Annotated in this window: 58 protein-coding genes and 1 tRNA gene (3 of these 59 running past the window's edge); 32 read left to right on the forward strand and 27 right to left on the reverse strand. The window is 54.2% G+C overall.

Features of this window, described 5'->3' with window-relative positions; translation table 11 throughout:
* Positions 1-239, reverse strand: partial view of a type II toxin-antitoxin system VapC family toxin gene (locus tag K8R57_10090; GenBank protein ID MCE9588648.1) — the 5' portion only. 169 nt of this gene lie to the left of the window's left edge; the window shows 239 of its 408 coding nt (coding positions 1-239); it begins with the start codon at positions 237-239; its stop codon lies off the left edge, out of view.
* Between the two features lie 579 nt (positions 240-818).
* Between K8R57_10090 and K8R57_10095 the strand changes: the two genes are divergently transcribed.
* Both K8R57_10095 and K8R57_10100 read left to right on the forward strand, forming a co-directional pair.
* Positions 819-2051, forward strand: a complete 1233-nt coding sequence (locus tag K8R57_10095; protein MCE9588649.1) for an efflux RND transporter periplasmic adaptor subunit — start codon at positions 819-821, stop codon at positions 2049-2051.
* Between the two features lie 25 nt (positions 2052-2076).
* Positions 2077-5163: an efflux RND transporter permease subunit gene (locus K8R57_10100; protein MCE9588650.1), complete on the forward strand. Its 3087-nt coding sequence runs from the start codon at positions 2077-2079 to the stop codon at positions 5161-5163.
* Between the two features lie 449 nt (positions 5164-5612).
* Here the strand turns inward: K8R57_10100 and K8R57_10105 are convergent, their stop codons facing one another.
* The 3 genes from K8R57_10105 to K8R57_10115 form a co-directional block, all read right to left on the reverse strand.
* Complete coding sequence (locus tag K8R57_10105; protein ID MCE9588651.1) at positions 5613-6068, reverse strand: YhcH/YjgK/YiaL family protein; 456 nt, start codon at positions 6066-6068, stop codon at positions 5613-5615.
* Positions 6069-6073: 5 nt separating this feature from the next.
* Positions 6074-6436 carry a 6-carboxytetrahydropterin synthase QueD gene (queD, locus tag K8R57_10110; GenBank protein MCE9588652.1) on the reverse strand — a complete coding sequence of 121 codons (363 nt, stop codon included), beginning with the start codon at positions 6434-6436 and terminating at the stop codon, positions 6074-6076.
* Between the two features lie 77 nt (positions 6437-6513).
* Positions 6514-6714 carry a toxin-antitoxin system HicB family antitoxin gene (locus tag K8R57_10115; GenBank protein MCE9588653.1) on the reverse strand — a complete coding sequence of 67 codons (201 nt, stop codon included), beginning with the start codon at positions 6712-6714 and terminating at the stop codon, positions 6514-6516.
* A 104-nt stretch (positions 6715-6818) separates the two neighbouring features.
* Between K8R57_10115 and K8R57_10120 the strand changes: the two genes are divergently transcribed.
* Entirely contained in the window at positions 6819-7001 is a 183-nt protein-coding gene (locus tag K8R57_10120) for a hypothetical protein (GenBank protein MCE9588654.1), read from the forward strand.
* Between the two features lie 357 nt (positions 7002-7358).
* Here K8R57_10120 and K8R57_10125 read toward each other — a convergent pair whose 3' ends face one another.
* From K8R57_10125 to K8R57_10160, 8 genes are all read right to left on the reverse strand, one after another.
* Positions 7359-8804 carry a DNA photolyase family protein gene (locus K8R57_10125; protein MCE9588655.1) on the reverse strand — a complete coding sequence of 482 codons (1446 nt, stop codon included), beginning with the start codon at positions 8802-8804 and terminating at the stop codon, positions 7359-7361.
* On the reverse strand, positions 8801-9244 hold the full coding sequence (locus tag K8R57_10130) for a protease inhibitor I42 family protein (GenBank protein ID MCE9588656.1): 444 nt from the start codon (positions 9242-9244) through the stop codon (positions 8801-8803). The genes K8R57_10125 and K8R57_10130 overlap by 4 nt, the downstream gene beginning before the upstream one ends.
* Before the next feature lie 217 nt (positions 9245-9461).
* Positions 9462-10757 carry a capsular biosynthesis protein gene (locus K8R57_10135; protein ID MCE9588657.1) on the reverse strand — a complete coding sequence of 432 codons (1296 nt, stop codon included), beginning with the start codon at positions 10755-10757 and terminating at the stop codon, positions 9462-9464.
* Positions 10758-10776: 19 nt separating this feature from the next.
* On the reverse strand, positions 10777-11787 hold the full coding sequence (locus tag K8R57_10140; protein ID MCE9588658.1) for a hypothetical protein: 1011 nt from the start codon (positions 11785-11787) through the stop codon (positions 10777-10779).
* A gap of 48 nt (positions 11788-11835) precedes the next feature.
* Complete coding sequence (locus K8R57_10145; GenBank protein ID MCE9588659.1) at positions 11836-12591, reverse strand: glycosyltransferase family 2 protein; 756 nt, start codon at positions 12589-12591, stop codon at positions 11836-11838.
* Positions 12592-12889: 298 nt separating this feature from the next.
* Positions 12890-13174 carry a hypothetical protein gene (locus K8R57_10150; protein ID MCE9588660.1) on the reverse strand — a complete coding sequence of 95 codons (285 nt, stop codon included), beginning with the start codon at positions 13172-13174 and terminating at the stop codon, positions 12890-12892.
* Positions 13171-14919, reverse strand: a complete 1749-nt coding sequence (locus K8R57_10155; GenBank protein ID MCE9588661.1) for an HAD-IIIC family phosphatase — start codon at positions 14917-14919, stop codon at positions 13171-13173. The genes K8R57_10150 and K8R57_10155 overlap by 4 nt, the downstream gene beginning before the upstream one ends.
* A gap of 79 nt (positions 14920-14998) precedes the next feature.
* Positions 14999-15745 (reverse strand): hypothetical protein, encoded by a 747-nt coding sequence (locus K8R57_10160; GenBank protein ID MCE9588662.1) that lies wholly within the window; start codon positions 15743-15745, stop codon positions 14999-15001.
* Positions 15746-15859: 114 nt separating this feature from the next.
* Between K8R57_10160 and K8R57_10165 the strand changes: the two genes are divergently transcribed.
* Positions 15860-16837 (forward strand): IS5 family transposase, encoded by a 978-nt coding sequence (locus K8R57_10165; protein MCE9588663.1) that lies wholly within the window; start codon positions 15860-15862, stop codon positions 16835-16837.
* Between the two features lie 169 nt (positions 16838-17006).
* On the opposite strand, the gene K8R57_10170 is transcribed toward K8R57_10165, so the two are convergent.
* From K8R57_10170 to K8R57_10215, 10 genes are all read right to left on the reverse strand, one after another.
* A complete protein-coding gene (locus K8R57_10170) occupies positions 17007-17645 on the reverse strand; it encodes a DUF4214 domain-containing protein (protein MCE9588664.1) in 639 nt (212 codons plus the stop codon).
* 99 nt (positions 17646-17744) lie between these two features.
* Positions 17745-18758 carry a hypothetical protein gene (locus K8R57_10175; protein ID MCE9588665.1) on the reverse strand — a complete coding sequence of 338 codons (1014 nt, stop codon included), beginning with the start codon at positions 18756-18758 and terminating at the stop codon, positions 17745-17747.
* Between the two features lie 27 nt (positions 18759-18785).
* Positions 18786-19655, reverse strand: a complete 870-nt coding sequence (locus tag K8R57_10180) for a hypothetical protein (protein MCE9588666.1) — start codon at positions 19653-19655, stop codon at positions 18786-18788.
* Positions 19652-19915, reverse strand: a complete 264-nt coding sequence (locus K8R57_10185; GenBank protein MCE9588667.1) for a hypothetical protein — start codon at positions 19913-19915, stop codon at positions 19652-19654. Before K8R57_10185 ends, K8R57_10180 begins: the two co-directional genes overlap by 4 nt.
* 18 nt (positions 19916-19933) lie before the next feature.
* Positions 19934-21487 carry a glycosyltransferase family 4 protein gene (locus tag K8R57_10190; GenBank protein ID MCE9588668.1) on the reverse strand — a complete coding sequence of 518 codons (1554 nt, stop codon included), beginning with the start codon at positions 21485-21487 and terminating at the stop codon, positions 19934-19936.
* 119 nt (positions 21488-21606) lie between these two features.
* Positions 21607-22263 (reverse strand): ABC transporter ATP-binding protein, encoded by a 657-nt coding sequence (locus K8R57_10195; GenBank protein ID MCE9588669.1) that lies wholly within the window; start codon positions 22261-22263, stop codon positions 21607-21609.
* A gap of 11 nt (positions 22264-22274) precedes the next feature.
* Entirely contained in the window at positions 22275-23087 is an 813-nt protein-coding gene (locus K8R57_10200) for an ABC transporter permease (protein MCE9588670.1), read from the reverse strand.
* A 93-nt stretch (positions 23088-23180) separates the two neighbouring features.
* Positions 23181-24281, reverse strand: coding sequence for a glycosyltransferase (locus K8R57_10205; protein ID MCE9588671.1), 1101 nt, complete (start codon positions 24279-24281; stop codon positions 23181-23183).
* 288 nt (positions 24282-24569) lie between these two features.
* A complete protein-coding gene (locus K8R57_10210) occupies positions 24570-25619 on the reverse strand; it encodes a hypothetical protein (protein MCE9588672.1) in 1050 nt (349 codons plus the stop codon).
* Positions 25620-25688: 69 nt separating this feature from the next.
* Complete coding sequence (locus tag K8R57_10215) at positions 25689-26900, reverse strand: polysaccharide export protein (protein ID MCE9588673.1); 1212 nt, start codon at positions 26898-26900, stop codon at positions 25689-25691.
* A 516-nt stretch (positions 26901-27416) separates the two neighbouring features.
* Here K8R57_10215 and K8R57_10220 point away from each other — a divergent pair.
* Positions 27417-27695, forward strand: coding sequence for a hypothetical protein (locus K8R57_10220; protein MCE9588674.1), 279 nt, complete (start codon positions 27417-27419; stop codon positions 27693-27695).
* 128 nt (positions 27696-27823) lie between these two features.
* Positions 27824-28156: a hypothetical protein gene (locus tag K8R57_10225; GenBank protein ID MCE9588675.1), complete on the forward strand. Its 333-nt coding sequence runs from the start codon at positions 27824-27826 to the stop codon at positions 28154-28156.
* A 73-nt stretch (positions 28157-28229) separates the two neighbouring features.
* On the opposite strand, the gene K8R57_10230 is transcribed toward K8R57_10225, so the two are convergent.
* Positions 28230-28421, reverse strand: a complete 192-nt coding sequence (locus K8R57_10230; GenBank protein MCE9588676.1) for a hypothetical protein — start codon at positions 28419-28421, stop codon at positions 28230-28232.
* Positions 28422-28504: 83 nt separating this feature from the next.
* Here K8R57_10230 and K8R57_10235 point away from each other — a divergent pair, with 83 nt between their 5' ends.
* The 5 genes from K8R57_10235 (at position 28505) to K8R57_10255 (ending at position 32539) form a co-directional block, all read left to right on the forward strand.
* A complete protein-coding gene (locus K8R57_10235) occupies positions 28505-28822 on the forward strand; it encodes a hypothetical protein (GenBank protein ID MCE9588677.1) in 318 nt (105 codons plus the stop codon).
* A 275-nt stretch (positions 28823-29097) separates the two neighbouring features.
* Positions 29098-29913, forward strand: a complete 816-nt coding sequence (gene lpxI / locus K8R57_10240; protein ID MCE9588678.1) for a UDP-2,3-diacylglucosamine diphosphatase LpxI — start codon at positions 29098-29100, stop codon at positions 29911-29913.
* Entirely contained in the window at positions 29910-30860 is a 951-nt protein-coding gene (locus K8R57_10245; GenBank protein MCE9588679.1) for a Gfo/Idh/MocA family oxidoreductase, read from the forward strand. The genes lpxI and K8R57_10245 overlap by 4 nt, the downstream gene beginning before the upstream one ends.
* Positions 30857-32020: a lipid-A-disaccharide synthase gene (gene lpxB, locus K8R57_10250; GenBank protein ID MCE9588680.1), complete on the forward strand. Its 1164-nt coding sequence runs from the start codon at positions 30857-30859 to the stop codon at positions 32018-32020. Before K8R57_10245 ends, lpxB begins: the two co-directional genes overlap by 4 nt.
* Before the next feature lie 6 nt (positions 32021-32026).
* Complete coding sequence (locus tag K8R57_10255; GenBank protein MCE9588681.1) at positions 32027-32539, forward strand: HIT domain-containing protein; 513 nt, start codon at positions 32027-32029, stop codon at positions 32537-32539.
* A 427-nt stretch (positions 32540-32966) separates the two neighbouring features.
* On the opposite strand, the gene glmS is transcribed toward K8R57_10255, so the two are convergent.
* Positions 32967-34817: a glutamine--fructose-6-phosphate transaminase (isomerizing) gene (gene glmS / locus K8R57_10260; GenBank protein MCE9588682.1), complete on the reverse strand. Its 1851-nt coding sequence runs from the start codon at positions 34815-34817 to the stop codon at positions 32967-32969.
* A 124-nt stretch (positions 34818-34941) separates the two neighbouring features.
* Between glmS and K8R57_10265 the strand changes: the two genes are divergently transcribed.
* The 3 genes from K8R57_10265 (at position 34942) to K8R57_10275 (ending at position 38767) form a co-directional block, all read left to right on the forward strand.
* Positions 34942-36237 carry a glucose-1-phosphate adenylyltransferase gene (locus tag K8R57_10265; protein MCE9588683.1) on the forward strand — a complete coding sequence of 432 codons (1296 nt, stop codon included), beginning with the start codon at positions 34942-34944 and terminating at the stop codon, positions 36235-36237.
* A gap of 24 nt (positions 36238-36261) precedes the next feature.
* Positions 36262-36876 (forward strand): hypothetical protein, encoded by a 615-nt coding sequence (locus K8R57_10270; protein MCE9588684.1) that lies wholly within the window; start codon positions 36262-36264, stop codon positions 36874-36876.
* A gap of 115 nt (positions 36877-36991) precedes the next feature.
* The gene (locus tag K8R57_10275) at positions 36992-38767 is read left to right on the forward strand and encodes a glycine--tRNA ligase (protein MCE9588685.1); all 1776 of its coding nucleotides are present in this window, start codon (positions 36992-36994) and stop codon (positions 38765-38767) included.
* Between the two features lie 236 nt (positions 38768-39003).
* Here the strand turns inward: K8R57_10275 and xseA are convergent, their stop codons facing one another.
* Together xseA and K8R57_10285 are read right to left on the reverse strand one after the other, a co-directional pair.
* Complete coding sequence (xseA, locus tag K8R57_10280; GenBank protein MCE9588686.1) at positions 39004-40524, reverse strand: exodeoxyribonuclease VII large subunit; 1521 nt, start codon at positions 40522-40524, stop codon at positions 39004-39006.
* Between the two features lie 2 nt (positions 40525-40526).
* Positions 40527-41135: an LON peptidase substrate-binding domain-containing protein gene (locus tag K8R57_10285; protein MCE9588687.1), complete on the reverse strand. Its 609-nt coding sequence runs from the start codon at positions 41133-41135 to the stop codon at positions 40527-40529.
* Between the two features lie 356 nt (positions 41136-41491).
* On the opposite strand from K8R57_10285, the gene K8R57_10290 reads away from it, so the two are divergent.
* The 18 genes from K8R57_10290 to K8R57_10375 all read left to right on the forward strand — a co-directional run.
* A complete protein-coding gene (locus K8R57_10290) occupies positions 41492-42667 on the forward strand; it encodes a hypothetical protein (GenBank protein MCE9588688.1) in 1176 nt (391 codons plus the stop codon).
* Between the two features lie 98 nt (positions 42668-42765).
* Positions 42766-43203 carry a type II secretion system major pseudopilin GspG gene (gene gspG, locus K8R57_10295; protein MCE9588689.1) on the forward strand — a complete coding sequence of 146 codons (438 nt, stop codon included), beginning with the start codon at positions 42766-42768 and terminating at the stop codon, positions 43201-43203.
* Between the two features lie 7 nt (positions 43204-43210).
* Positions 43211-43642, forward strand: a complete 432-nt coding sequence (locus K8R57_10300; GenBank protein ID MCE9588690.1) for a type II secretion system GspH family protein — start codon at positions 43211-43213, stop codon at positions 43640-43642.
* A 55-nt stretch (positions 43643-43697) separates the two neighbouring features.
* Positions 43698-44036 (forward strand): hypothetical protein, encoded by a 339-nt coding sequence (locus K8R57_10305; GenBank protein ID MCE9588691.1) that lies wholly within the window; start codon positions 43698-43700, stop codon positions 44034-44036.
* A complete protein-coding gene (locus tag K8R57_10310) occupies positions 44033-44728 on the forward strand; it encodes a prepilin-type N-terminal cleavage/methylation domain-containing protein (GenBank protein MCE9588692.1) in 696 nt (231 codons plus the stop codon). Before K8R57_10305 ends, K8R57_10310 begins: the two co-directional genes overlap by 4 nt.
* Positions 44725-45669, forward strand: coding sequence for a general secretion pathway protein GspK (locus tag K8R57_10315; GenBank protein ID MCE9588693.1), 945 nt, complete (start codon positions 44725-44727; stop codon positions 45667-45669). The genes K8R57_10310 and K8R57_10315 overlap by 4 nt, the downstream gene beginning before the upstream one ends.
* Positions 45670-45676: 7 nt before the next feature.
* Positions 45677-46996: a hypothetical protein gene (locus tag K8R57_10320; GenBank protein MCE9588694.1), complete on the forward strand. Its 1320-nt coding sequence runs from the start codon at positions 45677-45679 to the stop codon at positions 46994-46996.
* Complete coding sequence (locus K8R57_10325) at positions 46993-47553, forward strand: type II secretion system protein M (protein ID MCE9588695.1); 561 nt, start codon at positions 46993-46995, stop codon at positions 47551-47553. Before K8R57_10320 ends, K8R57_10325 begins: the two co-directional genes overlap by 4 nt.
* Before the next feature lie 221 nt (positions 47554-47774).
* Positions 47775-48230, forward strand: a complete 456-nt coding sequence (locus tag K8R57_10330) for a hypothetical protein (GenBank protein ID MCE9588696.1) — start codon at positions 47775-47777, stop codon at positions 48228-48230.
* Positions 48227-50515 (forward strand): hypothetical protein, encoded by a 2289-nt coding sequence (locus K8R57_10335; protein MCE9588697.1) that lies wholly within the window; start codon positions 48227-48229, stop codon positions 50513-50515. Before K8R57_10330 ends, K8R57_10335 begins: the two co-directional genes overlap by 4 nt.
* 84 nt (positions 50516-50599) lie before the next feature.
* Positions 50600-50681, forward strand: a tRNA-Tyr gene (locus K8R57_10340).
* A gap of 463 nt (positions 50682-51144) precedes the next feature.
* Positions 51145-51786, forward strand: a complete 642-nt coding sequence (locus K8R57_10345; protein ID MCE9588698.1) for a hypothetical protein — start codon at positions 51145-51147, stop codon at positions 51784-51786.
* A 161-nt stretch (positions 51787-51947) separates the two neighbouring features.
* Complete coding sequence (locus K8R57_10350; protein MCE9588699.1) at positions 51948-52178, forward strand: hypothetical protein; 231 nt, start codon at positions 51948-51950, stop codon at positions 52176-52178.
* Between the two features lie 29 nt (positions 52179-52207).
* A complete protein-coding gene (locus K8R57_10355; protein MCE9588700.1) occupies positions 52208-52507 on the forward strand; it encodes an acyl carrier protein in 300 nt (99 codons plus the stop codon).
* Positions 52508-52522: 15 nt separating this feature from the next.
* On the forward strand, positions 52523-53740 hold the full coding sequence (locus K8R57_10360) for an FAD-dependent oxidoreductase (GenBank protein ID MCE9588701.1): 1218 nt from the start codon (positions 52523-52525) through the stop codon (positions 53738-53740).
* 13 nt (positions 53741-53753) lie between these two features.
* Positions 53754-55178, forward strand: a complete 1425-nt coding sequence (locus K8R57_10365) for an acyl--CoA ligase (protein ID MCE9588702.1) — start codon at positions 53754-53756, stop codon at positions 55176-55178.
* Positions 55175-56419, forward strand: coding sequence for a tryptophan 7-halogenase (locus K8R57_10370; GenBank protein ID MCE9588703.1), 1245 nt, complete (start codon positions 55175-55177; stop codon positions 56417-56419). The genes K8R57_10365 and K8R57_10370 overlap by 4 nt, the downstream gene beginning before the upstream one ends.
* 57 nt (positions 56420-56476) lie before the next feature.
* A protein-coding gene (locus tag K8R57_10375; protein MCE9588704.1) for a cation:proton antiporter crosses the window boundary here: on the forward strand, positions 56477-57671 show its 5' portion. The gene runs 35 nt beyond the window's last position; 1195 of the gene's 1230 nt are visible here — the first part of the coding sequence; it begins with the start codon at positions 56477-56479; its stop codon lies beyond the right edge, outside the window.
* Positions 57669-57671: the final stretch of a hypothetical protein gene (locus K8R57_10380; GenBank protein MCE9588705.1), read on the reverse strand. 663 nt of this gene lie beyond the right edge of the window; only the last 3 of its 666 coding nucleotides appear in the window; the start codon falls outside the window, past its right edge; the stop codon is at positions 57669-57671. The two genes, K8R57_10375 and K8R57_10380, sit on opposite strands and share 38 nt — an antisense overlap.

The raw sequence follows: 57671 nt of genomic DNA on the forward strand, positions 1-57671 counted from the left end.
ATCGGATCAGGAATTTGCTGACGGCTTCCTAGACGCATCCTGATCTCCTTCCAGAGTTCTTCCATTGCCAAGGCCGTGTCATCCGCTCTCCCAACCGCAGCCAAGATGTTCAGCATTTCGTGATTGAGAATCGGAGGGGTTACCCAGTCAGTATCCCTTCGATAGAGCTCCCTCACAGTTCCCGACACCTCTCCCTCCAGAAAAAGGAAGCTCACCAGTGAAGCGTCAGCGATGATCATCAGCGCGCCTCCCTTCTGATTTCGGAAATCCAGCCGCGCCCTATCGATCCTCTGGATCGATAGATCGGCGGCAAGGGATTCTGCCTTGTTGGCACTGCTCTTGCCTTGAGTCCATTCCTTAACAGTTCTCCGATGAGATCCTTGAGGCTGGATCTCTCCTGTGCAGCAAGAATCTTGATTTCTGTAACTAGCTCATCGGGAAGGTCTAGCGTGGTTCGCATATTTATGTTTTCGCATTTTACCATATTTATGTCAATGAATTTCCGATTCCAGTCATATCAAAGGCATGACCTAAACACCCAAAGCGACCTTGTCTGCATAAGAGAGAGATTTTCATGAGGTGGCAGTGGAGGTATATTCCCTTGGCAGTGAGCAGTCCCTCCAGCAGTCCCTCCTTCTCCTGCGGAAAAGTCCCACGGAGAAGTCTTGAGGGCGAGAGCCAGGACAAGAAGAAAACCAGTCATCAGTAGATATCTGTACGACCTACGCATCAGGAAGTGACTTGCTAGGAAAAGAAGAATGGTCTTTTTTTGTTAATGGCATTAAGTATTTATGTTCTTACTGCCTCTTTTTTATTCCATGAGCGACGATTCTCCCTCTTTCCCCCATCCCACCGATCTGCCAATCCCGGCACCTTTGCCCGGCACCCTTGCCCTGCATGAGGAGCCGACCCCGCCAAAGCGGCCTAAGCTCATCGTGTTTTTGGCAATTCTGGGAATGATCCTTTTGATAGCCGGCATCGCGGGATGGAAGACCATGCAGATCTCAAAAGCCATCGCGATGGGAAAAGCCTTCAAGATGCCGCCCGACGCCATCACCTCGCTGAAGGTGAAACAGGAAACGGTCTCCCCTGTTCTCGAAACAGTTGGCTCTCTCGCTTCCCTTCAAGGTGTGATGCTCAGCGCCGATCTGCCCGGGATCGTGACGTCCATCAATTTCGAATCGGGTTCCCATGCGACCAACGGTCAGTTGCTGGTCCAGCTCGATACCCGTCAAGAAGAGGCCCAGCTTCGCACGGCGAAAGCCAAACTGGACCTCGCCAAGCACAACCTCGAACGCAATACCGGACTGAGGCAGGGACAGGTCATCGCGGAGTACGCCCTCGAGGAGAGCAAGAGCCAGTACGACGCAGCCCGGGCCTCAGTTGACGAGACACAGGCCACGATTGACAGGAAGACCATCCGGGCCCCTTTCGAGGGCTTTATTGGAATCCGTCAGATCAATGCCGGGCAGTACCTTAAGAGCGGCGATCCCATCGTGCAGCTCGAGTCCCTTGACCCCATCTATGTGAACTTCGCCCTCCCCCAGCAACACCTCTCGAAGTTGCATGTCGGACAGCAGATCCGCCTGCAAGCCGACGGACTTCCGGATAAAGTCTACAAGGGTGTTGTCAGCGCGATCAATTCCATGGTCGATACCTCCACGCGCAACATCCAGATTCAGGCAACCGTTCCGAATCCTGAACATCTACTTCGCTCAGGCATGTTCTCGGGAATCCAGGTGCTTCTTCCGAACAAGGAAAGCGCCATCATGATTCCGGCGACCTGTATTCAATACGCTCCCTATGGTGATTCCGTCTATGTGATCGGAACCATGAAGGATCCTGAAGGCAAGGAGTACCTTGGTGTGAAGGAGCAAGCGGTCACGCTGGGAAAGACGCTTGGCGATCAGGTTGAGGTGCTCAAGGGGCTCAAGGAGAACGACGAGATAGCCACCTCGGGGATCTTCAAGCTGCACCAAGCAGGCGCTGTTAAGATCGAGAATAGCGTCCAACCGGGGAACAGCCCGGCCCCCAAACCCTCGGACAGCTAAGCCCGGAAGCCCCGAGCCGTTCCCGATGAAAATCACTGATCTCTTCATCAAGCGCCCCGTCCTGGCGCTTGTGGTCAACCTTGTCATTCTGCTGGCCGGCTTTCAGTCGATCCATGTCTTGAATGTCCGGCAGTACCCCCGCAGCGACATTGCCGTCATCAAGGTCACGACCAACTATGTCGGGGCCAACGCGGATCTGGTGCGCGGCTACATCACCACCCCGCTGGAGCGGGTCATCGCAGCAGCCGAGGGGATCGACTATATCGAGAGCACCAGCTCACAGGGGGTGAGCGCCATCACGGTTCACCTGAAGCTGAATTACGATCCGAATGCCGCCCTGACACAGATCCAGGCGAAGCTGGCTCAGGTACGCAATGATCTCCCGCCGGAGTCGGAGACGCCGATTATCGAGTTGCAGAATGCGGACGAGCTCCGTGCAGCCATGTATATCGGGTTTGCGGCGAACGATCTTCAGCCGAATCAGGTGACCGATTTCCTGACGCGCGTCATCCAGCCCAAGCTCACTGCCATCACAGGGGTACAGCGCGCTGACATCCTGGGTGCCCGAGTCATCGCGATGCGCATCTGGCTCAAGGCTGACCGTCTTGCCGCCCTCGGCATCTCCGCCACCGATGTCCGCAAGGCGCTCCAAGCGAACAACTATCTCGCCGCCATCGGAAAAACCAAGGGGACCATGACGTCCATCAACCTGATCGCGAACACCAACCTGACTTCACCGGAGGAATTCCGTCAGCTTGTCGTCAAGGCAAAGAACGGCGTTCTCGTGCGCCTTCAGGATATCGCCGATGTCGAGATGGGGGCTGAGGATTATGATTCGGACGTCCGCTTCGACGGGCAAAACGCCAAGTTCATCGGCATCTGGTGCCTACCAACTGCGAACACCCTTGATGTCTGCAAGAGCGTGCGGGATCAGCTTCCTGAACTCCGCAAGCTGCTTCCTCCGGGAATGACCCTCGATGTCCCTTACGACTCGACCGACTTCATCCGCGAAGCGATCCACGAAGTCTTCAAGACACTCTCCGAGACACTCCTGATTGTCGTCGTGGTCATCTTCCTATTTTTGGGCTCAATCCGATCCGTGCTCATCCCGCTCGTGGCAATCCCGATCTCGCTGATCGGAGCAGCGTTCATCATGGCCATCTTCGGATTCACTATCAATCTACTGACTCTTCTGGCGGTCGTGCTGGCGGTGGGACTTGTCGTCGATGATGCCATTGTTGTGGTCGAGAATGTCGAACGTCACTTGCACGAGGGCCTCTCTCCTCTCAATGCGGCTCTCCAGAGCGGACGGGAACTCTTCGGTCCGATCATCGCCATGACGATCACCCTGGCGGCGGTCTACACGCCGATTGGCATCCAGGGCGGCCTGACCGGAGCGCTGTTCCGTGAGTTCGCCTTCACGCTGGCGGGGGCGGTCATCATCTCCGGCATCGTAGCCCTTACCCTCTCCCCGATGATGGCCTCGCGACTTCTGCGGCGAGGGGATGACACGCGTGGCTATGCCGGATGGGTGAACCGACGCTTCACCTCGCTCCAGCACGGCTATGTCACCCTGCTCGCCTCGATGCTCCGCCACCGCGGGGCGGTGCTGACCGTCGCCGGCTTCTGGGTCCTCATCCTGCCACTCCTCTACCTCCTCTCCCCCAAGGAACTCTCACCGAAGGAGGATCAGGGGATCGTCTTCACCATCTTCCAGGCATCCCCCTTCTCCACGCTCGAGCAGACACTTCTCTACTCTTCACTTGTCCGAGACACGTTCCTGGAATTGCCCGAGACCGGTCACACCTTCCAGATCATGAATCCCACGGGAGGATTCGGTGGCATCAGGACAAAGCCCTGGAGTGAAAGGAAGCGTAGTTGTGAAGAAATCGCGGCTGCCTTGGGCAAGAAAACTGCCGGCATCCCTGGGCTTCGGATTATCGCCACGACACCGCCGGCGCTTCCGGGTGGCAGCAATTTCCCCGTCGAGTTCGTCATCTCCTCCACACTGGAACCCCGCCAGCTTCTGGATGCGGCCAACGATCTTGTCAGGACAGCCTTCGGAAGCGGCATCTTCATCTTTGCCGACAGTGATCTGAAGTACGACCAGCCTCAGGTCGAAATCGCCTTCGACCGCAACAAGGTCTCTGCCCTGGGTCTCGATCTCCAGCAGGTCGGCTCCGATCTCTCCACAATGCTGGGAGGCAACTATGTGAACCGCTTCAGCATCCAGGGACGCAGCTACAAGGTGATCCCGGAACTCAAGCGCGGAGACCGCCTGGACCCTGACTCTCTGGGCAAGATCTATGTCAGCGGACCCGGCGGCCAGCTCATCCAGCTTTCCACCTTCGCTGAGCTGAAGCGCAGCACCGTGCCGCGTCAGATCAACCGATTTCAGCAGCTCAACTCGGCTAAGATTTCCGCCATCCTCCCTCCCGGCATCACCATCGACCAGGCACTCAAGGTGCTGGAGAAGCGTGCCGATCAGATCCTCCCGCGCGGCTTCGTGATCGACTACGCAGGCGAGTCCCGCCAGCTCCGTCAGGAAGGCAACAGCCTTGTCATGACGATGGTGCTCTCGTTCGTTCTGATCTTCCTGGTACTTGCGGCTCAGTTCGAGAGCTTCCGCGACCCCTTCATTATCCTCTTCGGATCGGTGCCACTGGCCCTCTCCGGAGCCCTTCTCTTCACCTTCTTGGGCGCCACCACCATCAACATCTACAGTCAAGTGGGGTTGATTACCCTTGTCGGCCTAGTGGCCAAGAACGGCATTCTGATCGTCGAGTTCGCGAACAATCTCCAGGAGGGGGGCCTCGACAAGTGGCACGCGATTCTGACCGCCGCCGGAACTCGTTTGCGCCCGGTCCTCATGACCACGGTGGCCACCGTGGTCGGTCACACGCCCCTGATTCTCGCCAGCGGACCCGGCGCCGGTGCGCGCAATAGCATCGGCATCGTCCTTGTCTCGGGAATGATCATCGGAACTCTCTTCACCCTCTTTGTCGTCCCCTCTATCTATTTACTGGTCTCCAGGACCAAGCGCCCCAATCCCTCCCGCGAGGCCCATCACGCCATACTCGGGGATAGCCCGGCAAAGCTCTCGCTGGCCTGAAAACTTGGTTGGAAATACACGGAAGTTTTTACAGGGATGAAGGGATTGAAAGAAAGGTGTGGAAGAAGTTGCTGCCACGCAGAACCTCGGTGCCGTTCTCCTTGGTCTCACTCTTGCAAGTGAGCTTGCAAAGTGATTCCAGAGGCAATCTGCTTTGTGTTGCAGAGCACATGCCGGCTGGATCAGTCAACCTCAAGATCAGCCCTTATACCATTTACGCGATTAGTCTGGTGGAATTTGCGAAGGAATTTTGGTGATGGGCTAGGCGGAAGACCGAGGGCTATCTGAAGATAACCCGAGGGATGACAACAACGCCCATCGCCGAAAGACCCAGCTGATTCTGCCGGAATAAGAGTGGAGATGGTATTAGATCGCCCTCGGGAATAAGGACTCGGTGGTTAACATCCCTTTTATCCCCTTCATCCCTGTAAAACTTCTAGGCTTTCCCGCTACAACCGGAATTTGATCACCACCTTCTGAACAAGAGCGGGAGAGTCGATCATGACTCCGGGTTGGTGTCCGTCTCGGGGCAGGAAGATGGCGAAGGAGCCGGCATTCAATTCCAGAAGTGTCGAGGAGCAGGTCGGAGCCTGATAAAACTCGGCATCCTTCTCGGGATTATAGGGGGTCTTCACGGCTAGTATGTCACGCTCCGCATAACCGATCCTCTCGGCACCCTCGACCAGGTACTGGATATCGCCGTGCACTCGATGAGTCTCCCATTTCTTTGACTCGGCAGGCGCCGTGTCATAACGCTGGACTATCGCGATCAGGGAGTCATCGCCGATCGTATAGCGCCCGTCCGGTGTTGCCGGATCGTAAGAGGCAAGCCACGCAAAGGCGCGACTGAAGGAAGAATGCAGCTTCTCGTAGGTAGAAGCATTGCCGAGCGTATCGAGGATCATTTGCTCTATTTGCCTTTATAGCTACAGCGCGCCGTGGGGGTCTCGTGGATGACGATCTCAGAAAGACCGGGTAGTTGATGCTCGAGCTTTTCCCAGAGCCACCGGCACATATTCTCAATAGTCGGGTTGTCGAGGCCCGGAATGTCGTTCAGATAGGAATGGTCGAGCAACTCCAGGAGCGGATCCATCGCCCGACTGATACGGGAATGGTCGTAAAGCCATCCAGACGCCGGATCGACCTCCCCCTCCACAGAGATCTCGATCTTGAAGCTGTGCCCGTGCATTTTTCCGCACTTATGCTCAGGCGGAACATTGGGAAGGGTCTGGGCGGCTTCGAAAGAGAAGTCTTTGGTCAGTCGGACATGCATCTGAAATTCAATACAGCATCCCTATGGAAAAGGGAAAGGGAATGCCCCAGATCGTGCGAGGCCACGTAGTCAGAAAATCAGCGGATCCGGTCGCTGTCGCTAGTTGCGTTGCTGTTCCCCTGATTGCTTACGAAATTGCCTCCCTGGGCAAGGTTGCGTGCATCCAGATCTTCCTGCACCAGACGACGCAAATACTCGGTCAAGCTCAAGCCTTCCTTGGCCGCGGCAATTTTGGCTGCCTCATGAACTTCAGGATCGATTCTGGTTTTTATGGTCATTGTGATTCGTCTAGTTAACTACCCGTATTTCTTTTTTTCATTTTTTACAAGTTTTTGTCAATCTGATCTTTGCGTTTCTGATAATTAACGCTTAGGGTGCACTAGTGAATAAAAAGCGCGTTACCAAGATTCTTACCGGATTCCGTTTGGATCCACGGTTAAAGATACTCGCCGTCGAGGCCGCCGGTCAGGAAAACAGATCCCTCTCGAATTATATCGAGAACCTGATTCGCCAGGATGTTGAGGCTCGAGGACTGTTGCTGCCGGCTGCAAACGGAAAAAAGTAGGCCGATCCTTCAATCCGCAGTCTGTAATACTTCCATCTATTGTTATAGATCACTATTCATTGTTGTATAACGCCTGTATTTCTTACAGGAATATTACTTGAGCATATTTGTAAGTTTATGACAGTCTTTTGTTTACGGATCCTGATAAATGTTGTAAAAAGCGCTAGTGAAAAAAACCGTAATCAAGAGAAAAGCAGAGACAAAAATTCTGACTGGGTTCCGAATCCATCCTGAAATCAAGGCCCTGGCCATTGAAGCTGCCACGGTTGAAAATCGCTCATTTTCGAACTACCTCGAAAATCTGATTATCAAGGATCTCACCTCCAGAAATCTCCTCCAGGCCAAAAAGCCTTCGCACTAGACGACTTTCAGCCTTGCCTGAACTTCAGGCTGGGCCTTGTGACGGGCAAAGAGATCGAGCGTGCGATCTCGCTCGGCTGAATGTTCCAGCATCGGGGCGGGATACCCCGGTGCAATAGGGCACCCATCGGAGGGTGGATCCAGCAGGGATCCATTGGAGACATTCCTTAGTTCCGGGATCCAGGTTCGGATATAGGTACCCTCTGGGTCATAGCGCTTAGTCTGGCTCCAAGGATTCTGAATGCGGAAGTAAGGGGCTGCATCAGCCCCCGTCCCTGCGCTCCACTGCCAGCCACCGTTGTTGCTGGCGATCTCCCCATCCACGAGCGACCGCATAAAGAAGGCCTCCCCGAGGCGCCAGTCGAGATGCAGGTCCTTGGTCAGGAACATCGCCGTGATCATCCGGGAGCGATTATGCATCCATCCCGTCGCGGCGAGCTGACGCATGGCGGCATCCACGATGGGGAATCCCGTCATGCCGGCGCACCAGCGGTCGAAAGCGTCTGGAACTCCGGGTAGGCCCGGCCACTCCATGCCTCGCCATGTGGTGTTGAATTCCTGCTTGAGGAGTTCCGGATAATGCCAGAGCAGCTGCATGTAGAACTCCCTCCAGACGATCTCGGCCAGGAACTTCATCGCGCTCTTCCGTCCCTCGGGGGGCAAACTTTCCTCTACATTCTTTGATGCCTCATAAATCTGACGCGGAGAGATCAGGCCGAAGCGGAGATCCTGCGAAAGATGCGACGTACCGTTCACCCCCATAAGATCACGCTTCTCCCCATAGGAAGCGATGGGCCCGGCAATAAAGGCCTTCAAGCGTTCACGGGCTGCCCGCTCGCCTGGCTCGGGGATACTTGCGGAGGAACTCATCTCCCACTCGGAAAGCAGTGGCAGAGGAAGCGAGGAGATGCCGGAGGGGGTTGAGAGCTTTTTGATCGCAGGCCCTGGTGAAGGCTTCGGCAGACCGAACCAGACCTTCGAATAGGGAGTGAAGACGCGAAACACCGTTCCCTGACCGGTGAGCGCCTCATCGCGTTCATGGATGCAGGCATCCTTGGGAAGGAAGAGTTCGAGTCCACGCGCCTTGGCCATGATATCGAGTCGGCCTTCAACCAACCGGCCGAAGGGATCGGGATCACGATTCGCGAAGATTTCCGTCGCTCCCGTCTCGGCAACCAGCTTTTCCAGTTCCTTCACCGCGTCGCCGCGCAGAATGATCAGACGCCCACCGATCGCTTCCAGATTTTTGGCCAAAGATGCCAGGCACCCGCAGAGGAACTCCTGTCGAGCCGGTCCGGTCCATTCATGCGATCCCTTCCAGTCGCTCGCCACGTAAACGGGGATGACTTCACCGTCGGGGCCGGCAGCGGCGACCGCAGCAGCAAGCGCCGTATTGTCGGTGATTCGGAAATCCCGGCGAAACCAATGGATAACGCGTTTCATTTCCTGATCGTAACGGGCCAGCTGAGCGTCCTTACGGGAGGGACACCCTTCTCCCAGACTCGGGCGTAGGAGAAGGTGAGGGTCAGCGTTCCCGCCCGTACCGCACGGAACCTCCAGACCTCGGTTCCCCCCGCGCCGATACGACCCTTGGCGGATTTGGGAATCTCGCAGGCCGCCTCCCCTTGCTGAAGCAGAAGTTTCGGCTTGGAGGCGGCGACACTCCACGAGTAGCCCGTCGATGGGTTGGAAGAGAGGCGGAACACCAAAAGATCGCCGCGATCTATCCAAAGATCTTTTCCATTCTCCTTCTCCGTGAGATCGAGCTGAGCGGCCGTAGCCCAACTGGAAAGAAGAAGTCCAAGGATCAATCCAGAGAGGAGGCGCCTCATGAAGGGCAGCGCATGGAAAATCCGGACGGATGATTTGGAATCAGAACCCATGGGGAATGTTTTACTCTGGATAGCAGGAAGACAGGAAGGGGATTCACCCGGACTCCCAATAGGAATCGGACTTAACCAGCGATGGAGTTTTGCCGAGTGGTTAGGGAACCGATGAATTCCTGAACACTGGAGAGCCTTCATCAAGGCACAAAAAAACCGGCCGTTTGGCCGGTCTCATCATGAGGTCCTGGTAACTCCTTCTTTGATCCGCATACCATCAGGGCACACTCTTCGATTGGCTGGCTGGCATCAGCTTGTTCACGCATCCCAGATGAAGCCTCATTGCCGCTTCGTTGATGGCATGGCGCAGACCCTCCTTCCCGAAATAGACCCCCCGGATTTGTGTCGTTGCAGAGAGGGCTTTCACAAAGTCATCGCAGAACCGGGCATCCACCCCATCACGACTCTCCCAAAAATCATCCAGCTCTCCCTGGAAAGTCAGCCCCTCGAGATTGTATACAGCCTGGCCTAGAGCCTTCACCCGATTTCCCATTCGGAGCGCATTCAACCCTACCGTGCTGTTGATCGTAATCACTCCCTGGCAGTTGCGGATCAATTCCTCGAGCACGCCGCCATCCAGGAAGCAGACCCGCTGGGCAACTCCCGCCTCCTCCGCAAAGGCACGAATCTGTTTTGCCCAGTTCACCAGACCTGGATCCAAGGGATGAATCTTCATCACCAGCAAGGAGTCCACCGGGGCATTTCTTGCGAATGAACTGATCACCTCCCAGAAAGCAGCCTGTTGGTTGGGATAGGAGGAATAGGCCCGGATCTGGAAATCCATCTCCATCTGCATGGCGTAGAGATAAAATACCTGACCATCACGGAGAATGCTGGAAACAAGGAGCTCCCTTTTTCTCCTGCAGATCCTGTTTTTAAGAAGCCTCCAGAGATAGCCGGCCCCGAAAAGGAGGGGATTATCCAGTTGGTAGGGATGATAGCCGGGATAAAGCATCCGGAGGGTTACCGTCGCCAATGCCCCGGCACATTCAGCAATCACCTTGATGGACGTCACCTCATGAAACTTCTTCTCAACGGGCATCTCTGCCACACCTGATGCCAGCCTTGCGATCTCATCACGGCATTTTGGGAAAAGCGAATCACCGGACATCCCGTTTTTTTCTAAAGTGATCCAATCGGGGCGGAGATATCCGAAGTCCGTCACCGTCACCTCGATTCCCCTCGCCTTGGCCAAGGCAACCGCCGCTTTGTGATAGTTGCGTTTTTCCCCGTTAAGGATCAGGTCCGTAACACCCTCCCTCTCCATGAATGCCTCGAGAAATGCCTCCCATTTTTTGAACGATCCCCGGTAGTTGATCGCCCCCTTGCGCCTCCAGAAAAGCCAGTCACCGAAGCAAAGATTGATACGCAGACACCGATGTCCCCGAGACTCAAGCTCATCGGCGATCCCGGTGAAAAATGCGCAGTTTGGCCCTTGGAGGAAGAGGAAGACTCGCCCGCCCGCTCCCTGATCCGGGCGTGACATCTCATCACTCGCCGTGGAGTCAGGCATTACGACGCTTCTTGCCACATCATGCATGGATCATCTCCTTTTTGTTGTCCGAACGCTGCTCCTGACACCAGACCCGTGCATTGTCATGGATGATTTTCCTCCGCGAGGGATCACCGAGCAGGGAGACGATCGCCCTCACCCATTGGTAGCGATGGTTTCTACAAAGCACCCCGGTTTGCCCGTCCATCACCTTCTCCGCGTATGGCGGCACATCCGAGTAGATACCCGCCGCGCCGCCCCTCGTGATCTGGTAGAGCTTCGTGTGGGATCTCGCTCTGTTGAATGGGGTATCCATCAGTGGAGCGATCCCGACATCGTATCGGATACTGGCGAGATACTGCTGGTAATCGGGCCAACTCATCGGATGGAGCACTCTCACACGCGGAATCCCCCGGAACATCCTTGCGACCTCACCATTTCCGATGATCTCGAACCAAGCGTTCGGAACTGCCTGCTGCACCCTGCGTACCACGGGAACCAGCCACCTCATCTCGCTGAGATGAGTGATCGTGGCATGGTAGAAGTAAACCAGCGTCTCGGGATAATAGTCACTCGTGTCGTCATAATGAGGTTCCCAAACAACGGCATTGGCTTCGGGATAACGGTCTGCGAGCTCGTGGGTCGAGACAACGACTTCACTCACCACACGGCTCAACAGTCCGTGGATCTTCCAGTATTTTCCAAACGTCCAGAGAGCGTAATACCAGGGCAACTCCCGGGCAGTCAGGACTGCCGGAATATCATCATCCTTCAGGTAAGTTACCCCGGTGAACTTCTCCCGATGCTTCAGCAACTCCTTGAGCCATCTCCGGGAGACATGCCTCACGATGATCACCCACGTCCCCTCCTCGATCTTCAGATCTCTCGGAGGCGCCCCTGTGCTCACATGACTGCGAACAGGCAGCCCGTCGGGCAACCTCCCCTTCACATAGTAACAGGTAGTCGGCACCCTCCCCGGCTCCAGGACCATCACGGCACGGGGCTTCTGGCTGCTGTAGGCAGCCCGGCATCGAAAAGGTCTCAATTTCATCACTTCCGTGAGATACATCCCGGCGACATCACGTCGCCCTCCCCGTGATCAATCACGCTTCATCAGAGCACTCCACCGCCTTCGAAAAGCCCTCTTCTCACGGCGGAGCCTTATCAGATCCCATGGCTTCCATGTCCGACCTCGAGTCTTCATCTCGTGGTGGAGAAGCCGGGCCCGTGGAGTGCAGATCACACCCTGACCAGATTCCCTGACCCTCAGGCAGTAGTCGGTATCATTGAAAGCCACGGGAAAATTCACCTCATCGAGCCCGCCCAGTCTGAGAAAGAGATCACGCCGGGTCATCAGACAGGCTCCCGTTACCGCCTTAACATCGTAGGCATCCATGCCTGGGGTTGAATCAAGATGGCGGACGCAATCACGCCCGCCGACCACATCCCCGGCATGCTGAATCGAGCCGTCAGGGAAGAGCAGTAGCGCCCCCACCACCCCGACACCCTCCTGCATAAGCCCCGCCGCCATCGTCTCCATCCAGTCGGCGGAGATCACCTCCGTGTCATTATTGAGCAGACAAAGAATTGATCCCTTTGCTTCCTCCGCACCCCTGTTGATCATCGCCGAGAAGTTGAAAGGCCCCGGATATTTCAGGACCCGCGTATTTATCGCCCATTCCTCCCCCTCCAGCAGACGAAGGGCCTTGGGCTCCATACTCCCATTATCAACAATCAGGATCTCGTAATCCGGATAAGTAGATTTCTCGCGGATACTATTGATGCAACGGCTCAGAAGCTCCGCCTTATCCCTCGTCGGGATGATCACGGAGATTTTTTTGTTTCCCTCAGTCATGTTCTTTGTCGCCCAACCGATATTCCACGGGACAAAACACCCCACACGGACATCTGATTCTAATGATCCCTCAACCTCCTAATAGAGCTTTTTACTTCCAATAGCTGCTCGGCGCACAATCTTCCTAACTTTCGGTTTTATGCTATTCGGGAAAGGTGTAATCAGTAGTGATCCTGATCCCTCACCACGGAGCCCTTGATCCCGAGTGTTATGCAGTGGTGGGGGGACGAGTGGATGGGCCTCGGGTTTTTCCTCGTTGGTTCAAAAATACAGTATTCTTACCCGATCGGCTGGATGATCATTTCGATTTCAGCTCAACTGAAGATGCCTGAAGGTGCTGACCGATAATCTTATGAGCAATGGCCGTCTGATCCGGGAAAACATGCATTAACATGGCGGCGACAAAAATGATGGCCGTCACACCGAACGCTAATCCGACCATCAGATCCAGCATTCCTAAAACGACTGGAATCAAGGCCGCGATGATTCCCTGCTGATCGCTAAAACCCATCATCTTAATCGAGAAAAACATGATTAGTGCAACGGGCAGAATTCTAAGAAATTTGAAAATCAGAGGTTTCATCGGTTTATCTGTATGGTCATGAATTTTTTAAACAGCCCCTTTTTCTCCGGCTTAGTGTACACCCAGAGGCCGTCCCGTAGTTCGAAGCCGTTCTTGGGATAGAGATCGGCGCAGAGGTGGTTCTTCTCGGTTCTCACATACTCCGCAGTGACCTCGGGGGTATTGATCCGATCGATCACACTGCGGAGCATCTGCTGCTCCACATCCAGACCGACCACGCGGCAGCTCATCACAAACTGGCGGATGCAGTTTCCCTGTACCATCAGGAGCCCTACCAATCCGTAGGCAGTGAAGCGGTCTGTGACGTTGAAGGTATAGAATACGCCCCCTTCGGCAAAGAAGCGACCGATCTCCTCGGGGGTCCAGCGACGGCCGGTTGTGTTGAACTGATTCGTTTTGTTAAGCAGTTCGCGGGCCCTCTCGAAGCTCTGATCGGAGGGACTTTTGATGATGTGACCCACGACCTTCAGATTCAGGGACTGAAGGAACTCCCCACGGCTCATCGACTTCCGGGACTGCTCCCTCACGCCCTGCGCCTGGATCATCTCGGTACGCCTTCCTGATTCCGTCGTGATGAATGGAACGTCCAGCTCGGGAGCAGTCAGCAGATACTCCCGGATCCCATAGAGATCCTCGCCGAGAATACGGATCCCGACGAACTCCCGGCCCACCTCGTCCCTCTCCACCGGATTGTCATCGATGAAAAGTGCATTGCCAGGGAGCAGATTCGTCTCCTCCAGAATCTCACGGACGCTCTGCACCTTCGGATTCCAATTGATCCTGATAGAGGCGAAGTCCTCGAGCAGTATCCTTCGCTGGAAAATCTCATCCCATTTCTCACGAATCAGGGACTCGTAATTCTTGCTCGCTATGGCGAGGAGGATCCCACGCATCTTCAGGAACTGCAGGGCCTCCACCACTCCGAGCGGCCACCCTTCCAGTCCGTGCGGATGGATCCCATCCTCTGCCAGCACCCCGCGCCAGAGGGTGTCATCCAGATCGACAATCACGATCTTGAGCGGATCGCGACGCGTCAGGATCTCATAACGATGCAGAATATCGTGCCAGACATCATCGAGAAACTCCTCAGTCTTGAGTTCTCTGGATTTGCTAAAGGGCTCAGGAGGCTGAAGCCTTTTGAGATCATGCTCGAAGTCGAAATCACCTGCCAACGCCCCATGACTCAGGGCATGGATTGAGTCATCCAGGATATGCCGCTTGCCTATCCGAGAAGCGATCTCGTCCAGATCGACGTAGTGGACATTGGTGCGAGAGAGACAGATTTTCTCCAGCCGCTCGTTCAGTCTGCGGATCAGATGCTGAAGATTCGAGAGAGAGTGCCGGGGCATCATACGCCCCAGCGGATTGCGCTGAGGGACGATGAATCCAGTCACGAAGGAGGTCAATCCGTGCCGCGTATTATAGCCTAGGTAATTCTCCAGAAAGAGAGAGAGCTGGCTCAGCGCACTAGTCTCCAAGGCATTCAGCGCCTCAGGATTCATGAGGTCGGCGCCGAGATAGTGGGATTCATGCAGAACTCCCCGCAGGGGAGGCTGGATGATCTGGAAAGAATAGTTATCGATCGGGGCCTCCGGCTCATCCGGAAGCACAGAGAGATGATTGACAAGAAGATGATGCAGGGAATCGGGATCTCGTTTCTCACGACGCAGCCATTCACAGATCCGGAGGGCGAGATTCTCCGAAAGGCAGGAGCCGATCAGCAGGATGTTTCCTTCAGCTGACATCAACTGATCAAAGTTTGATACAAGGATGAGACTTATATACTAGATGGCCAGGAGACGGATCAGTATTAATTCCTGATCTTCATCTCATCAAACACGCGAAGGACTTGAGAAGATGAATCATGTATGAATCGACAACCTCCTTACGAAGATATTCCTTGCCAAATTCAGATCCAGCTTTCGCTATATATTCATATCTCCCCGGCTCCTCTAACTCTTTTTTTAAAATATCAACAACATCCGCATCACGAGCGATCGGAATGTAATGCAGCCACGGGACAAGAGAATCATAGTAAAACTGTACCCGTTGGGATTCATACTTCATAATAACGGAGTTACTATGAAGGGATTTTACCATACGCCCCCATGCAGCCCCATTTCCATCCATGGAAATAATGAATTTGTAATCTAGTTGCTTTTCCCACGACCAGAATTCATCGCAAATACCAAGTGATTTGATGTACTCCACGGTCTCTGCCCCATCCTCCTGGCAGATAGAAGTAATTTTGAAATCTACATCTTCTGAACTTGCAAAGAACTGAGCGGAACTGATTCTAGGAACCAAGTCATTCTTGACTTTATGCAAAGTGAGTAAGGCACCTCCTTTGCCCCCGGCTCCGGTTGTAGCACCCGCAAAGACAGCCTTGGGCTGTTTATTTGAAAAAGGTACGGGATCCTCTATCAGCAGTGACTGGTAGCCATCGCTCATCAGATAATCCGCATCAGGAATCAGGATTTTTTCGCTGCCCCTGAGCTTGTCAAAGGAGAAAACCGGATACTCCAGAACATCTTCATTGGCAGCATCATTGATACAGATAGGTAAGATCAACCGTTTCTTGAGATCCAGATCCGGCGAGATAGCTCTTAAGGAAACGCTGATTTAATCGGGGCGCCCTGCGAAGTGATGCTATGCAGGATAGGAGGGTTGGGATAGAATGAGGGAATGAACAACCAGCTGAGTTTTTCTGCGAGCGAATATGCCGGGAAGAAGAAGGCAACGCGAAGAGAACGCTTCCTTGGAGAAATGGAAAAGGTGGTGCCCTGGGGAAGGCTGATCGCGTTGATCGAGCCATGTTATCCGAAGGGTGAGCGAGGGAGGCCGCCGATCGGGATCCAGAGGATGCTGAGGATCTACTTCCTTGCGCAGTGGTACGGACTGGCTGATGAAGCCCTTGAGGATGCCATCTACGACAGCCAGGCGATGAGGAACTTCATTGGGGTGGATCTTGGAGGAGAAAGCGTGCCTGATGCGACGACTTTGCTAAAGTTCCGGCATCTACTGGAAAAGAACGACCTGACCCGTGCGATCTTTGAAGAGATTGGGAAGCATCTGAAGGCCAAGAAGCTCCTTATGAAAGAAGGGACTATCGTGGATGCGACCATCATCAATGCCCCCTCCTCAACCAAGAATGCGGAGGGTAAGAGGGATCCGCAGATGCATCAGACCCGCAAAGGCAATCAGTGGTACTTCGGCATGAAGGCCCATATTGGAGCGGATGCAGAATCAGGACTAGTGCATAGCCTTGTGGCGACCTCCGCCAATGTCAGTGACGTCAGCCAGACCAAGCATCTCCTTCATGGACAAGAGAAGAGGGTTCACGCAGATGCGGGATATGTTGGGGTTCAAAAGAGGGAAGAGTTTGAGGGAAACAAGATTGATTGGATGGTGGCAGAGAAGAAAGGACGCCTGAAGTCGATGGCCGAAGGATTGAGGAAAGATCTGCTGCGGGAATGGGAGCGCCGGAAGGCTCAGGTAAGAGCCAAGGTGGAGCATCCCTTCCACATCATCAAAAACCTCTTCGGATACCGGAAGGTTCGATACCGGGGGCTGAGGAAAAATCTCGCCCAACTTCACAGCCTCTTCGCCCTGGCCAATCTGGTCATTGCCGGACGCATGCTCCGGAAAGCTCAGATGGCATGAAATCAGGGGAAAACACCCTCTCATGGAGGCAAAGGCCCCCTCGGTGGCATCCTGCCACTGCACAAATCTGCCAATCCGAGAGTCAGCTTCGATGCAAGATGATCAAAAATATCACCCCAATCCCTTCCTCCTCATCAAAATTAGCCAGACTTTGAAAAAGGCGCTTTAATCAGCGGTTCCTTAAGTAGTTCAGAAGGCTTTTTATTCTTTCTTCACCAATGGTGCCGGTAGAGACATCCTTATGAAGCACAGACACTTCCTGGCCATCAACGATAAAGTTATGGATTGTTTGTTCTTTTTTTGCGATGTCCTCGCAGAAGGATGTATATCTCGCAGCATCCAATCCATTTTCCCATCGATGGAGTTGGTTGTGTACCCAGTAGATGGGTATTGGATCACTCACTTTCCCACCCTGAAGACACTTTGAGGTGCTGAATGCATCACTAAGAGACCTGATAACTTCCGTCAACCCGGTTCCCGACTGAATCAGATCAATGCAGTTCTTGCGCCCATCCGCGTCAGTCTCACGATCCATGATTGAAAGATACAAGGCATCGACGATCTCCGGGGCGGCGAGAGCAACAGCTTTGGCGGAGAATTCTCCAGATCCGAGAAGGCCTTGGATCGCAGGTATGAGGGAGCGATGATCGACTATTGCTGCCTTGTAACTGCGGAGGCCCGCCTCATCAGCCTCGCGGCCGAGAATTGCTACAAAAAGCTGCTTAGCAATTTCATTGGAATAAAATTCCAAGACATTACCTAATCTACCTTTAGTGACTTTTTCCAAGAGATAATTTTTGGCGGACATTTATTTCACCCCCTTAAATTATAATTTGATATATGTCAGTTATTTTACTATATCCCCGAGGGAACCTCTTAATTCGAGGCATTTTTAGTAATGCTACTTTTATCCATGATGGGAAACAATAGGAATTAAGTCGAGTATTAGAGCTGGACTTAGCATTTGCTTTTTGACTGCAAACTCAGCCATCCTCCCTACGATATTCTCCGGTTTAATAAACTTCTCGACCACATGATAATTACTTCTCTCAACATAATCATCAAAGAGTATTAATGTGCCGGGTTTTGCAAAAACCAATGAGGCCAGAAAGCTTGCTACGCGGAAACGTCCATCAATAAGGATAAGATCTGGCGAGTGATTTGCAGCTAATATTTTCCTCCATGGTTCGATGCTATAATTAGGCCATTTTACTGCCTTGGTATAATCCGTGGGATTTCCATAATTCCCAGTAGGCCCAATATCAACCCAGCAACTAATCAGAGTTTCTGCATTTTTTAAGCATCTAACTTTTTCTGCAACCGCTTCTAAAAACGATTTATCTGAGTCAACAGAATAAATGTATGGTATATTCGAGGACGATGCTAATACCGTTGAGCCGCCTGATCCATATTCAAGAAAACAATTGATGTTATTTAACTTCTCCGCTAGATAAGCTCTTTCCTCTTCAGGCATGTCCGGGATGTCTCGAATATCCTCTTTTGACCATTTTATAACTGAACTAGAAACTGGAGAATTTTCTTCTTTCTTTGTTTCTTTTTTTGATGAGATATTTTCTTCTTTTTCTATTTTAGTTGCCACTCGATTAGTCATTTCCGTTTGAGAGACTTTGTGCAGGAGAGCTAGCGCTTGAGCGTTTTCGTTGATCCCCTGATAGATTTCAGCGAGTATCCTTAAGTCAGCCGGATCGCCTTCGGAATAAAAGCAAGCCTTTTTACCATGGTGGATTTTCTCCTGATTATCTTCAGATGTTTCCCTCACTGCTCGAGCTTTCTCAAGCAGTATCTGCCGGAATGAAACATCAAGTAATTCTATAGAATAGTCAGGATTTAGTGCCAATTGGTCACCAATTAATCTGATGATCTGCTCGTAATCCTTAAGGTGATTTGTTTGGGAATTCATATTAAAAAGCAAAGTCTTTTTGAAAGACTATTTTACTGGCAGCATCATCTCCTTCTGAGTTCTCTCCAATAAATCCCTATAGGTTTCCTCTCGGAATTCTGGTAGTCTTTCAGGAACATCAGTGGTGGAGATGATAATGTTATCCAGTCCCATTTTATCAAAGTCCTGACGCCGACAATGCAAACCCTCTCTTCCAATCGGCAGTCCATAATTCCACCCAAAGGAAATTCTTACAGATTTATTTGCAAGAACTGAGCATTGTTTTATGTAATCTTGACTGCTCGCAAGGGGACGAAATCCCTTGTTACCAATCCATTCCAGAACACTAGGCGTATTTCTTTTATGGTAAGGAACCTCACCTATGATTTGTAGATATTCCTGAACGATATTTTGACTCTCTTGCCACTTTTCTTTCCACCGACCAAATCCCCAGTTGTGTCCCATTGCGACATAGTCCTGATCGTGCTGCCTTCTCTCTCGGAAGGCCGATACCATGCCGACTCTTGGATCTTTCCAAAATTGCTCTCCCATCAGGTCCATGACCTGCATATATCCTGGTGCTAGAATCATGTCCTCCTCACAAAAAACGACATAATCATAGGCTTTTTCAACAAAGAGTAACTTTTCCAGATAATCAAAATGACGGGCAACTCCGAGGTTCTTTTCTTGGATATGGATCCGGTCAGCCCCGTGCAGTCGTTTTATCCTGTTCTGAAGTCTTCTGTGCTCACGTGCCACCTCTGGTCGCGCATCCTGAGCTAGGCCATCCTGAAAAATGTAGATGTCGTAGAAATCGTTGACCTTTTTTCCAAAAATCTTTTGGTGGATCAGTGTTGGATAAACGAGTTGAAAATACTCATCCCTGCAATAACTGATGAGAGCAATTGCCTTCTTCATGAGTTCCTAATCCATTCAATCCACTTGGACATTTTACCCTCTGATGCCTTTCTTATCTCGATTTTTTCCCAATGCTCATCACTCTCAACGAGGTCTCTGATTAATCCTTCTGTCCCCAAATCACCAAAACTCTTCTCATAGGCCCTCAGCGCCTCTTCCTCAGGGTCGCGTCCCAAGACTCCTCGGAACCCATCGCGGATGATCTCCCGCCGGAAGATCCTGCAGAAATACTCATACAATCTTTCCTTCACGCTCTTCATGCTCTTGATGGTGGAAAATCAGTTTTTTGAATTCTTCACCTTCTCCAAAAACGCCTCCCACTGTGGCTGGATCTTATCTGGCAGGTATCTGCTCGAAATCTCATCTCCCCGTTTCTCGAGTCTCGCGCGGATGGCCTCCGCGTCAGGGCTATACAGAACCCGCTTGAGGCAATCGACGGTACTCCCAGTAGAGTAGGGGTCGAAGTACTCCGCTGCATCCTCGTAGATCTCTCGGTGCACCGGGATATCTGAGGCCAACGCGATGCCTCCGCTCCTCATCGCCTCGACTCCGCTGAAGTCAAATCCCTCCTGAACGCTGGGGCAGACTGTTGCCGCTGCATGCCGGTAGAGAACCCGGAGATCAGGTGAGGGCACTTTATTAAGCATGAAGAGCTCCCCGCGGTCGATCCAAGTGCGTAGTTGCTTGACCATCGTCTGAAAGCCCCAGCCGAGGGTTCCCACAATCACCAGCTTAAGATCCGGATCAACTTCTTCCTTGAGGATTTCCCAGGCAGCGATGGCGCGTGAGTGGTTCTTGCGAGGCTCGACGGTGGAAACAACAAGCAGGTACTTGAACTCTTTCTGGAAGAGGTTTTGCTTAAAGAAATTCTCCTGCTCCCTCAAGTTGAAGAACTTAGGAAAGAGATCATACTCTTTTGTATCTGCATCATAGGCGGCAATCCTAGATCTTATAATCCCTCGAACCCTTTCAAATGGGGTCTCCTCCTTGAAGTAATGTGGTGAGATGATGTTATGGATCGTCACGGCCCGATCCTCCACCTCGGGGTGTAGCTTGAGTAGATCCTGACGGGTGGCCTCGGAGACGCAGGCAAACCAGGCTCGGGACTTCACGTTGCCTTCCAGAGCATAGAGGTGGGTAGCCTGATGCTCGGAGACATCATTGATGGTATGAGGTAGGAAGATCGGGATGGTGTCGTGATAGCGCACGACCATCTTGGTCCTGCTCGACACTCGCGCAGGGTAAGGTGTCTGGGCGATGAAGATGTCGATATCCCCCAGATCAACTTTGGGGTAGATGGAATGGAACCACCAATTAAGACTAAAGAGGCCAGCCTTATGCATTCCATGCCATGATACGGTGAATATCTTGTAGTTAGCCTTGACGATCCGCTTGAAGTCACTGGAGGGAAGTGTCTTGGCAAAGATGGTTCTCCAGATGAAGTCCTCGAAGGACTCGGACTTAAACTCGGTTGTTTTGATCTTCGAATTCGTGATCAAGGATCCTTTCAACGCCAGAGACTCAGCGCGGCTCTTCCAATAATCCGCAATCCTTTCCACCCAACTTTTATAGGGCTTCTCCTTGAGCGAGATGATAACCTTCGAGTAGGTGCCGTAACGGCGTGAAGGATGCTTTTTCTTACCGAAGAGGGAAGCGGATTTTCTGGGAGTACCTCGGCTTAGATTAGAATGTGCACCACCTCCCTGCAGGAGGCCCTCGACTTCGAAACTATCCAGCTTGGAGATCATGGAGAAGAGGAGTCGGGTCTCCTGTGGGATGCCGGCATATCCATCAAAGGCAGGACGCATCTCGATGAGGATCTTGGTCTTCATTTCAGGAGGTGCTTCCTCCACGGAGGAAGGGGTAATTGCGCTGATGGATTGATGCATAAAGGTTAGGCGGGAGGTTGGAGCTAGGAGTTTGGAGCGGGGTGCTGTAAGCCGGGTGCCGATCACTCGTGAGCGTGGCGGTGGTAGAAGTCGTATCCCTCGTCGAGGTCTTCGAATCGGTGAAGCACTCCCTGGACCAGGACGCCCAGATGGGTGCAGGTATTGCGAATCTGGTCCTCGTGGTGCGAGACGACGATAAGGGAGCGGTCGGCCCGCTTGACCATCAGCTCCTCGTGGCATTTCTGCGTGAAGCGCCTGTCCCCCACGGTCATCACCTCGTCGATGAGGTAGCAGTCGAACTCCACGGCCATCGAGATGGCAAATGCCAGTCGGGCCTGCATCCCGGATGAGTAGGTGCCGACGGGCTCGCGGAAGTAGCGGCCCAGCTCGGAGAAGTCCTCGACGAAAGGGATCTTGTCCTCGATCGACCTGCCGTAGACGCGGCAGATGAACTTGAGGTTATCAAGTCCGGTCAGCTGTCCCTGAAAGGCTCCCCCGAAGGCCAGCGGCCAGGAGAGGCTCATTCCACGGTAGATCTCCCCGCTGGTTGGGGCCTCCGCTCCCCCAATGAGGCGGATGAGGGTGGACTTCCCGGCACCATTGCGACCCAGAAACCCGATCTTCTCGCCCCGCTCGATCCTGAAGGTGATCCTATCGAGGACCGTGCGCTCCCCTCCACGAACGGGATACTTTTTTGTGACTTCCCTAAGCTCGATCATGCGAACTCGCGTCAGTGATAGGTCTCTGTGTATCCCCTGATCGACCTGATCTGAAGCAGCCCCAGAAAAAGCAACACGATGCTGGCGAGATACTCGTAGGAGAGATCATAATAAGGGGTGAATTTATCCCCGAAGTAACCGTCCCTGAGGCACTCCGCCCCATGAACGATCGGGAACCAGAGGAGCATTTCACGGAATTTGGGGGGGACGGATTGCATGAGCAGGGCAGCCCCGGCGATGCCTCCCAGAATGTAGGAGAAGGGATGCCAGACGTGATCGACCCATTCGTGTTTGGTGGCGATCGATCCGATAAAAAAGCCGAGGCCAATTCCAAAGCAAGCCGTTGCCATCCAGCCGTTCAGAGCCGTCAGGGGATCCCGTGGCGGCGGCATGAGTCCGATCCACGAGAAGATGATCGTCAAGGTCACCAAGGAGAAGGTGATGGCGCTGATCTGGAGGATGATGCGTGCCAGGAACAGATCGACGATCCGTACATTGCGGTGGTAGAGCAGGGGGACATTCATTTTTACCGCCGACGCCGCCGTGCTGGGCATGTTGCGGTAGAGAATGAGGGTGGAGTATCCCGTCAGAGCAAAGGCGGCGATGGGGATGTCAGCACCTCCCTCGCTGACTCCCCGCAAGCTCCAGGCCAGCGTGATGCCAACCGTTAGGATCATCGGCATGACGAAGATCCATGCAAATCCCAGCCCATGCCGTCCAAACATGGTGATCATCTCGCGCATCATGAGCGCCCAGATGACTCGGCAATGGATCGCGAAGGACTCGGGGAGGGAGCAGGCCGCAGGGGCGGAAGAGGAAGACATGAGGGATGAAAGCTGAGACCTGATACCTGAGTAAGAGCTTAAAGCGCGAAGGCTAAAGGGGGAGTCGAAGGCCGAGAAATCATGGTTATGATTTCAAAAGGAGTTGGCAGCTAGAAGATGGGCGGTGGGAGGAAGAGCTGTTCGAGGGGAACAGTGCTTCTCATAAATTTCCCTCAGTCTCTTGGCATACCGGGCACCGACGGTAGCGGGACTGAAGTCGTAAGCTCCCACTGAAACATCACGGGGATGCCTGCGGATCTCGCGCATGAGCTTTGCTGCATGATCTAGATCGGGCTCAGCCCATGTCTGCCCTTCTCCGTGGAAGTATTCCCCTGGTTTCACGGGAACCATCCGGTGACGCACCAGGGCGACCCTTGGCTCAAGGCAAAAGTCCATGTTGCCCGACCATCCGGTGGCAATAAGCTGCTTTCCGAGGAGGAGTGCCTCGGTAATGCCACGTCCGAATCCCTCGGCCCGATGGAGGGAGACGTAGCAGTCGCAACATTGCATCAATGAAAGCACCTCGGGTCGTCGCATGGATTGCTCGATGAGATGAATGCGCGAGTCACTCTCTGCCATCCAGCGGAGTTTGAGACAGTCAAACCGGAGCGTCTTGGCATGGTTAACTTTCAGCACTAGACCGACTTCTTCCTTTGTTTCGGATGGAAAGGCCGATTGGAATGCCTTGATCAGGCCAAAGGGGTTCTTGCGGGCGGTCTTGGAATGCAGGTCAAACGAGAAGTGGAAGAGGTACGCATCCTCAGGAAGGTCGAAAGCCCGACGGTCCACTGGGGCAACGTTTTGCACACTGACAGGGAGCCCCATCCGGTGGACCGGCCCGGGGAAGGATCGATAGGAGTCTGCTGTATGGGAACTGATTCCCCAGATCTCGTTGATGCACTGGTAGGCAGGGCGCCAACGCTCTGGCCACTCGGGCAGCTCCCAAGGCCAGAGCCCGATGGCATAGCGCCCCTGTGTCAATCCACTGCCCTGCTTGGACAGGAACTGTGCTGTCTTGAAGCCATTCTGGCAAAAGACATTGAATCCATAAAGGGGTCGGTCGGAGATCCACTTCCCAGCAGTGGAATCATTTTGTGAAAAACCTTTGCCGAGCCCCACATCAAGAATGCAAAAGGGCACTTCGTTTGCTCTCAGAGCCTCCGCCACTTGGCGGATATCCTCGCCAAGGCCCATCTCCGCCCTTGGATAACCGATGAGGTTGACTCCGAATGGGTAAGATGGAGCTGAAAGCGACAAAAGAGGTGAAAAGTAGGAAAATAAAAAGTTAAAGGACCGATGGATCGCCGGGCTAATAGTCTAACAGCATTGACGCCACTTCCTCCCGGAAGCAGTGGCGCCCCTATGGGGCTGTTCGCGTCGCTCGCAGTCTACCGCGCTCCATCCCTGAAGCTTGGTTCAGCCTAAACACCTGGGCTCAGCCAAGATCTGTTTTAGCCTTTATACTTTAGCCTTTCGCTTTTCCTAATGCTGATGCTCTTTCACCCCGGCGATGAAGAGGCTCCAGACGCCCCAAAGAAGCAGACCCACGGCCAGCACGGAAATGATGCTTTTGATTCTGTTGGGTTCTATGGCCACATCGGGCAGGTGCGGCTGAGAGACGACTTCCAGGTACAGATCCTGACGCTGCGCCTGATCTCTAGCCATCTGCAAAGAGGCCATGGTGGAGGCCAGCTGTGATTTGGCAAACTCGCGGTCGAGCAGTAGGAGTTGGTATTGCGAATCCTTCGCGGAGAGGGATAGATCCTGGGACGCAACCTTCGCTGCTTCTTCGGTCATTTTGCCTGATGCTTCCTTCACATGACGCTGGGCACCCTCGACCTCTTTGAGAGCGTATCCGATGGTGTTGTTGCGTGCCCGTTCGTTGAGTTTGTTCACCAGCTTCTCCGCCGCATCGAGCAGTAGCATGTTTATTTCCAGTGACTGCTTGGCCGTGAACCCCTTCACGCTCAGGGTGCAGAGGCTGGACTTTTCATCCGCATTCACCGCCACGTGCTTTTTGTAGTAGGGGTAGAAATATTCGAACTTTCTCCCAAAGCCGAGGGGGGCAAACCTTTGGATAGGATCGATCCTCCAGCTGGACCAGAGCCTCATGAGGTTCATGCTCTCATCAAGCTCCTTCAGGGCATCCCGTGACGTGATGTACTCACTGACTGCGGACACATTATCGGATGACTGGCCGATGGATCCCAATCCTGTCTTCTGAAGCATGGCTCCGATACCGGAGGGGGCGACCTGCTGGCTCTGGCTATGAATAACGAATGTGGATTCGGTTACATAAACATCACTGGCAATCAAGCCGTAGTAGACCAAGGCCAAGGCGGAGGGGAGAACAACGATCAGCGCGAAGGAGGGTCTTGCCCCGAGTTGCTCGCGAGCCAGCAGGATCAGGGCTCCCGGGGACTCAACCCTCCATTTCTCAGGCAGTCTCGCCATCAGCCATGAGAAAGTCTTTTGAACGACCCCCATCGCCCTCTGATGCAGTGACCCCAGTTGCGGGTGGAGTTTTTTCATATCTTGGATCATCTGAGCGACCAAACAATCGAAATCACGCAATGTCTTGAACGGATCAGAGAGCGATCGTTATTGGGAGAGGGTCTTCACTGCACCCACTCCTGCGGTTGCGGAAAGCCCAGTGACTGCGGGTGCCGTCAGCGCACCGATCACTCCCATAACCTTCTGGAAGCCGATAATCCCAGCATTGCCAACGTAAACGAGATCCTTGTCCTTGAGACAGAATTGCTTGGCCTTAAAAAACCCTCCCGCATCGCGGAGGTTGAGATGGTAGATAACGGGCTGGGGAGTTGATCCGTCCCGATCCGTCCGAAGGCCCAGCCTGTGGAGTACTTCGGGTGATTCCAGGCGATAGACGAATACCCCTCCGGGGTTGGCCCGGTTGTCATCCAATCCGTTGGATCCGGCAATTGCCTCCAGAATGGTGAACTGTTCATGAGGGAATGGACGCAGGGTTTGTCCAGTAGCCCCCAAGGTCTGGTAGCTCCATGAATTGACCTTCACGGAAAGTATATCTCCAGACTTGAGAAAGATATCTGTGGCGGGGTTACGAAGAGCCGTCGAAAGGTTTCCGGAGAATGTATGGCCGCCGCGGATTACCGTGTAATCCGTCTCAAAATCGCGTCCCGTGCCTCCTCCAACCTGGGCAATGGCGTCGGCAACGCGAAGTCCAGGAAGGGGAACACGCACACGCTGGGACTGCTTCACATCGCCGGTGACGGTGACCAGATCACTGCCAACCCTATCGTTCATCGTGACGATGGCGTAGGGATTGAAGGCCATCCCCTTCATGCGCTCCGCAATCTCAGCTTCCACTTCGGAAGGGGCCTTGCCCGTGACCTTGATCCTGCCGACGTACGGGACGGTGATGGACTCGCCCTGATCCACGATTTGGCTGGGCACTGAGGTGCCAATCGAGACCCCTCCCTCCTTCCCGGGCATGCTTGGGGATGAGGGTGCCAGGGTCGTTCCTCCGCTGAAAAGCCCCCCTCCCGTGGTGTATATGGCGACGTTGATCACGTCGCCGATGGAGATTTTCTGCGTTGCAGGGGCCTGCTGAGATGCCTCCGAGCATGCTTTATTGACACACTTGATCCCGGAATCTCGCAAAACATCAAGCACATGATCGTTGACTGACAGCAGAGTGAACTTTCCGGAAGGCAGTGAGTTTTCTTTCTTTCCGGCGGAGAGGATTTTGGAGGTTGAGGGACCGGCGACAGGCAATGAACCGCAGGCCGTGAGCAAGAGGCTAAGGGAGATGGAGAGATACGCTTTGTTCATATGATTTAGAGCCGTTCAAGGTATGCTGCCGCCCTTGGCCAAACCGTATTGGAAAGATCGGATGGCCTTAGCATTTTCCCTTTTTGAAGAGTGGTAAGCTCTGTATTTTCTGGTTTAAACAAACTGACTAATGTCTATTAGATATTTGTTAATAAAAATTTAACGATATTTTATATCGCTCCAAATAAACGGAGAGACACTTCACTAACTACTCAATAGTGGGAGTAGTCTCCTTGGAATCGCGAGTTGTATCAGACCGCAAAAGGGTCAAGCCATGACTGATCGCCTGTTGGATCATCCTATCCAAGGGCACACTATTACCATTTGCCACGGCGCGTAGTTTCTCCACAGCCTCCTCCTCTATCTCCAAGTGGATCATCCCAGAGTTCGAATCAGAAGATGCTTGTTCATTATTCATCAGAAGAGATACAGTGTATTGCTAATTGTGCATTTCTAGTGGTTTCGACTATTTACAGCAAGAGAATTCTCTAGCGGAATCGACTAGATTGTGGATAAATGTTTGACATGAAACGAAATGCGACATTCTCGGTAAACCTCGAACCAGAACTGAATGAGCGTCTGCGGAAAGCCTCTGATGAATCGGGGGTTGCGATCAGCTCAATCGCTCGGGCGGCAATTCTGGCGGCGATTGAGTTTTACGAGGAGCACGGGTTCTTCACTATGCCAGTGAAGTTTCAATCGTTTTCGGTTCAAAAGGTAAAAGAGGGAGAAGTTCCCATGACTACCCTGCGTTCACAAAAAGCATCACTTCCCCACCCTGATCAATCGTTATAACATAGGCTTAATGTTCATCCCTCACTAAGAAGCATAGGACACTCTGCGACCTAGTAACCGTGGTAGATTTAATGATGATGAATTCCAAATTGAACCACACCTGCGATCCCTCGACGGATCAGCTCCTTATGAGCATTGGCGGAATACCGGACGGGAATGGCGAACTTCTGGACATCCACGAATCGCTTTATCACTCCGAGGCATCAGGGTTTTATCTGCAAAGAGTCATTAATCAGGCGAGAAGAGGTGAGATTTGGAAAATCGCCCAACTTGATGAAAACGGCCACGAAGGCGCTTCTGAAGAGACCCGGTTTCACCATGAAATCGAGCCGCTGAGCAATGAACAGGTGATCCGCTATATCATTGAGATTTATGTTCCAGAAATCAGCGGTCTGAAGCAGACTGCCCACCTAGCGCTGGATAGGGCTGGAATAGGACCTCTCTTGAGGCGGCACGCGTAACTCTGGTTGCCGGGAATTTCAATTCAGGCGCATCACTTACAGGATGCACGTTCGGATGCTTTGCCCCTTTTAGTTACCGAGTTGCCAGAATCGAGAGGCCTGTGCTGATGGCCTGTGTCACAATATGTTCGGGAGGCATCTCTGTCAGCATCGCGGCCTTGAGAATCTTTTTGCCTGTATCATTTGAGACAACGATTCGTATTTTCCCTGATTTTGCTTTTGCTTTTCCCTTCTTGTCATCCGGAGTTTTCTTTGAAGGGCTCATGATAGTGTTTCTGGTATTTATTGCCAGACATGTCAACACAATCGTTTGGCCAAAACAATCGGTCTGATGAATGATTTTTCCACGTGAAGGACAAACCACAGAAACTCAGGATTAAAAAACCCTCTTCAGGGACGACTGTCGCAGTCCACTTGCCGGAGAATCTTCAAGCGCGCATTAATGCTGCAGCCAGCAAAAGCGGGCTCTCAAAACAGGACTTCTACCGGATCTGCCTGGAAATCGGGATGATCTTCTGGGATGAAGCGGGATCCATCGCCTTCACCCTCCATGATGCAGGAAAAAATCCGGACTCAATTACCAAGGTGCGTTCCATCTGCCGTGACTATGGCCTCTACCTCCCGGAGGAAGTTACCGCGCTGAGGGCTGCTGAAAAATCAGAATAAACCAGGTTTTTGCAATGGAATCATGACAAGAGATCTGGAGCGTTAGCCGGAATGGTGACGTGAAGTGGAGGGAGAAAAAATAAGCTTAAAATCAGCCTTGGGTCGTCCTCGGGACCAAGGACTCGGTGGTGAATATCCCTTATATCCGCTTCATCCCTGTTTTTCAGATTTCTGTCATGCCCGCTCAGAATTCTTCAGGGAAGCGCCGATAAGCAGATCCGAAAGCGTGTTTTTCTAGCTGTCTTGGAAATGACCTTCGGGTAACCTGATGGCTCGTGCAGAAGCCAGAGACACTCTTTCTCATCGCCGGCAACGGCTCCTACCCGCTGCTTGCAGTGAAGGGGGCGCGCGAGGCGGGCGTGGGCCGTGTGGTCGCAGCAGCCTTCGAGGGAGAAACGGATCCCGCGCTAGCCGGCTTTGTCGACGAGATCCACTGGATGCGCGTCGGCCAACTCGGCCGCCTGATCACTGCTGCCAAGAAAAGCGGAGCCACCGCCTCGATGATGGCGGGTCAGATCGCCCCCGGAAATCTCTTCGACCTGCGGCCCGATTTTCATGCACTGCTCCTGCTGGCCAAGCTGAAGGAACGCAATGCGGAGACCCTCTTCGGGGCCATCGCCGACGAACTCGAAAAAGCAGGTGTTCCTCTCCTCGTGGCCACCACCTTTCTGGAACAACACCTTGCCAATGAAGGCCTCATCGCGGGTCCGAAGCCCAAGGACCGAATCCTGGAGGATATTGCCTACGGCCTTGGTATCGCCAAGGAAGTGAGCCGCCTCGATATCGGCCAGACCGTTGTTGTGAAGAAGGGAACGGTCCTTGCCGTCGAGGGATTCGACGGAACCGACTCCACCATCCGCCGGGGAGGTGAACTCGGGAAAGGCGAGGCCGTCGTCGTGAAAGTCTCGAAGCCCCGTCAGGACATGCGCTTTGATGTTCCGGTCGTCGGCCCCCGCACACTGGAGACAGCCGCCGCCGCAGGAGTAGCAGCCATCGCGATGGAAGCGGGACGCACCCTCTTTCTCGACAAGGATCAAGTCGAGTCACTTGCCACCCAACACCACATCACCCTCTGGGGAATCACATCATGAAGACTATTCGCGCCGGCGTCGTCGGCCCAGGCAGCATCGGCATCAACCACGCACGCATCTACAGCGAGCTTCCCGACTGCGAACTCGTAGCCATCTACGACGCCAGCCGGGCGAACGCGGAAAAAGTCGCCTCCAAGTACGGCGGCAAGCCGTGCACCTCGCTTGAGGAATTTGCCGCACTCGTCGATGTCGCCTCCGTGGCGACCCCGACGGAATCCCACCATGAGGTCGGCACCTTCCTCCTGAAGAAGGGAAAGCATCTCCTGATCGAGAAGCCGATCGCGACGAATACGGCCCAGGCCCTTGACCTTGCGGCCACCGCCACCACGAACAACTGCGTCCTGCAGGTGGGACACATTGAACGCTTCAATCCAGGTCTCGAGGCCCTCGAAAAGCAATTGGCTAATCCCCGATTTCTCGAGGTCACACGCCTCTCCCCCTATCCCAACCGGAGCATGGATATCGGGGTCGTCCTCGATGTCATGATCCACGATCTGGAAATCCTGCTCCACTTGGTACGCTCCCCGGTAGTCAGCGTCGATGCCGTTGGCATCGCCGTGCTCAGCAAGGGTGAGGACATTGCCAATGTCCGTATCCGCTTCGAGAACGGCTGCGTCGCGAACCTGACAGCCAGCCGCATCAGCCGGGACAAGGTGCGTAAGATCCGAATCTTCCAAGAGGATGCCTACCTCTCGCTCAACTACCAAAACCAGAGCGGATACATCCTCCGCCTCAAAGAAGGTGGCATCAAGCGCGAGCGGGTCAAAGTAGTCAAGGGAGAGCCCCTGCAGCGGGAACTCGCCGCCTTTGTCACCTGCGCCCGTGAGGGAATCCAACCCCGTGTCACGGGACGCGAGGCGGCGGCGGCCCTCGACTTGGCGATCCAAATCACGAAACAGATCGAGGAGGCCGATCCCCGCAAGAAATCGCCCTCTCTGCCTGCATGAGCACGTCGGGTCGCCATCTCGCGATCATCGCCGGAGAGGCCAGCGGCGACACGCACGGCACCGCGCTGATGCGCTCGCTCCGGGAGCAGGATCCGACGCTTCTCTTTACCGGCAAGGGCGGCCCCAAAATGACTGGTGAAGCCCTCTCCTCCGGCGGCACCTTGGATAACTGGATCGCCGAGGCAGGAGTCCTGGGACTCTGGGATGTGCTGCGCCACTACGGATATTTCAAAAAGAAATTTGCGGAACTGCTCGACAAACTCGCGACCGACCCGCCCGAGGCGGTGATCCTTGTCGATTACCCCGGCTTCAATGTCCGCCTAGCCAAGGCGATCCGGAAAAGGAAGATCCCCACCCGTATCATCTACTACATCAGTCCGCAGGTCTGGGCCTGGAACCGTCGTCGCATTCCCGAGATGGCACGCGCACTCGATCTGATGATCTGCATCTTCCCCTTCGAGCAGCAGATCTACGAATCCTCGGGTCTCCCCACCATCTTCGCCGGTCACCCCATGGTCGGGGAACTGCATGCCGTTCCCACCTCGGAGCGCGACGCAACCCTGATTGGTCTCTTTCCTGGAAGCCGCGAACGCGAAGTTCGCAAGATCTTCCCAGCCATGCTGGGCGCGGCGAAACTTATCTTGAGATCTCGGCCTGAGATCAGGATCGAGGCGGCAGCGGCGACCGCGACCCATGCGGAACTCATGCAGGCAATGGCACGCGAGCAGAACCTGCAGATCACCATCTCCTCGGGCAACTCCAAGGATCTGATGCGCCATGCCGCAGCAGGCTTGGTATGCTCTGGAACCGCAACGCTTGAGGCCGCCTGCCTTGGCCTTCCCTATGCTCTGGTCTACAGGGTCGCCACGCTCACTTACGAGGTTGGCATCCGTGTCATCCGGATCCCGTATCTGGGCATCGTCAATATCCTAGCCAACCGCCCGGTGGTCCGGGAATTTATCCAGCACGATGCCACTCCGGCAGCCCTGGCCGACGAGGCGCTCCGCCTGCTCAATAGCACCGAGGCTCGGGAACGACTTGCCGCGGATCTTTCCTCTGTCGTGAACTCATTGGGAAGACGTGGCGACCTCTCCGCCTCCGAAAGAGCCGCTCATGCCGTGCTTGAATGTCTGGAAAAGCCGGCGAGACAGCCTCATTAAGGAGTCATGTCATTCCCTAAAGAACATTTGGAGTCGCTCTGGGCTCCCTGGCGTGTCGAATACTTCAGCCGGGAGCGCGCCAGTGGGGAGGACTTCCTTGCAGAGGCCGCATCCACAGACGATGACGCAGCCCACTTCGTGGTCTGCCGTCGGAAGAATGCCTTTTTGATCCTGAACAAATACCCCTACGCCTCCGGTCACCTCATGGTGGTCCCGTATAAAAGAACCGGGCGGATGGAGGACCTCTCCGCAGAGGAGGCCCTCGATGTCTGGAACCTCGCCAGCCATGCCCAGCATCTCCTGCGTGAAGTCACAAAGGCCGAAGGGTTTAACGTGGGGTTCAATATAGGCACCGCTGGAGGTGCAGGCTTTGAGGAGCACCTGCATCTGCATATCGTTCCCCGCTGGAGCGGAGATCAGAACTTCATGCCGATGCTGACCGGCACGCGGATCATCCCCGAAGGACTACAACCACTCTACGACCGCCTCGTTGCTGCAGACAGAAACTCACAGGGTTGAAGAGGATGAAGGCTTTTAGGATACATCCGAGGGAATGACTCGCGCAGAGGCGCGGAGGCGCAGAGGAAAAGACAAAGGATTGGGTCCGGAGAAGACTGTCACCGATGTCTCCAAAGATACGTTGCTATGAGTCATAAAAACTCTGCGCCTTTGCGTCTTTGCGCGAGATTTCTTCCCTTGTAAATGCGTTATATAAAACCGAAACCGCTCTAGGACACAGCCTGCAGACAAACTCGCGCAGAGATTTTAGATGCGGTGTTAGGCGCGTGAGCGACGCTGTAGTTTTCCTACAGCAAGCGAGTAGCAACAATACAACGCGCTAAAAACCTGCGACTGGCGGGAGTAGGTTGGACTGCCGAAGGCAGCCCCCCATTTCTTTGGGGGGGGCGAGCGGCGTGGGCACGCCTGAGTTCAATCCCTGCGTCTCTTATTCGACGGTGACGCTTTTGGCCAGATTCCGCGGCTTGTCGACGTCACAACCGAGCTCCACCGCGATGTGGTAGGCGAAGAACTGAAGGACGATCGATGTCAGGATCGGGGTCAAGATCTCAGGAGCATCTGGGATCAAGATGACGTCGTCGCAGACGAGCGAGAGTTGTTCCCCCTTACCCTCGGTTCCGATGGCGATGACTGGACCGCCGCGGGCCTTGACCTCCTCGATGTTGCTGAGGTTCTTCTGAAAAACAGCATCATGCGGTGCGATCACCACGGAAGGGGTCTCGGGATTAACCAGGGCGATCACCCCGTGCTTCAGCTCCGCACTTGGGTAGCCCATGGCGGCGATATAGCTGATTTCCTTGAGCTTCAGGGCGCCCTCCATGGCCACGGGATAGTTGTACTGTCGGCCCATGAAGAGCATCACCTTCGACTGGGCATAGCGCTTCGCAATCTTGGCGATCTCAGGCTCAAGCTGGAGAACTTTCTCGATCTGACCGGGAAGGGCTTCGAGTTCGGTGATGATGCGGCTGCCGGCGGAGCTGGAGAGGTTGCGGATACGACCGAGGAGCAGAGCGATGAGGGTGAGAATCGTGACCTGTGAGGTGAAGGATTTGGTTGCGGCCACTCCGATCTCGGGACCGGCATGCATGTAGACGCCGCCGTCACTTTCCCTTGCAATGGTGCTCGCCACGTTGTTGCAGATGCCGAGGGTTCGGTGGCCCTTTCGCTTGCTCTCACGCAGGGCGGCCAGGGTGTCCGCGGTCTCACCGCTCTGACTTAAGACAAAGACCAGGGTGTCCTTGGTCATGGGGAGGTTCCGATAGCGGAACTCGCTGGCGTACTCGCACTCGGTCGGGATCTGGGCCAGGCTCTCAATAAGGTATTCGCCGACCATGGCGGCATGGAAGGCGGTGCCGCAGCCAGTCAGCACGATCCTCTCGACCGTGCGGAGCTCAGCATTGGACATGTTGAGTCCGCCCAGCTTGGCGGTGGCCTCTTCATGAGAGAGACGCCCACGCATGGCGTCGGCGACGGTGCGGACCTGCTCGTGGATCTCCTTGAGCATGTAGTGAGGGTAGTCCCCCTTGCCCACATCCTCTTCGGCCGTCTCGACCGTGGTGACGTTGTAGTCGGCTCCATTTCCCTGGACCGTGGAGAGGGTGAATCCCTCTCTGTTAAGGACGGCTATCTCGTAGTCGTTCAGATAGACAACATCGTGGGTGTGGCCGACGATGGCGCTGACATCGCTGGCCAGGAAATACTCCCCCTTGCCAATACCAAGAACCAGAGGACTGCCACGGCGCGCCCCGATAAGGACTCCGGGAAGATCCGCATGCACGATGGCTATCCCGTAAGTGCCGGCAACCTGACCAAGGGCTTCACACAGCGCGGAAACAAGGGCTCCCTGGGTACGCTCGGCGGAACGGTCAAAGGCACGGCCGATAAGATGCGCCAGAACCTCGGTGTCGGTCTGGGACTGAAACTGATGCCCTTCCTCCTCGAGCTGTGTGCGCAGAGCGGCATAGTTTTCGATGACGCCGTTGTGAACCAGAGCTAGCTTGCCGGAACGATCGAAGTGCGGGTGGGCATTCTCGCGGGTGACCTTACCATGGGTGGCCCAACGGGTATGGCTGATGCCGGTGGAGCCTCCGATCGGGTTGAGAGCGATAGCCTTGCAGAGATCATCGATGCGTCCCACCTCCTTGCGGACAGAGATAATCCCCTCCTCTAGGGTAGCCACACCGGCGGAGTCGTAGCCCCGGTACTCCAAGCGACGAAGCCCCTCTAGAAGGATAGGGACCGCCTCAGCACGACCGACATAGCCTACGATTCCGCACATAAGATTTTGATTTGATTCCCGTTACCTTCGGTCGGAGATATTTCGGTTGATTTAAGAGAATGACAAACAGGCATAGTCTTCGCAAGATGCTTCCGTCTTCCCCAATTCATCTATCCTCAAGAGTATGCAAACCAAGCATGTCATCGCCCCAGCGACCCGCACCCTGGCCATCATTATGGGTGGAGGAGCCGGAACGCGTCTCTTCCCGCTCACCAAGGACCGAGCAAAACCGGCGGTGCCTATCGGCGGAAAATACCGTCTGGTCGATGTGCCGATCAGCAACTGCCTGAACTCCGGCATCCGCGGCATCTACGTCCTGACTCAGTTCAACAGCACGTCCCTCCATCGCCACATCAACGCGAGTTACAAGTTCGACAATTTCTCTCCAAGCTTTGTCGAGATCCTTGCGGCGCAGCAGACCCCTGAGGGATCGACCTGGTACCAAGGAACTGCCGATGCGGTCCGCCAGAATCTCCGCACCTTCATGGAGGGGAATTACGACTATTTCATCATCCTCTCAGGGGATCAGCTCTACCGCATGGATTACCGTGACGTCCTCCAGCAGCACATTGCAGGCGGGGCGGATCTCACGATCGCCTGCATTCCGGTGAATCGCGAGGCGGCCATGGGATTCGGCATCATGGAGACTGATTCGGAACAGCGGATCACTCGCTTTGTGGAGAAGCCTACGGATCCCCTTATCCTTGAGGAGCTACGGATGAAGCCTCAAGTCCTCTGCGAACTCCATGAACCTGAGAATCAGGATCTCTACCTGGCCAACATGGGGATCTATATCTTCAACCGCCAGGTGCTGGCCGAGTGCCTCGACAATACGATGGATGATTTTGGGAAGAATATCATCCCGGCAACAATCGGCTCAAGGAATGTCCAGGCCTATGTCTTCCGCGGCTATTGGGAAGATATCGGAACGATCCGCTCCTTCTTCGACGCCAACCTCAATCTCTGCGATCCCGCGCCTGTATATAATTTTTACGCCCCCGGCGCGCCGATCTACACGCAGTCGCGATTCCTGCCTGCCAGCGTGATCGAGGAAACGGTCGTTAACCGCGCCATCATCTCGGATGGATGCCAGATCCACTCAGCGCGTCTGGAGCGTTGCATTCTCGGAATCCGCAGCCTGATCAAACCAGGATCACGGCTAAAGAACACCATCGTGATGGGCGCCGATTTCTACGAATCCGACAAGGGAGGCACTCCGGCGGGTGAGATTCCGATCGGCATCGGCAGGGATTGCCTCATTGAAGATGCGATCATTGATAAGAACGCGCGGATCGGCGACGGCGTGGTGATTACTCCCCACGACAAGGATGCTAACTCCGAAGGCCCGGGATACTATATCCGGGATGGCATTGTGGTTATCCCCAAGAATGCAGTCATTCCTGCAGGAACCCGCATCTGAGGGTTTTTCCGTTCCATCCTTTCCATGAAGAGAATCCTTAGAGCCCTTAAAATCCTTCCACTGCTTGGCATTCTTCTGCCGCTGGCGGGGTGCCTCTACGACAACCCTCCCACAGGCCCATCCCGAAGCATCGACACCTGGCTGGTCGGACAGTGGCAGACCAAGGCGAAAGCCGGGCATTCTTATTCCGCAATCGTGGCCCCGACAACCGCCTCGGATCATTACCGCGTGACCTTCTCAAGACCCGGCAGCAGCGCTCAGGAGTTCGACGCCTGGATCAGCAGGGTGGACGGATTCTCTATTCTGGTTCTCAAGTCACTCGATGGGATGGGCGCTAGAGGAGTGGGAGGTGCTGGAAAATATCTCCTTTGCCATTACGAGCTACTGGCTCCCGGCACTCCACCTCCCGGCGGCATCGGCGCAGAACGCATCCGTCTGAGCGAACTCCAGCTCGACGAGTCAACCCGCACGCTCGATTCCTTCAAACTCCGAGCCGCCATCCGCACCGCCCTGAAAGAAGGCACTCTCCTCGCCCCCTTTGACACGGTGGCGGAGCGCAAGGGAAAGCTGGAAGCGATCCCTGGCAGCCTCATCTGGACCAAGACCGGAAGCGTGACCCTGAATGGGGAGACGTTCTAAGTAGTGCGAATGTGGGAAGGTGGGAAAGTGGGACAGCTTAATTTGATGCTTCCGGTCGACTCATTGAATTCCACCTTCTAACATTCATACTTTTTCACCTTTTACTTCTACCATCATGTCCAAACCCGCCACTACAGAAACCCGCATGGAGAAGATCGTCAGTCTCTGCAAGAGGCGCGGCTTCATCTACCAGTCCTCCGAGATCTACGGCGGCATCGGGGGCTTCTGGGACTACGGCCCGTTGGGTGCGGAACTGAAGCGCAATCTCCGCGATACCTGGTGGCGTGCGATGACCCGGGAGAGGGAGGATGTGGTTGGCCTCGATGCCACGATCATCATGCACCCGGCGATCTGGAAGGCCAGCGGCCATGTCGATACCTTCGCCGACATGATGCGTGAGTGCACCGTCTCCAATAAGCGGGTCCGCGCTGACCATGTGGAGCCCCAGGCCGGTTCAGTGATCCGCTTCACTGGGGCCAAGGCGCCCGCTCCAGGAAATTGGTATCTCGACAGAACCATCACTGTCTTGATGAAGCAGGGAGAGCACATTGAGAGCTTCCGCAAGCGGGTCCGCCTGCTTATTGCCCAGAACGCAGGCACCGCTGCAGGTAAGCCGGAAGAGATAGAACTCCTGGGCGAAGAGAAGATCGACGTGATCGATGGTTCGGTTGATTTTCATCCCGAGACCGGCGGAATGCTCAACGAGGCGAGGCCGTTTAATTTGATGCTCCGCACCTATGTGGGACCGACGGCCACCGAGAACGATGTCGCCTATCTGAGGCCCGAAACAGCCCAGGCGATCTTCGCCCAGTTCAAGAATGTCTGCGACTCCTCACGCGTGAAGGTCCCCTTCGGCATCGGCCAGATCGGGAAGGCCTTCCGCAACGAGGTGACGCCGAAAAACTTTACCTTCCGATCACGCGAGTTCGAGCAGATGGAACTCGAGTTCTTCATCAAGCCCGATGAGGCCGTCCGGCTCATCCATAGATCCGTGGCGGCATGGCATGAAGGAGCCGATCTGAGCGAACCAAAGCCCGATTGGGGCTGGGAAATGTGGCACCGCTACTGGGTCGCGCAGCGCACGGCCTACTATGCCTCGATCGGCCTTGGCATGGATGTCCTCGAATACCATTGGCAGTCCAAAGCCGACCTCGCTCACTACGCCCGCGCCTGCGTCGATATCCTCTACAAGTTCCCCTTCGGCACCGACGAACTGGAAGGAATCGCGGCACGCGGATCCTTCGACCTGACCCAGCATCAGACCCACTCCGGCAAACAGCTCGAGTATTTTGACGAGGAGTTGAAGGCCGCTTGCGACGCAATGACCCAGGAGCAGAAGACAGCCTTTATCGAGGAGACCCATGCGGCGCGTACAAATCCGGAAACATCCCGCGAGGAGATCACGTCGACCTGCGAGAAGCTCTTCAAGGGTCTCTACATACCCCATGTGATCGAGCCCTCTGCGGGACTCGACCGGCTGGCCCTGGCCATTCTCGCGAATGCCTTCGACGAGGAGGAGGTCACCGATGATAAGGGAAAGACCGAGACCCGGACGGTGCTTCATTTCCATCCGAGGATCGCCCCGATCAAGGTCGGCGTCTTCCCGCTGCTCAAGAATAAGCCGGAACTCGTCTCCAAGGCCCGGGAGATCGTCGCTCTTCTGCGCCCCCACATGAGCGTCTTCTACGACGAGACCGCAGCCATCGGTCGCCGCTACCGCCGACAGGACGAGGCGGGAACCCCGTTCGGAGTCACCATCGATTTCGAGACGCTCGGCGAGGAGAAGCCGGAGTTCAAGGATACCGTGACGCTGCGCGAGCGGGACTCGATGGAACAGCGCCGTATCCCGATCGCGGAACTGCTACCCTTCCTGCTCAGCAAGATTTTGTGAGCTTCAACTCTCTGACACCCGAAGATAAATAGTCTCCCGCAGAGGCGCAGAGACGCAGAGTGGAAAAGGAAGTGCAAAAGAAAGTGGAAAGTGCGTTTTGCCTCAAAAGAACGTAAAGACCCGAAAGATTCCAACTTGAATCCTCATGGTTATTTTTCGCTGCTAATTTTATTTACTGCAAAGATCTCTGCGCCTCCGCGCCTCTGCGGGATAATTTGCATCCAGGGCCGTTATCTTTATCTCTCCACGACGGAGGCCGTCTCTCCGTCGGCGAATTGGGTCAGCATCCTCTCTCCCGGATTAATCTGGGAGGCGGAGGTGATGACCTTCCCATCTTTCCTCCGCGTAATGCTGAAACCCCGCTGCAGGGTTGCCTGGGGGCTGAGCGCTGCGAGGGCCGAACCAACCCGACTGATCCTGCCCTTCTCACGCTCGAACCGGTGACGAAGGATGACACCTAGCTGATCCCCCACCGAGGAGAGCCTCTGCTCGGCATTTGCCAGACGATAACCCGGATGGGCCGAGGCAATCTGCGCCGACATTCTGCCTAGCGTGGCATCCAACTGTTCCAAACGGCGATCCAAGTGCCCGGAAAGGGACTCCTCGAGACGGTCCGAAGTCTGACGAGCCTCCTCCGTCCGGCGGTAGGGTTCCCGGAATAGTAACGAGGAAGCCAGTCGGTGCTCAGCTGCACGATGAAGCCCGATCAGCGCATCGGCCTCGCGTGCAATCCTAGCCACCAGGGAACGGCAGCGCTCCAAGAGTTCGGAGCCCTCTGCGGCAAGCAGTTCCGCGGCGGCACTCGGGGTGGGAGCCCGGAGATCAGCAACGAAATCCGCGATCGAGAAGTCGATCTCATGCCCCACGGCGCTCACGACAGGCACCCGGGATTCGGCGATGGCACGGGCGACGACCTCTTCGTTGAATTCCCAGAGATCCTCCAGACTCCCGCCGCCGCGTGTGACGACAATGACATCCACGGGACCGATAGAGGGATTTCCCTGGGAGAGTTCTGAAATGGCGGCGGCAATTTCGGCGGCCGCTCCCTTGCCCTGAACCCGCACGGGATTGATGACCACCCGGAGCCCCGGATGGCGACGGTGAAGCACCTGCAAGAAATCCTGGATCGCGGCTCCCGTCGGAGAAGTGACCACGCCGATCCGGCGCGGGAAACGGGGGATCGGACGCTTCCGCTCCCTATCGAAAAGCCCCTCGGCTGCAAGGCGTCGCTTGAGCTCCTCAAACCGGGCCTGAAGCATTCCTTCTCCCTTGGCCTGCACCAGTCGCACCATCAGCTGGTACTGCCCGCGTGCCTGGTAAACGCTCACCGGTCCGTAAAGCTGTACTTGGAGGCCGTCGCGCAACTCGACCTTCTGGCCCGAGGCGGATCGGGCAAAGAGGACACAGGATAACTGCGATTCCTCGTCCTTGAGCGTGAAGTAGCAATGACCGGAGCCTTGGCGACGGAGGTTGGAAATCTCCCCCTCTACCCAGACCATGCCGATACCCTCTTCAAGGAGTCCGGTGATCCGTCGTGTCAACTGGGCCACGGAGAAGACTTCTGGATCCTTTGATCCTGAAGTCGGGAGATGGGAGATAGGCGCTGGGGTCTGGGGAGGAGTCATTCCCATGGGGAGATCCTTCTTTTCAGGAATGCTTGTTTCCGGCGCTTTTTCCTTCCGGCGCGGGAGCACTGGGGCCATGTCAAAGCCGAGCTGCAACTCCCCCTCCGCTTCCTTGCCTGGGCGACGGGACATGGTCAGGAGAGCTGGGAACGCAGTCCCGCTAGCAACTTCTCCAGGCGCTTCGGGATCTCAACCTCCTCCAGCAGTATCTGGCGGATACGGGGATCAGCCACCAGGGTCGAGGCCACCAGATCTGTGATAACGCCAATACTGGTGATCTGATTCAAGTAGGCTTCGAACTGGGATGGGAGTTCGATCCCCTGCTCTTTGAAGCGCGCACACAGGGCGTGAAGCTGGATGACCTTCGATTCGAGATCATCGTGTTCCCCTTCATGACTGCGAAGCTCCTCGACCCGCGCAACACGATAGGGGCTCGACTGATCCCAACCGATGAACCGCACGCGGCAGACCCCCTGGAGGATCAGGTTGGAAGTTCCATCATCATTCCGGATACAGGCCCGAACCAATCCCGCTCCGGCGATCATCTCGACTTCGCTCTCCTCCTGATTGCGAGGCATCGCCATGGCTACCATGCGACCCGCAGCAAGTGCCTCCTCTAGCATCTCACGATAACGCGGTTCGAAAATATAGAGGGGCAGTAGGGCATTGGGGAAGAGTGTTACCCCGGGGAGCACCATGACCGGAAGGGTGGGCGGGAGTGGTTCTATTTGTTCCCCATTCATGACATCAGGCTACGCATTCCAGGAGCTCTCCATAAACCAGAAAAACCTGTTTTGACGTCCGATCCGACTCCGCAGTGAATTCTACCAATCACAGGAAGAAATGGTACTAGAGCGGCGAAGGGGTTTTGGTGGGTGGCGCGGAGGAAGAGTGATGGCTACCTTCAGGTAACCTGAGCGATGACGACACTGCTACACGCCAAAAGAACCAGCCGTAGAGTGTCATTTCTGATAGTGATTGGTATTAAGGCGAAATTGTTCCTTTTTAAACCTTCACCCAGCACTTTCCAGCAGCTAGTTACAAGCCTGTGATTGGCTCCTGTCCTCCCATGTTTTCTAGATCGGGCAGTGTGTCCTTGATGATCTGCCTGTTCATTGCTGCCATTTCCACACTCAGAGCGGGGACATTCGATCCTCTGACCGTGACCCTTCAGCCCAAGCTTACCATCGGCTCGATTCCCGTTTGGGAAACTGGAACCAATAACGTTCCTTCCATTCATCCCGAGTCTGATTCCGTTGACATTCCCGTCCCATCCCTCTCCTCCCAGGAGGAGATCGGGTGCTTCGCTCTTACCGTGGTGTTCCAAGACAACGGGGATGGAGGACCCGTCGTGGAGTGGAGATCTAACCAGGGGGATCTTACCCTTCTAAGTGCAGGCTTGGGGGAGACCGGGGTGGCGCTTGGATTGAATGCTCGCACTCTCCTGCTTCCCCAGTCACTGACCCTGGACGGGGGTACTGTCAGGGTCTCCTTTGCCGGAAGGTTTTCTCGCCTAATCTTGTTTTCCCTGCGACCGGCAAGGGAGCTGGGAGTGGCGGCGCTTGGCGAGGACTTCAAGCCTGCCCTTATCGAGAATGATCATCAGGTGCTTACCGAGGAGGAAGTCTCCGGAGGCGATCATCGTCCCCAGTCAGGAGACAGGACCGATGGTTATGTCATCCATGCGGATCTGGCAGCCTCTCCCCTGCGTCTCGATCTCTCGGGATCGGGAAACACGACGGAATTCGTGGTCCCTCTCTCCGGCAAGCCGGCGGGAAGCTTGCTACAGGCCGAGGTGGGAGGACTGGATCCAGAATCTTGGATTGAGGTCAGCATCAATGGCGAGTTGCGTGGCATTCTGGCCCCGGTCCCCTTTTCTCTCACGTCACCCGGCATCATCATTTCCCCTGATGGCCGCCTGCAAGTGGCGGGTTGGAGGAGCGCCTCGATTTTTATTCCCTCCCGACTCTGGACTTCGGGTGACAACTCGATTGTCCTCTTACTGCACCGGGCTCCGGGCGATTCCGGCGCTCCTGTCTACCTGAGGAATGTCAGAACCGATCTTCTTTTCCCCAGCGTTAGCACTCCATTACCTGCGACGACTGCTGCCCCGGTGAACGCCACCAGTTCGAGCGCCGGCACCAGTGCCGCCCCCTTATCAACGGCATCGAGATCTCCTGAAACCCTCTCTACCGGATCACTTTACGGAAATCCTTCGCCATCGCTTTTTCATGCCTCCTCACCGGCCCCCCTTCCCACAGGCGGCCCTCCTTAAACTCACCGACCGATCTTGACGCCACGCGCTTCCTAGATGAGATCTAGGGAAACACTGAATCTCCCCTTTCTTCAACCATCCGAACGATCTTGCCATCCATGAACAATCCCTCTCGTCGCAACCGCCGCGCCTCACTCCGCGGGGATTCAGGTTACACTCTCTTCGAGATCATGCTCGTCCTCGGCATCATTGCCGTCCTGGTCGGATCTGCAATCTACATGCTCTCAGGCAACATTGATGTGGCCAAGGAACAGCGCGTGCAGAGCGATATCCAAGCCATCTCCATGCAACTCCGGACTTATGAGATGCTCAATTACCGCAAACCAACCACCGAACAAGGCCTCAAGGCTCTGGTCCAGAGGCCCTCATCGGATCCGAAGCCGCAGCATTGGAAGAAGCTGATGGAGAGTGTCCCTCTTGACCCATGGGGTAATGATTACGTCTACATCAATCCGGGAAAGTTCAAGACCGACGGTTTCGATCTCTACTCATTCGGGCCGAAGGGAGTCGAGGGTGACGGCAATATCGGAAAATAATCGGCGGGTGCGGAGAAGGGCCGTCCGCGCTTTTACTCTTCTAGAGATCATCATTGCCCTCTCACTGGTGGCGATTCTCATCTCGGCCTCACTTCCCTATCTTTTCGACTCCTTTGCTGCTGCATCGGGAGACCGCGCGGCGGACGCTATCACAAAAAGAGCGCAGGAGATCCGCTCCAAGGCCATGGAATCCGGAGAACGTCAGAAAATCATCCTGACCTCCAATGGCATCAAAGACATGCCGTTGCCAAACGGATGGACGCTTGAAGTCAAGGGGCTCAACCACTCGAGATTCCATGCTCCTGCACGCAACCAGTCATGGGAATTCAATGCTGCAGGCATCTGCGAACCGATCTCCCTCCGCCTCACAAACAAAGATCGGGAGATCCTGCTCTCCTTTGATGCGCTGACAGCACAACCGGCCCATGATGATGAGTGACCGAGATCTTAAGAAAAGAGCAGAGGGCTTTACCCAGGGTTTCACCTTGTTCGAGGTGCTGATTGCTCTCGCGGTCTTCATGATGGCCGTGACCGGTCTGGCCATCGCCTTGAATACGGCGCTTCAGGCGGCCCTGGAGGTTAGGCAGCGCTCGTTTTGCCGGGCAGAACTGGAATCACGGCTCGCCTTCTGCCAGGCAGTGCCTCCTCCCGTCGGAAGCACCAGGGTCCTGGAGGCCTCGAAAAACCACGGGGTGAAGGTCGAGGAGACCCTTGTTCCCTGGCCGGTGAAAAACGGGCAGGGCCTCGAGGTAGTAGGCCTGAAGAAGCTGACGATCAAGACAACCGCCGGCAACCAGACGGATAGGGCCGAGATTCTTCTTAATCTGCCATGATCACCCGGGCCTCCAAACGATCTGGCGACAGTACCCTGAAAGCCTTCACGCTGTTGGAGGTCATCCTTTCGATGGCGATCATGGCCCTACTCGCAGCCTCGGTCTATGCGATCACGAGTTCCTCCATCACGGCAGCACGTACGGCGATGGATCAACAACTTGTCCTGCGCCGCCTGGATGCCTTCCTGCGAATCACCCGCAACGCTTTCCTTAATCTTCCAGAACAGGGAACAGTCGCTCTCGAAATTGGTAAGGGTAAAGGAGGGGAAGCAGAGCCCCGCTTAATCTTGGGAAAGGTTCAGGGACTCTTTGGGATGCCAAGCCTTGGTGGAGCATCTCTGATGCTAGCCTCAAAGGCGCGCTCGGATGGCACGAGGACGATCTGCATGGTAAGAATTCCCGCCCGTTTGAACGACCGTGAACTGGCAGCGGCAATGAATGCACCTGGCGTTCCGCTTCTGCCTAAAGTCCGAAAACCGCGTTGGTCGTTTATGGCGGGAGCCAATGGGGATGGGACACCTGCCTGGAAAGAGGAGTGGCCCGCAGGAAGTGGAAGTACCCGACCCCTGCTGGTGCGTCTGCAGCTAGAAATCGACGAGATACCGGATCCGGTGGAAGCGATTTTTTATGTGCCGCCGTTAGTAGCACCCCAAGCTGTCACGACAACTCAAACAAATGCAGTGCAGCCATGAAGAGCCTCCCTCTGCAACGAACCTCCGCAATGGCCCTGCCGATGGTGCTCTGGAGCATCGCCTTACTCACCGGTATCCTCCTGCTTTTGGCCGGAATCATCGAGGGATGGATCACCGAGGAGACACATTCCGGAAAACTCTTCCAGGCGCGCCAGCAGGCCTTGTCCGGGGTAGCCGTCGCCATGAACCCCGGGATTTTCCCGGGAGACCCCCTCTTAAATCAGTTCTCCAAGGATGGAAGCGAGGGATATCAGGTCGTGATCAAGGATGAGTCAGGACTGATCAATCCGAACTACTACCTCGCCCAGACACCAGATCAGCGCTCCGTACTCGGCCAACTCTTCACGTCGTGGAAACTCGACAAGAACACCTCGGACACTGCAGTTGACGGGCTCTATGACTGGCAAAGCCAAAGTCCCTTCCGGTCGCTTCATGGAGCGAAAAAAGAAGAGTATGAAGCCGCTGGAATGTCGGGTCTCCCTCCGGGAGCTCCCTTTGCCTCTCCCGAGGAGATGGAGTTAGTGATTGGGTTTGATCCGGTCGTGCAGGCAAAGCCGGACTGGATCAGCTACTTCACCACCTATTACAACGGTCCGGCGAATATTCTCCGGGCACCGAAAAACATCTTGGTAGAACTGCTCGGCTTGCTTCCCTCCCAGGCGGATGCCTGGATAGCCCTGAGAGGCGGCAAGGATGGAATTGAGAACACCGCCGATGATCTTCAGCCGACCGACATCACCAACGCCATCAGCTTGATGGGAGTCAATGGAGCGCAAGGAGCCGTTATTGCAAAGATCTGTACCATCGCGGGTTCCGTGCGCCGGATTGAGAGCACCGGCTTCTGTAATGGTGTGAAGCAAAGAATCACGGTGATTGCACCCGCGGGCTCAACACAAAGTCCCCAAGGTGCAAGCTCTGTGCTAGGGTGGTCGGAGCAATAATTCTGCCATGGATCCATCCTCCGCAATCCTCATGCCGGAGACTGCTTTGACCGACAAGGCCAAGGGCGGGAAACATCCTGCCTCCAACGGGAAAGAACGCTCCGGAGGCACTGTGATTGAACGAGCCGGATCACAACCGGGCAGATGGGAACGCTGGTATCTTCCCGCGCAGGGAAGTCCGGAAATTCTGAATGATGAAGAGGCCCTTCCCAAAAAATCCTTGCGGGTGACGGCACTTCCCTCCTCATCTCTTTTTTCCTGGCCCCTCTGGATCGCCGCGGAGGGAGAAAGCCGCGAACTCGTCAAGATGGAGCTGGCCGGAAGACATCTGCTGAAACGGGGGATGGAGGAGGGATTGACCGCCATTCCTATTCTTCAACTCGGTGAGCGGCGACTTGTCCTGGCCGTGGCAACAGAGGAACCATTTCCCGAGGAGATAATGCCCGATGGTTGGAAAAATGCCGCGCGCTTCGAGATTTCGGCTCGTCTCCGGTGCACCGAGGAAAAGCCCGATATGATTCTATGGCAGGAGCAGGGCTTCATTCAGGCCGCTTATTACCGTGATGGACAGACGGTCTGGTTCTGCGCCGTCCGCCCTGGACACTGCGGATCAACATTGCGACGCGCCTCGGCGCGACTTCTTTCAGAGGGTATCCTGAGTCATCTTCCGGATACGATTCTCCTTCAGGGCATATCGATTGAAGCACGTCTCTTGTTGACCAAGGAACTCGCTGCCAACTTTCCCCAAGCCAGCATCTCCGCGCCTCAGGAAGACACCCCTCCCTCACTCCCATCAACACCGATCGACCTCACTCCAACAGGGGCGAGACAGGAGAGGCTTCTCAAAGAACACAGTGATCGACTCCTCTCCATCGGTTCCGTGGCGGCCATCCTCTACCTGCTGCTCCTGGCTTGGGGCTCAGGAGATCTCCTGATCCGGCAGTCGGCTTTAAAGCGTATCCGGAGGGAAGTGGTGGGCATCGCCGCTCCGGCCCTCCAAGCAAAACAAGAATCGGAGCGCTGGAATGCCCTTCGCCCTGCCGTTGATCCAAGCACATATCCCTTGGACCTCTTGGCTGCTGCAGCAGCACCGACCGAAGGGGGCAAAGTGCGTCTCACCAACTTTAACCTGGATCATGGTCACCTCCTGATCTCAGGTGAGGCGACCGATGTCACCCAGGCTTACGCCTTTATCGAGCAACTCAAAAAAAACCCGCTGCTCCAAGAGTACGACTGGACGTCAGGCCAGCCCCAACTAGCGGGGAAAAACAGTGTGAAATTCGATATGGAGGGGACTCGCCAAAGTCCACGCCAAAACGTCCCATGAGAACTCTGGCGCCCAACGAAAAAACCCTTCTACTGCTGTTGTGCGGCGCACTCTTTGTTGCCGTCAACATGGCGGGAATCCGCTCATTTTTGAAAGCAAGGGAGGGGCTACGGAAGGCCCTCGTGACAGGGACGTCGGAATTGACCCTGGACAAAAATTGGATCGAGATCGGACGTTCGCTGGCTCCTGCCGATAACTGGATCAACTCCCATCCGATGCCGCGCTTTCTGCCTGATGAAGCAAGCTCACAGCTTCTGAAATCGGAGCGGGACGAAGCTGAAAAAGCAGGTCTCACGGTAACCGAGGAGAATCTCCTTCCCTCTGAGGAAACCCCTTATGGACCGACTGTCGCGGTTTCAGTAAAACTGACAGGTCCCTTCGAGGGAGTGGTTCGGATGCTCTTTGCCCTGCAATCCCCGACGGCATGGCGCACCGTTGAGAAATTGGCATTGAAGAGCGACTCCCAGCCCCCCAATGTCGTCGCCGACCTTGAGTTGCATCAATATTTTCAGCCGTCCGCAAGCCCGGAATCTTCACCGACACAAACCCATCCATGATCCTCAGAAGGAATATCGGAATTTGCACAAAGTCCCTCGGAATGAAGGGACTTCTGTTGTTTTCTAGCCTTTCCCTGCCACTCATAGCCGCTTCTGAAACTGTGGGAAGTGCCGCGGATCTCTCTAGGAATGCTTGGGAGAAGCCGCGGAATCTCTCCTCCTTCCAACAGTTGCTCAAACACTCCCCCTTTTCACTTCCCACAGCGGAAGAAAGTTCGCCCTTGGCAGATCGCTACGCCATGACAGGCATTGTCACTATCAATGGAGAGGAGCAGATCTTTGTCTTCGACCGCACCGACCAGAGCCGTGAACTCATCGGCAGAAAGCCGAACGCGAAAAACATGTCCCTTGTCTCGCTGATCCAGGACGGCAATACGGCACCACAGAAGGCAAGTATCTTGGTGGGTGGCCAAACGGGTACGATCGGCTTTCTGGAATCAACGCAGCGGCAAGTGGCGCCCTCGGCTCAGGCTGCGCCGGGATCCGTGGCTGCGGGCATTCCCGGCCCCCAAGGCTCTCAGCCCGGAGTGCGCTTGCCTCAGTTGCCCCCACTTCCCAAACTCCCTGGTGCCTCCCAATCCCAACAAACACCCCAAGGGGCCCAGCCTGCGCAGGGCCGTCGCATCATCCGCAGGCCTGTTATTACGGCACCACAGCCCCAAACCGCCACTCCATGATCTCCTTGCTACGCATCATCACTCCAACCTTTCTACTTCCTCTCTTTCTCTGGGGCCTAGGACTCATGGGCACCACGAGCAGAATCATTGCCCAACAACCGATTGGAAATCTCCCGGCTACGCCTCCAGCGGCAACAGTCAACCTGTCGACCCCATCTGCGGAAGAGGGTGTTTCGATCCAATTTCCACACACCTCGGTGGCCGAGGTGCTGATGACCTATGAGAAGCTCACCGGCAAGCGGTTGATCCGGGATTCTAATCTCGCGGGCCCGGAACTCTCGATCATGGTTGCGGATCTCATCCCCCGGCAAGAGGCGATCTCACTCATCGAAAGCTCACTTCTGCTCAACGGCTACACCATCGTTCCCGTCGATGATAAAACCGTGAAAATCCTGGGCCCCAGCCGCCCTCCCCGAAGCGAGGGACTCCCCCTCTATTTGGAAGAATCCCAGTTGCCTCAAGATGGAGACAAGATCGTTAGCTTCTACAAGCAACTGAACTTCCTCTCCCCTGCTGAGGCGACCTCCATCGTCGATGGCGTCGTCCAAAGAAACGCCTATGGGGCGATTGTTCAGATTCCCAACGCAAGCGCGATTGTCATTACCGACAAGACACCCATTATCCGCAAGGCAATTGCCATTCTGTCAGTCGTGGATCATGAACCTAGCCAGATCATCACGGAGTTCGTCCCCCTTCAGCGAGCCAGTGCCGAGAAGATCGTCGAGACGCTCAACCAGATGTTCGGAGGCAGTTCTAGTGGTGGTGGGACCGCAGCTCCTCCTCAGGGAGGCCAGGGGGCTGTTGCCTCGGCGGGAGGGGATGCCCACCTTCTGAGCGGCAAGGCCCAGTTCATTGCGGACAAGAGGACCAACAGAATCCTCATGATCGTGAAGGCCGAGAATTACAAATACCTGAGGGAACTCATCTCCAAACTGGATCAAGCAGTTGAGTCAGCCGAACCGCTTGTCCGCCCCCTGAACTATCTCTCTGTGAATGACCTCTTCCCCGTACTGGTCGATATGCTCAAAGGAAAGGATGACTCAGAAGCCAAGGGAAGCAGCTCAACCGGAAGCAACTCACAAGCCAACTCCAAGCAAAATCAAACTCAGAACTCCTCCACAGGTGCAGGTGGGGGTGGAGCAGGCGGAACTGCAGGTGCAAACGGAGGAGTTGCCAACACGCCTGATAAACTGGGTGAAGCGGTCGCCCAAAATCCACCCCAGTCCGCCACGATTGGCTCCACGAGTGTCATTGCCGACGCATCGGGCAACAGCATCATTGTCTACGGTCCGCCCGAGAGCAAAACGAAGGCCGCCCAGATCATCGATCTTCTCGACCGCAGGCCAAAGCAGGTTTATCTAGCAGCCGTTATTGGACAGCTCCGGCTTACGGAGGGTCAGGAATACGGGGCTTCATGGTTCGCCAAGATCAATAACGGGAGCAGCAACGGCCTTGTCGGAGGAGCACTGAACAACACATTCTCAGGCGTCCTTACCAACCTGGTTACCTCCTCGTTGACAAATGCCATCAGCTCCTTCCCGTCCAGCCTCACCGGACTGACGGTCTATGGAACCATCGCCCAAGGTATCGCCACTTATGCCCGTGCTCTAGAAAGCACTGGCAAATTCAGAACCATTTCGAGGCCGGTCGTTTACACGGTGAACAACAAGAAGGCCACGATCTTCTCCGGACAGAACGTGCCCATTCCCGGAACTAGCGTCTACACGCCGGTAGCCTCAGGCGCCACTGCCGTGAACAGCGTCACTTCCACCATCCAGTATCAGCCTGTGGTGCTCAAACTGGAGGTCATCCCCCTTATCAACTCCGACAAGGAAGTGAACCTGACGATCGCCCAGCATAATGACAAACTGGGTGCTTACAGCAACATTGGTGGCAACTCCGTTCCTACCATCGAGACTCAGGAACTGACCACGACAGTCCGCGTTCCCAATGGATCCACGATCATTTTGGGAGGCCTCATCACTGACGACAAGACCACCGATCTCTCTGGCCTTCCCGGGCTTTACAAAATCCCGATCATCGGCCCCCTTCTTGGTGGCGATAGTAAGAAGACCCGCTCTCGCAGCGAGCTCGTGATCATGATTCAGCCGATCGTTGTTGATTCCAATGAGTCCATGGAGAAGGCCAGCGTCGAGGAAGGCGCGGATAGCGAACTCGGAAAACGCGCCAAAAATATCAAACAAAAGCTGGATCCAACACCCAGTCCAACGCCAAAGAAAAAAGGATTCCATCTCTTTAGCCTGCCGAAGATCGATAATTACTAGGGAGACGGCATCACTTTCTGGTGGACGATCAGGGAGAGAGATTGCATCCTTTCCAACCCTTCATCTTCGGATGGAGAAGGAAACGGGTAGGTACCGAAGTGGCCAAACGGGGCGGACTGTAAATCCGCTGGCTCTGCCTTCAGAGGTTCGAATCCTCTCCTGCCCAGTTCCCCTTTCAGTAATTTAGAAAGAGGCTCCAGAGACTATAGCTCTCTTTTTTACATCACTGGCCAAATTGTCAGGAGATGCCAATATGTGCCACCTTATGTCCCCCGTACTGGCACACGACTGGCACAGGTAATCTGGAGGATTTGAATCTGAAATCCCGGCCCTCTGCTGTACCGGTACTCTTAGGTAGGTTTTCCTTCCGCTGTAACACCCCACCCATAAACTTTTTTTCTCAGATTCCTCCCCCATCAAACCCACCCCTGAGGTTTAGCTCCACAGAACCAATTGGCTCCCCCTACTACTTCTTTAGCTGGTAGTGACCCTTGCCTACCTTCTTGATCCCCTTGTTCTTCTTGCCGGTGGTGGCAAACCAGACGTGTAGAAAAAATGCGGACAACGGGTTTTTGAGTCGCAGAGAGACAGCAGTCTGATATACCAATACAAGTTAACACCCTCCATATATGATGAAACGCAATTCCTCTCTCCTTGCCTTGAGTTTGATCCCGCTTCTGATGACGGGATGTGCCATTGGGAATCACTACGATTACCAGAGCGTACGAGCCACTCTTCCACAGGCATCCAAAAAATGTACCGTCTCAGTAGTCACAGTTGATCAACGGCCAGATGTCCTTAAATCATCCGTTCAGGAAAACTATGTAGGCATGACTCGTGGCGGATATGGCAACCCTTTCAGGGTTTACACAAAGAGCGGGGCCCCTCTATCTGAAGACCTGTCTAGGGCAATTGTTTCGAGTCTCAATACCTCCGGGTATCAAGCCAGCCCAGTCACTTTTAATCCGGTTACCAATGAGGCATCTGCAAAAGCGCAACTCCTCGCCACACCATCAGATCGTCACATCCTTGTCACAATCAACAAATGGGAGAGCGATACCCTGATTAACACAGACCTAAATACAGACATAAACATTCAGGTGTATGATCACTCAGGAAAACTACTGGCTAATGAGAGCTTTTCCGCCTCGAAAGGCCTAGGAGGAAACTTCTTCGATCCTATAATTCATGCACGAGAAAGCGTCCTTTCTGAGACTTCCAGCATTCTTTCGCGGGTCTTCTCTTCGCCAAAGATCCATAACTCATTGTAAGCCGTCTCTGATTTTCGAGAGCGCGAGCGTTAAATACAGTTATGAAAATTAGACATATTCCATTACTCCTCATCACTTTTGTTTTAGGAGCTTGCGCGTCGTCTACGCCCATCCAGCGATATTCAGAAAGCCAGTCAGAATTCAATCCACCAACGCAGGTGATGAGCACCACTATCCCTCAAAAGGATTGGTATCGTCTGCATGTTCGAGCGGCTACAGGCTTTGTTCCTATTTCGGCTTGCCGTGAAGACGCCATCGAAAGAGCAAAACAATTCAGCGAACTCCAAGGGAAAGGAATCGTCATTCTCGGAGAAAAGACCTCTTCGCCAATTCTGTATCCGGGTAACTTCCCAAGGATCGAGATTATCTTTGCTACTGTAGATAAAAAGTAGCAGTCGCGGACTCTAGTCTTTTAAAGCTCATGTCAGTTCAGCCTTATTTAGAGAGCCTACGGCTCTTTTTAATCGAAATCCTCTCTTCGGAAATCCTTGAGACGCCTCCTGGATTTGACGAACACTCCAATCTTTTTGATGCAGGATTAGACTCACTTGGAACCATGCAATTGCTTGTTCGGATCGAACAGCGGTTTGGAATTCAGATACCTGCCGGTAAGCTGACAAAAGAAAACAGCTCAACAATCCAGCAACTATCGCTATTGATAGCTGACTCGGCGGGTAAAGAAGCTCCTCTCATCGGCATCCGAGAAAAAGCCTCTCTCTGAGCGGGCGTTGCGAAAATGCACGCCGACGTTGTTGTAATTGGGGGAGGAAGCGCAGGAATTGCCGCAGCGATCAGTTCTGCTAGAAAGGGCGCAACTGTAGTGCTTGTGGAAAAGCATGGAATGCTCGGAGGAATGGCTTCAACCGCCATGGTGCATTCCATTTGTGGTCTCTACTTACTTCGAGACAATGAGTCAGAACCGTTGGCTTTCGCTAATGGCGGATTCGCGAGGGAGTTTTCAGAGACTCTAATCAAAAAAGGGGGAGCGCGAGGGCCGGTGCGAATGGGCAGGTTGGATGTACTGATGCACAACCCAAGTTCCTATGCATTGGTTGCAAAGGAGATGGTAGATGAACTCTCAAATATTCATCTTTTTCTTAACACGCAAATATCCGAGACACACAAAAACGGGAATCGCCTTTGTAGGGTAAAGATTTCAGGAACTGAGGAGCACCACACCATCGAGTGTGAAGCCGTTATTGATACAACGGGAGATGCAGAGATCTTCATGTTGGCAAATGCCGGTTATGAGCGCTCACCATTAGAGACCCTCCAGCGTCCCGCCTACATTTTTTCGCTAAAGGGTGTTGATCCAGAACAGATGGGTGACAATGGACGATTGCTTTTGGCTCAGACGATTAGCCGAGGTGTAACATCAGGGCTTCTAACCTCCGGAGCCATGGGAACTGCTTTTCGTGCTGGGGTTTCAAATGACCAGGTTATGGTGACAATAGATCTGGAAGCACAAGGCTTTGATCCAAACGAAAACGAGAGTCGCGCCAATGCTGAGTCAGAGGGCAGGCGAATCGCCGTTCAGCTCATTGATTTCCTAAAGAATGAGATTGAAGGTTTTCAAGAGGCATTCCTTCCAGAGTATCCCTCATGTTTGGGAATTCGCGAAAGTCGCCGTAGCAATGGAATTTACCAACTAGCCGAGAAGGATATTCTCGAAGGTGCAAGGTTCGATGATGAAGTAGCTATTGCCTCTTGGCCGATAGAGCTGAGAGAAACTGCACGTGGACCAAGATTCAGATACCCAATTGATAATCAGCCATGCGGCATTCCTTTAAGATCCCTTCAATCCAAAGAGGTAGAAAACCTCTTCGTCGCAGGAAAGTGCATCTCAACTACTCATGAAGCACAGGCGTCTATCCGTGTAATCGGAACATGTCTCGCTACGGGCGAAGCCGCCGGCATTGCTGCTGCGAAGATAGCGGCAAAAACAAAGAACTAATGAGGGAGAGGAAATGTCTATTGAATCCCTAAAAATGAATTTCGTAGAAGAGTTGTTCCAGCGCTCAGATAGAGGAGCCCTGGCGTTGATTGATAAAGGTAAGATCTGCACCTATGGAGCCCTTGATGAGCACAGCGCCTGCATTGCGAAAGCGATCAAAGGGGCTCTTACTTTCAAGGGGGTTCCAAGAGTTGGGTTGAGATGCCAGGACGGCATGGAATATGTCGCCCTCTCGTTGGGTATTCTGCGATCAGGTTGTTGTCTCGTGCCGATTGCTCCAGAGCTAACTGAATCTGAGAGAAACAATCTTGTCTCAACGATCCAGTTGGACGCAGTAGTTCATCATCAGGTCGCCTCAGATGATCAGATATCTTTTTCCATAGAAGAGCTTCCGGGAGGTGAGGTGAGCGCGGATTTTGATAATTTAAACCCCGCATTCATTCGGTTTAGTTCCGGAACAACAGGAGCATCAAAGGGTATAGTATTATCCCACAAAACTCTGCTCGACCGGATTGAAACCGCAAACCGGGGCCTAAAGATAACATCTCAGGACCGGGTTCTGTGGGTCTTGTCGATGTCGCATCACTATGCAGCCTCTATAATGCTGTACCTGTGGAATGGCGCAGCGATTGTTCTGCCAGAGAGTTACCTACCCGGTGATTTGCTTGCCGCCGCCACTCGTGACCATGCGACTGTCATTTACGCTGCTCCATGCCATTTTATTTTTCTCACTTCTGGAGAGAATAAGGAAAACCTCTCATGGTCTTCCTTGCGGTTGGCGGTTTCTACAACAGCCCCGCTGCTTCAAGATACTGCAGAAAGATTTACAGCAACTTATGGAGTTCGTCCCGTCCAAGCATTGGGAGTCATGGAAGTCGGGCTGCCCTTTATCAATAACTCTTATGATGGGTTAAGGGATTCTTCTGTGGGGCGCCCATTGCCCGGTTTTGATGTAGAGATTCGAGATACAGCCGGAGTGGCTGTAGAAGCTGGCATTCAAGGAGAGCTTTTTTTGAAAGGTCCCGGGATGTTCGACGCCTATATTGATCCCTGGCAGACGAGAGAGCAGGTGACTGCCCCTGACGGATGGTTGAGTACCGGGGATATCGCTAGTATGGACTCTGACGGATATGTCTCCATTCTTGGTCGATCAAGAACGATCATCAATGTGGGGGGAATGAAATTCTTTCCTGAAGAGGTTGAAAGGTGCATCAATATTGTTCCAGGGGTCTTAGAATCTAGGGTAATTGCAACCCCCCATCCTACTTTTGGGTCGGTTCCCGTTGCAGAGATTGTGAGAGCAGTTGGAGAAGATGTTCAGGTCAAAACCCTTTCGATGCATTGCAGAAAACACCTGGCCAGGTACAAACTGCCGATTGAATTCCGTTTTGTAGGCTCCATACCAAAAACACCAACTGGGAAAATTAAAAGGGTATGAGAATTGCCGTTATCGGTGGTGGGCCGTCTGGCAGTGTTGCTGCTGCCTTGCTCGCAGAACGCGGCCATAGTGTCTTCATTTTCGACCAGGGTGGGCGTCCCAATACTCTTGCGGGCGAGTCCTTGGTACCAGGCGTCATACCGATCCTCCGCAAGCTAGGTATTGAGGAGAGGGTTGCAGCAATCAGCGTTCTCAAGCCAGGTGTTTCATTCTATCCAGGAGGGGGGAAGGAGTTCACCTTCAGCTTTACCTCATTGCCAAGGAAAAATCCCCAGTATGCCTATAATGTTCCTAGGCCAGGTTTTGACAATCTGCTGCAAAATCGAGCTTTGGAGTTGGGGGCCATCAAGGTCGACATTAAGGCAGAATTGCAGTCTTCAGGAGACAGACTCTTGTTGTCGCCAGATGCACTTGAAAGTGTGAAAGCATGGCAAGGGGTGCAACCAGATCTGATTATTGATGCTTCTGGTAGGCGAAGGATGAGTTCGAAGCTTTTGAATATTCGATCTGAGACTGGCCCGCGCCGTGATGTTGCTTTCTTTGCTCATTTTCACGGTTTCTTTCCTGAGACACCTTCGGGTCAGGTAAGGATCAACCGACTTTCGAGTGGTTGGGCCTGGAGAATCCCATTGAGGGATAAAATGTCAGTGGGTGTTGTCATGTCCCAGAAGGACGCCGCTGAACTTGGGACTTCTTCAGCTGAACGACTTAATGCGGCGATCAGAAGAGATCCCGTACTGAGTCAGGAATCCAAAGACCTCAAAAGAGTTTCTGAGGTTCGCACGTATGGAAACTACCAACTGATTGCTAATCGTGGGAGTGGTGAGAACTGGGCCGCTGTTGGTGATGCGTTTGGTTTTGTGGATCCCATGTTATCTCCAGGCATGATGGTGGCCATGGACTCTGCTCTGCAGTTATGCAAGGAGCTAGAGAGATTTCCAATCCGGGAGGCCTTAGAGCGATACTCTCAACGAGTGACTGAGGAATTGAGATCATGGATGGATCTCATCTCCTATTTCTATACCGGCAGGATCTTTGAACTTCATGATGCAGGTAAAGCGTTCCAGAACCAATATCACTACCTACCTCTTGGATTTATGGAGTCTTTTATGAGCATGAACATGGCAGGTATGGCCTCGGGCTTTACGACCTCATCTCCCTTCAGTCGAGGAGTGTTAAAAAATATGGACCGATGGGTTTTGGGTGAATCTGCGACGGATCAGAAATATGCAATCATCTAGTTCGATGCTCCCACTCAATAATTAATCCTAGGATGCTGATCCTTTGCTCCTTTTAAGATGAATAACCCTACAGCTAGTGCCGCACAGTTTTTTCTACAGCTTTCCTTGATATTGGCTGCATGCGGGGTCTGCCGTGCCGTTATGCGAAGGATTGGTCAGCCCCCTGTGATTGGAGAGATGATTGCAGGTGTTCTACTGGGCCCATCGCTTTTTGGTATTATTGCCCCAGATCTCTTTCAGGCCGTATTCTCTACAGCATCTCGCCCTGTCCTGTTTGCAGTGGCTCAGCTTGGGCTCTCTCTCTACATGTTTGTGGTAGGATTGGAATTCCGGACAGATGTATTTCGCTCACATCTGAGAACTGCGGCGCTAGTTTCAGCAGCAGGTATAATCGCACCTTTTGTCTTAGCAGGTTTCATTGCTTTTTGGCTGGAGCAAAAGGGGGGGTACTTCACGCCGCATGTCTCCCTAGCTATGGCTGTACTTTTTATCGGTGCTGCTATGTCCATTACGGCATTCCCCATGCTTGCGAGGATCATTCTTGAAAATGGATTGAAGGGCACAACCGCAGGAACGGTTGCTCTTGCTGCTGGTAGCTTTGATGACGTTGTTGCTTGGATGCTCCTTGCGACTGTGTTGGGGTGCGTTTCTGGAAACCCAATGCTTGTTGCAGCGGCTCTAGGTGGTGGCCTGCTCTATACATTATTTTGCCTGAAGTTGATTAGCCCTGTCCTTCACCACTACTTCAGAGATCAGAAAAACGATTCTGCGCTGCTTGGGGTACTGATGCTTCTTCTGGGTTTATGTGCCTGGTTTACTGATCTGATCGGTCTCTATTCTGTATTTGGTGCATTCATTCTAGGGCTCGCTGTGCCAAGAGGAGGGGCAGCAGAAAAAACCGCAGAGCGTATTAGTCCTGTTACCACGGTGCTACTGCTCCCGTTCTTCTTCACCTATTCAGGATTGAACACTCGTTTTTCACTGCTGAACTCTCCCTCACTGTGGCTGATATGCTTGTGCCTAGTTCTGGCCGCAGTAGCCGCAAAACTCGGTGCCTGCTATGGAGCTGCTCGCTTTTGTGGAAAGACTCATTCCGATGCGCTCACTATTGCATCACTAATGAATGCGCGCGGGCTTATGGAACTTATTCTTTTGAATATAGGACTTCAGGCTGGGTTGATTACTCCAACACTTTTTACCATGCTTGTCCTGATGGCTGTTGTGACCACTTTGATGGCTGCGCCCGGGTTTA

It is taken from the genome of Verrucomicrobiota bacterium, from assembly GCA_021413925.1.
Lineage (GTDB): Bacteria > Verrucomicrobiota > Verrucomicrobiia > Chthoniobacterales > UBA6821 > UBA6821.

Coding starts and splice junctions, on each gene's coding strand:
- K8R57_10220 (MCE9588674.1), top strand. CDS start 27,417: ATGTTTGACATGAAACGAAATGCGACATTCTCGGTAAACCTCGAACCA.
- K8R57_10210 (MCE9588672.1), bottom strand. CDS start 25,619: ATGAAAAAACTCCACCCGCAACTGGGGTCACTGCATCAGAGGGCGATG.
- K8R57_10255 (MCE9588681.1), top strand. CDS start 32,027: ATGTCATTCCCTAAAGAACATTTGGAGTCGCTCTGGGCTCCCTGGCGT.
- xseA (MCE9588686.1), bottom strand. CDS start 40,524: ATGTCCCGTCGCCCAGGCAAGGAAGCGGAGGGGGAGTTGCAGCTCGGC.
- K8R57_10205 (MCE9588671.1), bottom strand. CDS start 24,281: ATGGGCCTTGGCGAGGATATCCGCCAAGTGGCGGAGGCTCTGAGAGCA.
- K8R57_10115 (MCE9588653.1), bottom strand. CDS start 6,714: ATGACCATAAAAACCAGAATCGATCCTGAAGTTCATGAGGCAGCCAAA.
- K8R57_10225 (MCE9588675.1), top strand. CDS start 27,824: ATGAGCATTGGCGGAATACCGGACGGGAATGGCGAACTTCTGGACATC.
- queD (MCE9588652.1), bottom strand. CDS start 6,436: ATGCATGTCCGACTGACCAAAGACTTCTCTTTCGAAGCCGCCCAGACC.
- K8R57_10275 (MCE9588685.1), top strand. CDS start 36,992: ATGTCCAAACCCGCCACTACAGAAACCCGCATGGAGAAGATCGTCAGT.
- K8R57_10365 (MCE9588702.1), top strand. CDS start 53,754: ATGTCTATTGAATCCCTAAAAATGAATTTCGTAGAAGAGTTGTTCCAG.
- K8R57_10215 (MCE9588673.1), bottom strand. CDS start 26,900: ATGAACAAAGCGTATCTCTCCATCTCCCTTAGCCTCTTGCTCACGGCC.
- K8R57_10100 (MCE9588650.1), top strand. CDS start 2,077: ATGAAAATCACTGATCTCTTCATCAAGCGCCCCGTCCTGGCGCTTGTG.
- K8R57_10335 (MCE9588697.1), top strand. CDS start 48,227: ATGATCTCCTTGCTACGCATCATCACTCCAACCTTTCTACTTCCTCTC.
- K8R57_10350 (MCE9588699.1), top strand. CDS start 51,948: ATGAGCACCACTATCCCTCAAAAGGATTGGTATCGTCTGCATGTTCGA.
- lpxB (MCE9588680.1), top strand. CDS start 30,857: ATGAGCACGTCGGGTCGCCATCTCGCGATCATCGCCGGAGAGGCCAGC.
- K8R57_10125 (MCE9588655.1), bottom strand. CDS start 8,804: ATGAAACGCGTTATCCATTGGTTTCGCCGGGATTTCCGAATCACCGAC.
- K8R57_10325 (MCE9588695.1), top strand. CDS start 46,993: ATGAGAACTCTGGCGCCCAACGAAAAAACCCTTCTACTGCTGTTGTGC.
- K8R57_10155 (MCE9588661.1), bottom strand. CDS start 14,919: ATGTCAGCTGAAGGAAACATCCTGCTGATCGGCTCCTGCCTTTCGGAG.
- K8R57_10355 (MCE9588700.1), top strand. CDS start 52,208: ATGTCAGTTCAGCCTTATTTAGAGAGCCTACGGCTCTTTTTAATCGAA.
- K8R57_10105 (MCE9588651.1), bottom strand. CDS start 6,068: ATGATCCTCGATACGCTCGGCAATGCTTCTACCTACGAGAAGCTGCAT.
- K8R57_10140 (MCE9588658.1), bottom strand. CDS start 11,787: ATGAAATTGAGACCTTTTCGATGCCGGGCTGCCTACAGCAGCCAGAAG.
- K8R57_10245 (MCE9588679.1), top strand. CDS start 29,910: ATGAAGACTATTCGCGCCGGCGTCGTCGGCCCAGGCAGCATCGGCATC.
- K8R57_10310 (MCE9588692.1), top strand. CDS start 44,033: ATGATCACCCGGGCCTCCAAACGATCTGGCGACAGTACCCTGAAAGCC.
- K8R57_10185 (MCE9588667.1), bottom strand. CDS start 19,915: ATGAAGAGCGTGAAGGAAAGATTGTATGAGTATTTCTGCAGGATCTTC.
- K8R57_10270 (MCE9588684.1), top strand. CDS start 36,262: ATGAAGAGAATCCTTAGAGCCCTTAAAATCCTTCCACTGCTTGGCATT.
- K8R57_10095 (MCE9588649.1), top strand. CDS start 819: ATGAGCGACGATTCTCCCTCTTTCCCCCATCCCACCGATCTGCCAATC.
- K8R57_10290 (MCE9588688.1), top strand. CDS start 41,492: ATGATCTGCCTGTTCATTGCTGCCATTTCCACACTCAGAGCGGGGACA.
- K8R57_10345 (MCE9588698.1), top strand. CDS start 51,145: ATGATGAAACGCAATTCCTCTCTCCTTGCCTTGAGTTTGATCCCGCTT.
- K8R57_10320 (MCE9588694.1), top strand. CDS start 45,677: ATGGATCCATCCTCCGCAATCCTCATGCCGGAGACTGCTTTGACCGAC.
- K8R57_10150 (MCE9588660.1), bottom strand. CDS start 13,174: ATGAAACCTCTGATTTTCAAATTTCTTAGAATTCTGCCCGTTGCACTA.
- K8R57_10230 (MCE9588676.1), bottom strand. CDS start 28,421: ATGAGCCCTTCAAAGAAAACTCCGGATGACAAGAAGGGAAAAGCAAAA.
- K8R57_10170 (MCE9588664.1), bottom strand. CDS start 17,645: ATGTCCGCCAAAAATTATCTCTTGGAAAAAGTCACTAAAGGTAGATTA.
- glmS (MCE9588682.1), bottom strand. CDS start 34,817: ATGTGCGGAATCGTAGGCTATGTCGGTCGTGCTGAGGCGGTCCCTATC.
- K8R57_10135 (MCE9588657.1), bottom strand. CDS start 10,757: ATGCCTGACTCCACGGCGAGTGATGAGATGTCACGCCCGGATCAGGGA.
- K8R57_10265 (MCE9588683.1), top strand. CDS start 34,942: ATGCAAACCAAGCATGTCATCGCCCCAGCGACCCGCACCCTGGCCATC.
- K8R57_10200 (MCE9588670.1), bottom strand. CDS start 23,087: ATGTCTTCCTCTTCCGCCCCTGCGGCCTGCTCCCTCCCCGAGTCCTTC.
- K8R57_10175 (MCE9588665.1), bottom strand. CDS start 18,758: ATGAATTCCCAAACAAATCACCTTAAGGATTACGAGCAGATCATCAGA.
- K8R57_10180 (MCE9588666.1), bottom strand. CDS start 19,655: ATGAAGAAGGCAATTGCTCTCATCAGTTATTGCAGGGATGAGTATTTT.
- K8R57_10145 (MCE9588659.1), bottom strand. CDS start 12,591: ATGACTGAGGGAAACAAAAAAATCTCCGTGATCATCCCGACGAGGGAT.
- K8R57_10360 (MCE9588701.1), top strand. CDS start 52,523: ATGCACGCCGACGTTGTTGTAATTGGGGGAGGAAGCGCAGGAATTGCC.
- K8R57_10165 (MCE9588663.1), top strand. CDS start 15,860: ATGAACAACCAGCTGAGTTTTTCTGCGAGCGAATATGCCGGGAAGAAG.
- K8R57_10370 (MCE9588703.1), top strand. CDS start 55,175: ATGAGAATTGCCGTTATCGGTGGTGGGCCGTCTGGCAGTGTTGCTGCT.
- K8R57_10130 (MCE9588656.1), bottom strand. CDS start 9,244: ATGGGTTCTGATTCCAAATCATCCGTCCGGATTTTCCATGCGCTGCCC.
- K8R57_10315 (MCE9588693.1), top strand. CDS start 44,725: ATGAAGAGCCTCCCTCTGCAACGAACCTCCGCAATGGCCCTGCCGATG.
- K8R57_10190 (MCE9588668.1), bottom strand. CDS start 21,487: ATGAAGACCAAGATCCTCATCGAGATGCGTCCTGCCTTTGATGGATAT.
- K8R57_10285 (MCE9588687.1), bottom strand. CDS start 41,135: ATGAATGGGGAACAAATAGAACCACTCCCGCCCACCCTTCCGGTCATG.
- gspG (MCE9588689.1), top strand. CDS start 42,766: ATGAACAATCCCTCTCGTCGCAACCGCCGCGCCTCACTCCGCGGGGAT.
- K8R57_10195 (MCE9588669.1), bottom strand. CDS start 22,263: ATGATCGAGCTTAGGGAAGTCACAAAAAAGTATCCCGTTCGTGGAGGG.